The sequence below is a fragment of the Pseudomonas sp. RIT-PI-S genome (assembly GCF_025642975.1).
GTDB lineage: Bacteria > Pseudomonadota > Gammaproteobacteria > Pseudomonadales > Pseudomonadaceae > Aquipseudomonas.
Genome location: NZ_JANZKJ010000004.1, coordinates 1 through 56,795, shown reverse-complemented (window position 1 = coordinate 56,795; position 56,795 = coordinate 1). Strand labels below are relative to the sequence as shown.

At 63.6% G+C, this 56,795-nt stretch carries 52 protein-coding genes (1 of these 52 running past the window's edge); 19 read left to right on the top strand and 33 right to left on the bottom strand.

The window, feature by feature from the left end; all coding sequences use genetic code 11:
• Positions 1-289, top strand: partial view of a hypothetical protein gene (locus tag OGL93_RS08025; protein WP_263262029.1) — the 3' portion only. Its footprint begins 26 nt before the window's first position; the window shows 289 of its 315 coding nt (coding positions 27-315); its start codon lies beyond the left edge, outside the window; the stop codon is at positions 287-289.
• Here the strand turns inward: OGL93_RS08025 and OGL93_RS08020 are convergent, their stop codons facing one another.
• Both OGL93_RS08020 and OGL93_RS08015 read right to left on the bottom strand, forming a co-directional pair.
• Positions 290-1,324, bottom strand: a complete 1,035-nt coding sequence (locus tag OGL93_RS08020) for an Ldh family oxidoreductase (RefSeq protein WP_263262028.1) — start codon at positions 1,322-1,324, stop codon at positions 290-292.
• A gap of 58 nt (positions 1,325-1,382) precedes the next feature.
• On the bottom strand, positions 1,383-1,571 hold the full coding sequence (locus OGL93_RS08015; protein ID WP_263262026.1) for a hypothetical protein: 189 nt from the start codon (positions 1,569-1,571) through the stop codon (positions 1,383-1,385).
• Positions 1,572-1,700: 129 nt separating this feature from the next.
• On the opposite strand from OGL93_RS08015, the gene OGL93_RS08010 reads away from it, so the two are divergent.
• The 5 genes from OGL93_RS08010 (at position 1,701) to OGL93_RS07990 (ending at position 4,429) form a co-directional block, all read left to right on the top strand.
• Positions 1,701-1,868 carry a hypothetical protein gene (locus OGL93_RS08010; RefSeq protein WP_263262025.1) on the top strand — a complete coding sequence of 56 codons (168 nt, stop codon included), beginning with the start codon at positions 1,701-1,703 and terminating at the stop codon, positions 1,866-1,868.
• A gap of 105 nt (positions 1,869-1,973) precedes the next feature.
• Positions 1,974-2,438 (top strand): hypothetical protein, encoded by a 465-nt coding sequence (locus OGL93_RS08005; RefSeq protein ID WP_263262023.1) that lies wholly within the window; start codon positions 1,974-1,976, stop codon positions 2,436-2,438.
• Positions 2,439-2,639: 201 nt separating this feature from the next.
• Positions 2,640-3,023, top strand: a complete 384-nt coding sequence (locus tag OGL93_RS08000; RefSeq protein ID WP_263262022.1) for a Mor transcription activator family protein — start codon at positions 2,640-2,642, stop codon at positions 3,021-3,023.
• Between the two features lie 88 nt (positions 3,024-3,111).
• Entirely contained in the window at positions 3,112-3,801 is a 690-nt protein-coding gene (locus OGL93_RS07995; protein WP_263262020.1) for a DUF2589 domain-containing protein, read from the top strand.
• Positions 3,802-3,910: 109 nt separating this feature from the next.
• On the top strand, positions 3,911-4,429 hold the full coding sequence (locus tag OGL93_RS07990; RefSeq protein ID WP_263262019.1) for a DUF2589 domain-containing protein: 519 nt from the start codon (positions 3,911-3,913) through the stop codon (positions 4,427-4,429).
• Here the strand turns inward: OGL93_RS07990 and OGL93_RS07985 are convergent.
• Entirely contained in the window at positions 4,426-8,112 is a 3,687-nt protein-coding gene (locus tag OGL93_RS07985) for a translocation/assembly module TamB domain-containing protein (RefSeq protein WP_263262018.1), read from the bottom strand. The genes OGL93_RS07990 and OGL93_RS07985 overlap by 4 nt on opposite strands.
• Positions 8,109-9,836 (bottom strand): autotransporter assembly complex family protein, encoded by a 1,728-nt coding sequence (locus tag OGL93_RS07980; RefSeq protein ID WP_263262017.1) that lies wholly within the window; start codon positions 9,834-9,836, stop codon positions 8,109-8,111. The genes OGL93_RS07985 and OGL93_RS07980 overlap by 4 nt, the downstream gene beginning before the upstream one ends.
• A 111-nt stretch (positions 9,837-9,947) precedes the next feature.
• On the opposite strand from OGL93_RS07980, the gene xthA reads away from it, so the two are divergent.
• Together xthA and OGL93_RS07970 are read left to right on the top strand one after the other, a co-directional pair.
• Positions 9,948-10,760: an exodeoxyribonuclease III gene (xthA, locus tag OGL93_RS07975; RefSeq protein ID WP_263262016.1), complete on the top strand. Its 813-nt coding sequence runs from the start codon at positions 9,948-9,950 to the stop codon at positions 10,758-10,760.
• 63 nt (positions 10,761-10,823) lie between these two features.
• Entirely contained in the window at positions 10,824-12,158 is a 1,335-nt protein-coding gene (locus OGL93_RS07970; RefSeq protein ID WP_263262014.1) for a phosphate ABC transporter substrate-binding/OmpA family protein, read from the top strand.
• Here the strand turns inward: OGL93_RS07970 and OGL93_RS07965 are convergent.
• Positions 12,152-13,363 (bottom strand): acyl-CoA dehydrogenase family protein, encoded by a 1,212-nt coding sequence (locus tag OGL93_RS07965; RefSeq protein ID WP_263262012.1) that lies wholly within the window; start codon positions 13,361-13,363, stop codon positions 12,152-12,154. The two genes, OGL93_RS07970 and OGL93_RS07965, sit on opposite strands and share 7 nt — an antisense overlap.
• A gap of 147 nt (positions 13,364-13,510) precedes the next feature.
• Between OGL93_RS07965 and OGL93_RS07960 the strand changes: the two genes are divergently transcribed.
• The gene (locus OGL93_RS07960) at positions 13,511-14,452 is read left to right on the top strand and encodes a LysR family transcriptional regulator (protein WP_263261999.1); all 942 of its coding nucleotides are present in this window, start codon (positions 13,511-13,513) and stop codon (positions 14,450-14,452) included.
• Between the two features lie 521 nt (positions 14,453-14,973).
• On the opposite strand, the gene OGL93_RS07955 is transcribed toward OGL93_RS07960, so the two are convergent.
• Entirely contained in the window at positions 14,974-15,639 is a 666-nt protein-coding gene (locus OGL93_RS07955) for an XRE family transcriptional regulator (protein WP_263261997.1), read from the bottom strand.
• A 138-nt stretch (positions 15,640-15,777) separates the two neighbouring features.
• Here OGL93_RS07955 and OGL93_RS07950 point away from each other — a divergent pair, with 138 nt between their 5' ends.
• From OGL93_RS07950 to OGL93_RS07925, 6 genes are all read left to right on the top strand, one after another.
• Positions 15,778-16,044, top strand: coding sequence for a hypothetical protein (locus tag OGL93_RS07950; protein WP_263261996.1), 267 nt, complete (start codon positions 15,778-15,780; stop codon positions 16,042-16,044).
• A gap of 71 nt (positions 16,045-16,115) precedes the next feature.
• Positions 16,116-17,264 carry a M14-type cytosolic carboxypeptidase gene (locus tag OGL93_RS07945; protein ID WP_263261995.1) on the top strand — a complete coding sequence of 383 codons (1,149 nt, stop codon included), beginning with the start codon at positions 16,116-16,118 and terminating at the stop codon, positions 17,262-17,264.
• 71 nt (positions 17,265-17,335) lie between these two features.
• Positions 17,336-17,839: a sigma-70 family RNA polymerase sigma factor gene (locus tag OGL93_RS07940; RefSeq protein WP_263261994.1), complete on the top strand. Its 504-nt coding sequence runs from the start codon at positions 17,336-17,338 to the stop codon at positions 17,837-17,839.
• The gene (locus OGL93_RS07935; protein ID WP_263261993.1) at positions 17,836-18,597 is read left to right on the top strand and encodes an anti-sigma factor; all 762 of its coding nucleotides are present in this window, start codon (positions 17,836-17,838) and stop codon (positions 18,595-18,597) included. Before OGL93_RS07940 ends, OGL93_RS07935 begins: the two co-directional genes overlap by 4 nt.
• 109 nt (positions 18,598-18,706) lie before the next feature.
• Entirely contained in the window at positions 18,707-19,750 is a 1,044-nt protein-coding gene (zapE, locus tag OGL93_RS07930) for a cell division protein ZapE (RefSeq protein ID WP_263262329.1), read from the top strand.
• Positions 19,747-21,027, top strand: a complete 1,281-nt coding sequence (locus OGL93_RS07925; RefSeq protein WP_263261992.1) for a leucine-rich repeat-containing protein kinase family protein — start codon at positions 19,747-19,749, stop codon at positions 21,025-21,027. The genes zapE and OGL93_RS07925 overlap by 4 nt, the downstream gene beginning before the upstream one ends.
• 95 nt (positions 21,028-21,122) lie before the next feature.
• Here the strand turns inward: OGL93_RS07925 and OGL93_RS07920 are convergent, their stop codons facing one another.
• From OGL93_RS07920 to sdhC, 10 genes are all read right to left on the bottom strand, one after another.
• Entirely contained in the window at positions 21,123-21,827 is a 705-nt protein-coding gene (locus tag OGL93_RS07920; protein ID WP_263261990.1) for a YebC/PmpR family DNA-binding transcriptional regulator, read from the bottom strand.
• 147 nt (positions 21,828-21,974) lie between these two features.
• Positions 21,975-22,856: a succinate--CoA ligase subunit alpha gene (gene sucD / locus OGL93_RS07915; RefSeq protein WP_263261988.1), complete on the bottom strand. Its 882-nt coding sequence runs from the start codon at positions 22,854-22,856 to the stop codon at positions 21,975-21,977.
• Entirely contained in the window at positions 22,856-24,022 is a 1,167-nt protein-coding gene (gene sucC, locus OGL93_RS07910) for an ADP-forming succinate--CoA ligase subunit beta (protein WP_263261987.1), read from the bottom strand. Before sucC ends, sucD begins: the two co-directional genes overlap by 1 nt.
• Before the next feature lie 210 nt (positions 24,023-24,232).
• Positions 24,233-25,669, bottom strand: coding sequence for a dihydrolipoyl dehydrogenase (gene lpdA / locus OGL93_RS07905; protein WP_263261986.1), 1,437 nt, complete (start codon positions 25,667-25,669; stop codon positions 24,233-24,235).
• Positions 25,670-25,796: 127 nt separating this feature from the next.
• Positions 25,797-27,047 (bottom strand): 2-oxoglutarate dehydrogenase complex dihydrolipoyllysine-residue succinyltransferase, encoded by a 1,251-nt coding sequence (gene odhB, locus OGL93_RS07900; RefSeq protein ID WP_263261985.1) that lies wholly within the window; start codon positions 27,045-27,047, stop codon positions 25,797-25,799.
• Between the two features lie 40 nt (positions 27,048-27,087).
• On the bottom strand, positions 27,088-29,919 hold the full coding sequence (locus OGL93_RS07895; protein ID WP_263261984.1) for a 2-oxoglutarate dehydrogenase E1 component: 2,832 nt from the start codon (positions 29,917-29,919) through the stop codon (positions 27,088-27,090).
• 245 nt (positions 29,920-30,164) lie between these two features.
• Complete coding sequence (locus OGL93_RS07890; RefSeq protein ID WP_263261982.1) at positions 30,165-30,869, bottom strand: succinate dehydrogenase iron-sulfur subunit; 705 nt, start codon at positions 30,867-30,869, stop codon at positions 30,165-30,167.
• A 14-nt stretch (positions 30,870-30,883) separates the two neighbouring features.
• On the bottom strand, positions 30,884-32,656 hold the full coding sequence (sdhA, locus tag OGL93_RS07885; RefSeq protein WP_263261981.1) for a succinate dehydrogenase flavoprotein subunit: 1,773 nt from the start codon (positions 32,654-32,656) through the stop codon (positions 30,884-30,886).
• 3 nt (positions 32,657-32,659) lie between these two features.
• Positions 32,660-33,028: a succinate dehydrogenase, hydrophobic membrane anchor protein gene (gene sdhD, locus OGL93_RS07880; RefSeq protein ID WP_263261980.1), complete on the bottom strand. Its 369-nt coding sequence runs from the start codon at positions 33,026-33,028 to the stop codon at positions 32,660-32,662.
• On the bottom strand, positions 33,022-33,408 hold the full coding sequence (sdhC, locus tag OGL93_RS07875) for a succinate dehydrogenase, cytochrome b556 subunit (RefSeq protein WP_263261979.1): 387 nt from the start codon (positions 33,406-33,408) through the stop codon (positions 33,022-33,024). The genes sdhD and sdhC overlap by 7 nt, the downstream gene beginning before the upstream one ends.
• Positions 33,409-33,758: 350 nt before the next feature.
• On the opposite strand from sdhC, the gene gltA reads away from it, so the two are divergent.
• A complete protein-coding gene (gene gltA / locus OGL93_RS07870) occupies positions 33,759-35,045 on the top strand; it encodes a citrate synthase (RefSeq protein ID WP_263261978.1) in 1,287 nt (428 codons plus the stop codon).
• A gap of 58 nt (positions 35,046-35,103) precedes the next feature.
• Here the strand turns inward: gltA and OGL93_RS07865 are convergent, their stop codons facing one another.
• The 9 genes from OGL93_RS07865 to OGL93_RS07825 form a co-directional block, all read right to left on the bottom strand.
• Complete coding sequence (locus OGL93_RS07865; RefSeq protein ID WP_263262328.1) at positions 35,104-35,700, bottom strand: START domain-containing protein; 597 nt, start codon at positions 35,698-35,700, stop codon at positions 35,104-35,106.
• A 25-nt stretch (positions 35,701-35,725) separates the two neighbouring features.
• Positions 35,726-36,004, bottom strand: a complete 279-nt coding sequence (locus tag OGL93_RS07860) for a YkgJ family cysteine cluster protein (protein ID WP_263261977.1) — start codon at positions 36,002-36,004, stop codon at positions 35,726-35,728.
• A 92-nt stretch (positions 36,005-36,096) separates the two neighbouring features.
• Positions 36,097-36,786, bottom strand: coding sequence for a translation initiation factor 2 (locus OGL93_RS07855; protein WP_263261975.1), 690 nt, complete (start codon positions 36,784-36,786; stop codon positions 36,097-36,099).
• Positions 36,777-38,222, bottom strand: coding sequence for a PLP-dependent aminotransferase family protein (locus tag OGL93_RS07850; RefSeq protein WP_263261974.1), 1,446 nt, complete (start codon positions 38,220-38,222; stop codon positions 36,777-36,779). Before OGL93_RS07850 ends, OGL93_RS07855 begins: the two co-directional genes overlap by 10 nt.
• 226 nt (positions 38,223-38,448) lie before the next feature.
• Positions 38,449-39,264, bottom strand: coding sequence for an OmpA family protein (locus tag OGL93_RS07845; RefSeq protein WP_263261973.1), 816 nt, complete (start codon positions 39,262-39,264; stop codon positions 38,449-38,451).
• Positions 39,261-39,611, bottom strand: coding sequence for a DUF4398 domain-containing protein (locus tag OGL93_RS07840; RefSeq protein WP_263261972.1), 351 nt, complete (start codon positions 39,609-39,611; stop codon positions 39,261-39,263). Before OGL93_RS07840 ends, OGL93_RS07845 begins: the two co-directional genes overlap by 4 nt.
• A gap of 10 nt (positions 39,612-39,621) precedes the next feature.
• Complete coding sequence (locus OGL93_RS07835) at positions 39,622-40,440, bottom strand: transporter substrate-binding domain-containing protein (RefSeq protein ID WP_263261970.1); 819 nt, start codon at positions 40,438-40,440, stop codon at positions 39,622-39,624.
• Positions 40,441-40,568: 128 nt separating this feature from the next.
• A complete protein-coding gene (locus tag OGL93_RS07830) occupies positions 40,569-41,498 on the bottom strand; it encodes an FAD-binding protein (protein WP_263261968.1) in 930 nt (309 codons plus the stop codon).
• A complete protein-coding gene (locus tag OGL93_RS07825; RefSeq protein WP_263261967.1) occupies positions 41,499-42,248 on the bottom strand; it encodes an electron transfer flavoprotein subunit beta/FixA family protein in 750 nt (249 codons plus the stop codon).
• Positions 42,249-42,769: 521 nt separating this feature from the next.
• Here OGL93_RS07825 and OGL93_RS07820 point away from each other — a divergent pair.
• The gene (locus OGL93_RS07820) at positions 42,770-44,425 is read left to right on the top strand and encodes an electron transfer flavoprotein-ubiquinone oxidoreductase (protein WP_263261966.1); all 1,656 of its coding nucleotides are present in this window, start codon (positions 42,770-42,772) and stop codon (positions 44,423-44,425) included.
• 114 nt (positions 44,426-44,539) lie between these two features.
• Here OGL93_RS07820 and OGL93_RS07815 read toward each other — a convergent pair whose 3' ends face one another.
• The 8 genes from OGL93_RS07815 to OGL93_RS07780 form a co-directional block, all read right to left on the bottom strand.
• Complete coding sequence (locus tag OGL93_RS07815) at positions 44,540-46,273, bottom strand: S8 family serine peptidase (RefSeq protein ID WP_263261965.1); 1,734 nt, start codon at positions 46,271-46,273, stop codon at positions 44,540-44,542.
• Positions 46,274-46,331: 58 nt separating this feature from the next.
• Positions 46,332-47,108, bottom strand: a complete 777-nt coding sequence (locus tag OGL93_RS07810; RefSeq protein ID WP_263262327.1) for an IclR family transcriptional regulator — start codon at positions 47,106-47,108, stop codon at positions 46,332-46,334.
• Positions 47,109-47,168: 60 nt separating this feature from the next.
• Entirely contained in the window at positions 47,169-48,485 is a 1,317-nt protein-coding gene (locus tag OGL93_RS07805) for an MFS transporter (RefSeq protein WP_263261964.1), read from the bottom strand.
• 62 nt (positions 48,486-48,547) lie between these two features.
• Positions 48,548-49,696 carry a galactonate dehydratase gene (dgoD, locus tag OGL93_RS07800; protein WP_263261963.1) on the bottom strand — a complete coding sequence of 383 codons (1,149 nt, stop codon included), beginning with the start codon at positions 49,694-49,696 and terminating at the stop codon, positions 48,548-48,550.
• Between the two features lie 49 nt (positions 49,697-49,745).
• Positions 49,746-50,366 (bottom strand): 2-dehydro-3-deoxy-6-phosphogalactonate aldolase, encoded by a 621-nt coding sequence (locus OGL93_RS07795; RefSeq protein WP_263262326.1) that lies wholly within the window; start codon positions 50,364-50,366, stop codon positions 49,746-49,748.
• 18 nt (positions 50,367-50,384) lie between these two features.
• Positions 50,385-51,329, bottom strand: coding sequence for a 2-dehydro-3-deoxygalactonokinase (locus OGL93_RS07790; protein WP_263261961.1), 945 nt, complete (start codon positions 51,327-51,329; stop codon positions 50,385-50,387).
• 187 nt (positions 51,330-51,516) lie between these two features.
• On the bottom strand, positions 51,517-52,422 hold the full coding sequence (locus OGL93_RS07785) for a pyridoxal-phosphate dependent enzyme (protein ID WP_263262325.1): 906 nt from the start codon (positions 52,420-52,422) through the stop codon (positions 51,517-51,519).
• A complete protein-coding gene (locus tag OGL93_RS07780) occupies positions 52,422-54,458 on the bottom strand; it encodes an NADPH-dependent 2,4-dienoyl-CoA reductase (protein WP_263261960.1) in 2,037 nt (678 codons plus the stop codon). The genes OGL93_RS07785 and OGL93_RS07780 overlap by 1 nt, the downstream gene beginning before the upstream one ends.
• A 166-nt stretch (positions 54,459-54,624) precedes the next feature.
• Here OGL93_RS07780 and OGL93_RS07775 point away from each other — a divergent pair, with 166 nt between their 5' ends.
• Positions 54,625-55,677, top strand: coding sequence for a carbon-nitrogen hydrolase family protein (locus tag OGL93_RS07775; RefSeq protein WP_263261959.1), 1,053 nt, complete (start codon positions 54,625-54,627; stop codon positions 55,675-55,677).
• Positions 55,674-56,720 (top strand): AraC family transcriptional regulator, encoded by a 1,047-nt coding sequence (locus OGL93_RS07770; protein ID WP_263262324.1) that lies wholly within the window; start codon positions 55,674-55,676, stop codon positions 56,718-56,720. Before OGL93_RS07775 ends, OGL93_RS07770 begins: the two co-directional genes overlap by 4 nt.
• Positions 56,721-56,795: the final 75 nt, after the last annotated feature.

Sequence of the window (56,795 nt, the reverse complement as noted above, 5' to 3'; positions counted from 1 at the left end):
GATTGACGAGCAGATCATGGACCAAGCCTTCAGCGAACTGGCGGCATTGGTGGAAGAATCCGAGGGCTTGCTCGGCGGTCGCCTTGGGTTCGGGCGTCGCCGCGCGGCAAAACGCCAGTTCGACCGCGCGCTGCAGCGCGCGACCGGCTTGGTTCAGGAACTGGGCGATCAGGCCGCACCGGCCTTGCGCAGCACGGAACGCTATGTGAGCGAGAATCCGCTCAAGGCATTGGGAATCGCCGCTGGGGTGGGCGTGCTCGTGGCCTTGCTGATCAATCGCAGCGATTGATCAGCCCTCCGCCCACTGCCGCAACTGCGCCAAGTGCTCAGGGGCCAGGGCAATGCCCTGCTGCTGCGCTTGGGCGCGGTTCTGGTAACGCCGCTCACCGGCCAGCCGGCTGACACCGGCCTGCGCCATACGGTCGACCAGTTCCCGTGCCCGCTCGGCAAAATCGTTGCCCGCCGCCCTGGCGGGATCGATAACGATCAATAGCTGGCCAGTCCAGGGCGTCTGTGCGCCAGGGTGGCGAGACCAATCGAATTCGAACGAGAAATTCCCGCCCGTCAGCCCAGCGGCCAACAGCTCGACCATCATCGACAGCGCCGAGCCCTTGTGCCCGCCGAACGGAAGCAAGGCCCCGCCATCCAGTACAGCCTTGGGATCGGTGGTTGGCTGGCCATGCCGGTCTACCCCGGCGCCGCTAGGCAACGAATGGCCTTCACGCGCTGCTATCTGCACATCCCCGTGGGCCAATGCGCTGGTGGCCATGTCGAACACCAGGGGCGGGCGGCCGGCGCAAGGCGCGGCGAAAGCGATCGGGTTGGTGCCGAAGACCGGGCGACTGGCCCCGTGGGGCACCACGCAGGTCATGCTGTTCACCACGCTCAGGGCGATCATCCCTTCCTCAGCGAAGGGCTCGACGTCCGGCCAGAGGGCGGCGAAGTGGTGGGAGTTGCGGATGGCCAATACGGCGATCCCTGCCTCGCGGGCCTTGCGTACCAGCAGCGGGCGCGCGGCGCTCAGTGCCGGTTGCGCAAAACCGTTCCCTGCATCCACGGCGATGTAACCGCTGGCGACGTCTTCCACCTGTGGCACCGCCGCCCCGTTCACCCAGCCACTGGCCAGGGTCGAAAGGTAGCCGGCCATGCGAAACACGCCGTGGCTTTGCGCCCCATCACGCTGGGCCGTGGCGCAATTGTGCGCCAGCACCGCGGCGACCTCCGCAGAAGCGCCATGGGTGACGAATATTCGCTCCAGCAACGCACTCAGCTCGGTGAAGCTTATGGTTTCGCTCGGCGCGTTCGCGCCCACTGCTGCAGACATGCCCTTTCCTCGACTTTTGGAACCAGCCGGTATTAATCACACCGCGGGCACTGGAGTGTCAACGCTGGACCTTGCGGCGCATTACGCCGTTGATCACCACCGCGAGGACCGCCACGCCGATAGCCAGGTACTGGAAAGTCTTCTCGTCCAGGCGCCCCTGCGCCTGCAACCAAGACAGCCCAAGCATGATGGCGACGATGACCATCGACAGAAGGAGGGAATATTTCAAACGCTGCATTTGTGTCATACGAGGCTCTGTGTGTATCGGTGTGCATACCAAGTGGAAACGAACGCACGGCAATATTCACGCCGTACCGGCGTCATATTACCGCGCCCACTCATGTGGTGCGGTGCTTTAAACCACGAGGAGTACCCGATGTTGCGTCGAATCGCTTGGCTGATTCCAGTTCTGCTCACCGCCAGCCTTAGCGGCTGCTGGTTGTTCATGCCGCCAGGCGGCCCGGGCGGTGGTGGCCACGGAGGTGGCGGTCACGGTGGCGGCCCTGGCGGCGGCGGTGGCCCTGGGTTCATGAACCCGCGGTGAGCGGCGTCCACGGGAACGGCGAGTTTTCCGGCTCAAGCCGTTCCCGCTTAACAACCTTCCAAGGGGCCAGCAAGCTTGCCAGCTCCCCTTGGAAGGAATCTGATCATGCTTATCTCTCCGCGCCTGTTAGCCTTTATCAACGTACTTAGCGCACCGGCCGCAGCCCTGACGGTCGAACACATCAGCGAAGCCGAATTACGCGGGTATACCGCGGCCCTTGCCGAACAAACGAGCAGCTCGCGTTGGCAGCAGCTTTGGCATCACAGCCGCCGCGCAGGGCATTTCGACTCCGCCGGCGCCCAGCCTCGGTTCACCCTCCCCTTGCGGGACATCCCGGGGATGGTCCGGCAAACGCTCGCCGAGCCTCACCAGCTACGTATTCAAACGCCCACGCTCACTCGGCTGCGCCGAGACTTCAGCCCCAGGGTGACCGGCCAGGTCGCTGAGCGCCCCTTGACCGCGATTTGCCTGCTGGTGGACTGGCGAGGGGCTCCAGAGAAAACTACCCAGAAACCACTGCGCGCCGCGGACCTGTTCTATGTCAGCTTTGCCAAAGCTGAACCGTGTTAGAAAACGGGCAGCCGCATAACAGAGCCTTCCGCGACAATTTTTGTCGATTCGCCCCACCGCTGAAGCGGATGTTGCGCACACGCCAGGCCGAAATTTCCGTTGCCGCCCACGTGCACCCTGCCCATGCAGTGCCGGCGTTGCCTGCGCACAATGCCGGCGCCACTTGGCAAAACGGACACTTCGCAATGAAAGGATTTCAGCATGGACACCCTTGATCTGAGCCAGGTCGATACCGCCAGACTGCCCCATTCCCTACGCGCGCTGATCGACTGCATCGGCGTCGAACAAGCCTACCGCCTCACCTGCCTATATGGCGGCCGCCCACGCTACATTCCCAAGAACCCTGCCCGCTCGGCCCTCGCCCAGCTGCTGCCCGCCGCGGCCCTGGAAGCGCTGACCGCCCGTTTCGCCGGTACTTCGCTGGAAATCCCCAAGCCCGACCATTTCGAGCGTCAGCTACGGGACCGACGGATCCTTGAAGAAAGCACGCAGGGCCTTTCGCGCGCGGAGCTGGCGAACCGCTATGGGCTGAGCTTGCGCCAGATCGGCAACATCCGTCGCAGCCAGACCACGGCCCAGGCCTGAGTTTCCCTATTCGCCATCTGCCTGGGCGGCGGCATAGTCGACCGCGCGGCGCATGCCGCGCTGATAACGTACGGAAGGGATATCCAACATGGCTAATGAACACAACGACCTGATTGGCTCGGTCATCAACGCACTGCCGCTCGACCGCATGATCGCCGGCCCCCTGCAAGCGATGATCCAGGCACAAACCGCCGCCAGCAAATCCTATGCTGACTTCCTTCTCGGCGTATGCGTCCAGGACGGCAAGGCTGTTTCGGTAAAGTTCGACTATGACGAAACCATCACCGACGAAAACGGCACCTACAAAGGCACCGTGGCTAAGTCCATGCAGATCCCTCTGCTCGCTGCGGTCACTCACCCGAACATTTCTATCAGCGAGGGTACGATCGAGTTCGAGCTCAACATCACACAAGCGGCGGAGGACACTAGCCAAACGGCTTCAAGCGCTGATATCCAGAGTGAGTTGGGCTGGGGGCCTTTCAAACTATCGGTAAAGGCCCAGGTTTCTCACAGCAAGGCGCAAACCCGCAAGACAGACACCCGTGCGCGCTACGCCTTCAACACCAAGGTCGTTCGCCAAGATCCGCCCGAAGCCCTGATGCGCGTTATCGATATGCTTACCGACGCAGCGGTGAAACCGGTGCGCCTGGGCAACTCCACACTTAATACAGAAGAGGCTGCCTTGACGGCCTCGGCGCTCCCTGGCCCGCAGGGCTCCTCCGCACCGGCATCGTCCATTGGCCCCGGCGCCTCTGTACGGCCCGGCACCGTGGTCTGACACGCCCGGCTTTCTTAACCTTTACCGTTGAAGCTGTCGCCCCCCGCGCCGGGGGCGACACCGTGCCAAGGAGACTGCTCACGTGGGATTTTTTTCCCGAAAGGAACCCATGATCCCCAGCGACTTGCGGGACATCACCCGCGGCCTTCATGAAGCCGCCAGCAGCGCCAACAATTTGATTGCCCAGCAGTACATCAAACTGTTCGACCAATTCTTCGACTACGACCCTGACGACCTTGGCACACCCATGAAGGCCAAGATGGTCGAGGTCGCCCTGGACGACCATCACAGTATGCGGGTGCCACTGATTACCCTGGTTTCACCCCGAGGGCTGGCCTTGGAGACGATGAACGTCGACCTGTCGGTGAAGGTGGCCGGGACCGAAGCCGAGGCCGTGAGCCACGCCTTGGAAAATGGTGAGCTCAGCTGCGAGCGGTTCTACGTCACGCTCGGCGGTGCCCGCCCGGATCCCGCGCAGCGCAATGCCGATGAGATTCAGATCAGCCTGAGCTTCAAGGCCTGTGAGCCCCCGGAAGCAGTGCACCGGCTTATCGAGGAATACACCCAGCTCATCTCGCCCCTGCGGGCGCCGCGGGGCGGGCCTTCCACAGACGCCACCGGCGGCTAGAAATCCTTCTTGTAGAACAGGTCCAGGGAGCTGGCCACGCCACTGGCGGCTTCTAGATACAACTGGCGGGTCAGGGCATAACGCAGCGCCACAGTGCTGGCAGGCTCGAAGACCCCCACCCCGTAGCGCAGGGTCAAGCGGTCGGTCAGGTTGCCGCTGGCTACCACGCTGGTGGCATTGCCGCTGCCTTCGGTATCGAGCTCGAAGTCCTGCACGCCCAGGCTCTTGGCCAGCTTGCCAGTAGTCGAGGCACTGCCCATCAATCCCAGGCCCAGTGCCGCTTGCGCAAGCAGGTTGCTGTCCTCGCCATCGGTGCTCAAAGGTCGCCCCAGAATCAGCCAGGACAGCGCCTGCTCCTGGCTCATCGCAGGTTCGGCGAACACCTCGCTGGTGGGCTGCTGAGCGCTGCCGCTAAGGCGGATGCCAGCGGTCACATCGCCGGTCTGGCGGATCGCTTCCACATCCAGGTAAGGCTGATCCACGGGCCCGGTGAAAAACAGCCTGGCGCGGCGCAACGTCAGCCGCTGGCCATACGCGCGATACCGGCCGTTGCGCAATTCCAGCGAGCCACGCGTATCGAGATCATCGCCAATGTGCAAATGCCCGGCGATGTCAGACTGTAAGCCGAACCCTGTGAAGGTGAGCTTGTCCTGGCCCACATCGACGTTCACGTCCATCTTGATTCCCAGTTGCCCCCGCGTGGGCGCCTCACGCCCCACCACGATCGCATCGCTGGACACCTTTACCGTCGAAGGCGGCAGCTGGCGAACGGTGATGCTGCCCCTAGGTACCGTCACCTGCCCACTGAGCGCCAGCTGCTGTTCTATCAGGGTAAGGTGCAGGTCAGCGCCTGCCTCCACCTGGGCATACGGCTGAACCGCCACCGGTAGCTGGGTCGCCACCACAGCCAGGTCCAGCTTGAGCGGGCCAGCCCAATCCAGGTATCCGCTGACCTTGCCCTGCCCCTGCGCGCCACTGCGCCAACCGCCGTCGAGCTGCAGGTGGCTGCCGTTCATGCGTGCCTGTAGGCTGAGGTCTTCCACGCTCAGCGGCAAGTCGGGTGCAGAGACGCTGCCGCCCGTAAGCGAAAAGGCGCCATCCACGCGCGGGTCGAGCAAAGTGCCACCGAGCTGGCCGTTGCCCTGCAAGTGCCCTGCAACTCGCTCGGCCTGTTCGATCAAAGGGCGCAGCAAGGCGACGTCCAGGCCGTCGAGACGGAAGTTACCGGACAACGGCTTTTGCGGGCCGAACGGATCGATGCTGGCCTGCAGGTGCAATTGCCCTAGCCCACGCCCGTCGAACGTCACTTCGGTGTTCACCTGGCGCGGCTCGACCTTGCTGGCTACCCGCAATGTGCCGTAGGGGAACCTCACCTGCTGTTCGCCTTGGCGCAGCGATAACGTGCCATTACTGACATCCAGCGATAACGCGCCACGAGTGCCCACTCCGCCAAGGTCCAGCTGCACATCAGCGCTGGCAGTCCCCTCCCAGCCAAGTTCCGGCGGCAGCCAAGGTTTAAGGCTCGCCATCGGGAAACCCCGCAGCCGCAACCGCAGCCGCGGATCTGGGGCCAGGCGCTGGTCATCGGCGCATAGGCTGGCGACGCCAGACCTCCAGCAGTGTGCGCCCAGCTCTACCGTCCCATCGGCCAGCCGGCGAAGGCTCGCTGGCGCCTGCAGCGCCCACGCTTGCCCGCTGCTGGCAACGTTTCCGCTCGCCAGGCGCCCCTTCCAGGCGCCGTCGGCCCAATTGCCATCCACGCCAAGGGCAAGCGCCAGGCGCGGGCCGTCGAGGTTGAACTGCACGTTGTGGTGCTTGAGATCGCCGCCGCCCTTGCCGGTGAAGGTGCCCAGGTCGGTATCGGCGAAGTTCAGCCCCGCGCCTTTGAGTGAAAGCGTCGCCTGTTGCCGGTCATCAATGCGGCCAAGCACGGCGAGGCTGCCCAGGCGGCTGGTTTCCCAGGCCAGGCGTTGCCCGTCCAACTGCACGTCCCCTTGCGGCCGAGCGGGGCTGCCCGCCAGCTTCAAGCGCCCTTTGAGCGTGCCCGCCAGCCCTGGCCATAGTTGATCCAGGCGGGGTGCATCCAGGGCGAAGACGGCATCCAGCCGCTCGTCACTGCTGCCGCTGCCAGTCAGGTGGTTGGCACCCAGCGCAACGTCCAACCCGGCCACTTGCCAGCGGGCACCACCGCCATGGACCGCGCCTTGCAACCGCGCGGGTTGCCCCCGCAGTTGGCCGGTGATCCCAAGCCGCGCATCGAGGCTGAGTACACCGCCCTGCACGCGCCCCTCACTGGTTACGGTGCCCGCCAGCTTGCCCGGCAGTGCCGCCAGCCAGTAAGCAGGGTTTACATTGGCCAGGGTCAAGTCCGCAGCCCACTGGATATACGTTTCGAACCCAAGCTTTAGCTGCCCAGCCACTTGCCCCTGACCCGCGACCAGCTGCAGTTGGGGCAATACCAGTTGCGTGCTATCTCCGCTGAACGGCGTAGTCAGGCTGAACGGCCCGGCGGGCCCCTGGAACTCACCGGCCAGGTTACCGAGGTAATGGCCGCTGCCGTATCGCACCAGTGCCTTGAGGGAACGAGCAGTAACAGGCGGTGGCTCGGCTTGGGGATACAGGCTGGTCCAAGGAAAATCCTGCCAGTCCAGGTTGGCCTCGGCCGTCAAGTCTCCTGCCCAGCTGAGCGTGCCGATGACACTCGCACGATGCTGCGCGTCCGCCGTCAAGCTCAGCTCATTCAGCTGCGCCCCATTGGCGTCTGCCTTGCCGCGCAGGGCCAGCGCAACCGCTCCTTGCTCGCCCGGCAGGCTGGCGTCGCCTTGAATCGCGTACCCCTGCTGCAGGTCCCCCTCGGCTCGCAACCGGAGCCCTTGCAGCGTCAAGGTAGTGGGTAGCGCTTGCTCGGCGACAAAGCTATCGGCGTGCAGTTGAAGTTTCGCCGGCAGATGTTCGGCCAAAGGCTGCAGCGAACCGTTGAGGGCAGCCTCGAGGTAGCCGGAACTGCGCGCGGCCAGTTCGAGCGTGCCGGCGACATCACCTTTGAGCGCGCCTTTCACCTCCCAGGGCCGGCCATCTACGCTAGGCAGCGCCAGAGCAAGCTGGGCATCCAGCGGCCACTCACCTTCGGGGCGCACTTGCCCGCTCAGGTCCAGATGCATGCCGGCATAGGCCAGGCGCAGCGTGCCAACTTGCAGGCCGGAGGCGTTCCATAGCCCGGCCAGGTGCACGTCGGTGAGCAACGGCTGGCCGCCATAACGCACCTCTCCCACATCGACGTCGCCCAGTTCCAGGCCGATCGGCAAGCGCAGCCCCGGCAACTGCAGAGGGCCGGTCGAAGGTGCGGCCTCGGTCGCAGGCCCTGTCTCGATGGCCACGGTGCCTGCCGCGAGCTGCCGAACACAGAGCGTCAGGCGCAGCAAGCAAGACGGCGCCCAACTCAACCGGGGCTCCTGGACGCTTATGCGCAGGCCGCTGGAATCGGCCCAGCTGAGCTGCCGGGCTTGCCAGCTTCCGCCGAGCCGCCCTTCGAAGCCTTCGGCTTGAACCCCAGGCGCATGGTCCAGCAGCCAACGGCTGCCGCGCTCGGTGCCAAGCCCCACGGTGATGATACCGACCAGGGCCATTAACATGCCCACCAGCGTACCTGCGACAATCAGCGCCCAGCGCCAACGCCGAGTCATAGCTCCGGCCCCATGGAAAAGTGCAAGCGAAACCCTCCCCCGTCATCGAGCCCGCGCGCCACGTCCACACGGATCGGGCCCACCGGCGATACCCAGCGCAACCCTACGCCCACACCGGTTTTCAGGCTAGGGAGGTCAAGGCTGTTGAAGGCATTGCCCTGGTCGATAAACGTCGCCACCCGCCATTTAGGGGCGAAGCTGTATTGATATTCCGCGGTTCCAGCGACCATATAGCGGCCGCCGATACGGTCGCCGTCGCTGTTTTCCGGAGACAGGCTCTGGTAGTCGTAGCCGCGGACCGTCTGGTCGCCGCCGGCAAAGAAGCGCAATGACGGCGGAATCGCCTTGTAGCCATTCGTTGCGCTCCCCCCGACCTGCAACCGGGCAAGAAACCGATGGCGTTCGAACAGCGTCGTCAGACCGCGCAATTGCACGTCGGCATGGAGCAGGTTGGCATCCGACAGCAACCCCTCCTTGGCAACCTGGGCGTCGAACTGAAGGCGATAGCCGTTGTTGGGGTCCACCCGGCTGTCGCTGTGCAGGTAGCTATAGCTGATGCCCGGCATCACCAGGTTGCTCAGGCCAGCGTCGTCGCCCAGCCGGTATTCCTCGCGTTGCCATTTGAGCGAGATCACCCGCTGCCAGCCACCGGGCAGCTTGCTGTGCCACTCGGGGCCTACGGTCAGCAGCTTGCTCAGGCTGTCCGTGTCGGCGATCTCTTCGTACTGGTAGCCCGCGGCATAGCGCAGCTTGTCGGTCAGGGGCGAGGCCAGCGGCACGTCATACCACAGCCCCACATTCTGGCGGGGGGCGGACAGCTCCGCCTCGGCACCGTAGCTGTGGCCCTGGGCGTTGACCCAATGCCGGGTCCAGTTGGCCTTCAGCCGCGGGCCTACATCGGTGGAGAACCCCCCGCCCAGGCCCAAGGTACGAGGTGCGCGGGCGGCCAGGTCTACCTGAACCGGGACCCGTTGCCCTTCCGCCGGCTGTGGCGACGCTTCCACGGTAACGCCCTGGAAATAACCGCTCGATTGCAGGTCGTGGTTCAGCTGGGCCACCAGGTCGGCGTTGTATGGATCGCCCGCCTTGAAGGGCACCATGCGCTGCAGCAGCCGCGTATCGATGATCGAGTCGCCTTTGAAGGCCACTTCGCCAAAGTGATAGCGCGGCCCGCTCAGGTAATGCAAGGCGATATCAGCCGTGCCGGCGGCGGGATCGACCCGCAACTGCTGTTGCTCGAAGTGCCCGTCGAAAAAGCCGAAGCGTGAGGCCTGGTTGAGGATCAGCCGCTTGGCATCCTCATAATGGCCATGATTGAGCGGCATGCCGGGCGCCAGCGCCGGGCTGCGGGGCACGCGGAACTCAGGCATGGCCGCAGCGGGGCCGTCAATGCGCACCGACACCTCGCGCAAGCGCACCGGCTCACCGGGTTGCACTCGTACGCGCAGCGCCGGCTCAGCGCCGCCGCGGACGTCGGCATGAATGACTGCGTGATAAAACCCCAGCGCTTCCACGGCATCGCGTGCCTGAGCCTCGGCGATCCGGCGAAGCTGTTGCAGCGCATGCTCGTCGCGGTCGGCAACATTGCCTACATAGGCTTCGATATTGGCTCGCAACGCCGGATTGGGGGGGCTCAGCTCTACCTGAAGGCGGCTTTGTGCCGCGGCGTTCGCCGCAAGGCAGGCGAGCAACAGCCCGCCGCTTGTTCGTCCTGAATGCTTCATGCACGCGATCCTAGCACGGTTCTGCCCCTGAACTGGTTCCTGGCGCGTCCGGCTGGCCTGACCGAAGCAGCTCCGTTAGGATCAGCGTTTTTCCTGCAAGGTTGTCGCGTCATGAAAATCGTTTCGTTCAATATCAACGGCCTTCGCGCGCGACCGCACCAGTTGGAGGCGTTGATCGAAAAACACCGCCCCGATGTGATCGGCCTGCAGGAAACCAAGGTCGCAGATGATCAGTTCCCACTCGAGGCGGTACGCTCGCTGGGTTATGAAGTGCATTACCACGGGCAGAAGGGCCATTACGGCGTCGCCCTGCTGTCGCTGAAACCACCGCTGCGCTTGGAAAAGGGCTTCGAGGGCGACGAGGAAGACGCTCAACGGCGGTTTATCTGCGGGCAGTACGCTGATCACGACGGCCAGCCGATCACCATCATGAACGGCTATTTCCCCCAGGGCGAAAGCCGCGACCACCCCACCAAGTTCCCCGCCAAGGAGCGTTTCTACGCCGACCTCCAGCAATTGCTCGAGCGCCATCACCAACAGGCGATGCCGGTGGTGGTGATGGGCGATATGAACATTTCCCCCGAAGACAGCGATATAGGAATAGGCCCGGAAAACATGAAGCGCTGGCTGCGCACGGGCAAGTGCAGCTTCCTGCCCGAGGAGCGGGAATGGCTCGGCCGGCTCAAGCAATGGGGCCTGGTGGATACCTGGCGCCACCTGCACCCAGAGGTCAACGATGTATTCAGCTGGTTCGATTACCGTAGCCGCGGCTTCGAGGATACCCCTCGCCGCGGGCTGCGTATCGACCTGATCATGGCCTCGACCGGCCTCCTGCCACGCGTGCGGGCGGCAGGCGTGGACTACCAGCTGCGAGGGATGGAAAAGCCTTCGGACCACGCACCTATCTGGCTTGAGCTGGGCTGACCGCTGTCATCTGGCGGTCATGACGCCGTCTTATTCTGCCAGCCTCATTGCGCAGGGTTCGCCATGCTCTCATTCAGGGCCCGACATCTGCTGTTCGCTTGCCTGGCTAGCCTTATAACAGCCCCCGAGGCAGGTGCTGCTCCGTTGCCGGTGCTGCGCATCCAAGGGTCGAACACCATGGGCACCGAGCTGTTGCCAGCGCTGGTGCAGGGGCTGTTTGTCAGCCGCGGCCTGAGCGAGGTCCGTACCACACCGCTAGGCGCGGATAACGAGTGGCAGGTGATCGGCCATGCGCCTCAAGGCCCGGCGCTGCAAGCCGAAATCGACGCCCACGGTACCGCCACCGGGTTCGCCGCGCTCGCGACAGGCAGCGCCGACCTCGCCGCGGCGTCGCGGCCGATCCATCCCCAGGAGCAAGCGGAGCTGTATGGCGCGGCCGACCCGGCGGCCACTGGCACCGAACAGGTGATCGGAATCGACGGCTTGGCGATTATCGTCCATCCCGGCAACCCTCTACGCAGCCTGGATGCCGGGCAACTGGCGAACGTATTCTCCGGTACCGTCACCCGCTGGGAGCAACTGGTTGTACCCCTGGGCCCGATCCATCTATATGCCCGCGATAACCGGTCCGGCACTTGGGAAACCTTCCGCGACCTGGTGCTGGCCCCGCGCGGCCTCACGCTGGTGGACAGCGCCCAACGGCTGGAATCCAGCGCCCAGCTTAGCTCGGCAGTGAGCCAGGACCCGCAGGCCATCGGCTTCATTGGCCTGCCTTATGTGCTGAGCAGCCGGGCCCTGGCCATTGGCGATAACGAAGCGAGGCCGCTGGCACCGACCACAGACGCCATCGCAACCGAGGACTACCTGTTATCGCGCAGGCTCTACCTATATACCGCCCCTGTCGCAGCCAACGCCTGGGCCACCGCCCTTGGCCGGTTCGCCCAGAGCGAGGCCGGTCAGCGCATCGTCGCCGAGCAAGGCTTCGTAGCCCAACAGATCCATGCCGTGGCGGTGCAACCAGCCGCGGGCATGCCGGAGCGCTACCTTGCGCTGGCGCGCGAAGGGCGCCGATTAACCGTGAATTTCCGCTTCGCCGGAGCGAGCGCCAGCCTCGACAGCAAGGCCATGGCAGATATCGAACGCTTGGCCGGCTATTTGCAAGATCATCCGACAGAGCGTCAGCAAGTGGTGCTTGTTGGGTTTGGCGATACCAAGAGCGAACCCGGGCGCGCTCAGCTGCTGTCACACCTGCGGGCGATGACCGTTCGGCGCGAGCTGACTCGGCGTGGCATCACACCACGTGAAGTGGTGGGGCTGGGGGAACAACTGCCGGTGGCGAGTAACGCCTATGAAAGCGGGCGGATGCGCAACCGGCGAGTAGAGGTCTGGGTTCACTGAGCGAGGCGGTGGCGGTCCAGCTCGCATTTGGCGATTGCCGCGCGATGCACCTCATCGGGGCCATCGGCCAGGCGCAGCGTGCGCTGCATGGCATACATATACGCCAGGGGCGTATCGCCGCTGACCCCTGCCCCACCATGCAGCTGGATGGCGCGGTCGATGACGCGCAGCGCCACATTGGGCGCCACCACCTTGATCTGGGCGATCTCGCTGCGTGCGACCTTGTTACCCACCGTGTCCATCATATAGGCGGCGCGCAGGGTGAGCAGGCGAGCCATATCAATCTCCATTCGCGAGTCGGCGATCACGTCTCCATTGCCGCCCAGCCGGGCCAACGGTTTGCCGAAGGCCTCGCGGTCCAGCGCGCGGCGGCAGGCCAGCTCGAGCGCCCGCTCCGCCATGCCAAGCGAACGCATGCAGTGATGGATCCGGCCTGGGCCAAGCCGCCCCTGGGCGATCTCGAAGCCGCGGCCGGGCCCGAGAATGACGTTATCCAAGGGCACCCGCACGTCCTCGAAATGCACTTCGGCATGGCCGTGGGGGGCGTCGTCGTAGCCAAATACGGTCAGCGGCCGCACGACCTTCACACCTGGCGCGTCCATAGGCACCAGTACCATGGAATGCTGGCGGTGCCGGTGAGCGCCGGGATCGGTCAGGCCCATGAAGATCATGACGCGGCAGCGTGGGTCACAGGCGCCGGAGGTCCACCACTTGCGACCGTTGATGACCCATTGATTGCCGTCGCGCACGGCCGTGGCTTGCATGTTGGTTGCGTCGGACGAAGCCACGTCCGGCTCGGTCATGGCAAAGGCGGAGCGAATCTCACCTTCGAGCAGAGGCTCGAGCCACTGTTTCTTCTGCTCTGGCGTGCCATAACGCACCAGCACTTCCATGTTCCCGGTATCAGGCGCCGAACAGTTGAAGGGCTCGGAGCCGAGCATCGAGCGGCCCATCAGCTCGGCCAGCGGAGCATACTCAAGGTTGGTAAGGCCAGCGCCCAGCTCGGACTCTGGCAGGAACAGGTTCCACAAACCCTCGGCCCGTGCCCGCCGCTTGAGCTCTTCCATGGTCCCGGTAGGGCGCCAGCGGTCACCCTGGGCGAGCTCCTCGGCAAAGCGTGCTTCAGCCGGAAAGACCTCGGCTTCCATGAAGGCATTGATGCGGGCGCGCAGCGCTTCAACCCGCGGCGAATAGGCGAAATCCATAGGAAGTCCGATGCTCCAAGGGGCCGGCGGCCCGACGAGAAGATCCTAGAAGCGCGGTGAGTATTTGGCGAGCCTATTATCCTCGTGTATAAACATTCATAAGCTCTATACGCCCACTTCATCTACAACAAAAGGAGCGCGCCGCCGATGAACCTCAACAAGGTAGACCTGAACCTGTTTGTTGTCTTCGACGCTATTTATACCGAGGCCAACCTCACCCGGGCCGGGCAGATCGTCGGCATTACCCAACCCGCGGTGTCCAATGCGCTGGCACGCCTACGCGAAACCTTCAACGATCCGCTCTTCGTGCGCACCGCCCAGGGCATGGTCCCTACTCCCATGGCGCAGAACATCGTCGGGCCGGTGCGTAACGCGTTGTCGCTGCTGCGCGTTTCCGTGCAGGAAAGCCGGTTGTTCAACCCTGCCCAGGCGAGCAAGACGTTCCGCATCAGCATGACTGACTTGCTCGAGGCGGTGATGTTACCTCCGCTGCTGCGCCGCCTCCGGCGCCAGGCGCCCGCGCTGGTGATCGAAAGCTTTCTGTGCAAGCGGCGGGAAACCACCAAGGAACTGGCGGCAGGACGGCTGGATTTCGCCGTGGATGCCCCGCTCAATACCGACCCCCAGGTTCGCCACGTCAAGCTGATGGAAGACCGCTATGTGTGCGCGATGCGTCGTGGCCACCCGCTCGAAGGCAAGCCGCTGACCCTGGACAGCTACCTCGCCCAGGCCCATATCCACATTTCCAGCCGCCGTAACGGCCTGGGCGAGGTCGACCTGGCGCTGGGCAAAATGGGCCTGCAGCGCAAAGTCACCCTTCGCTCCCAGCATTACATGATGGCCTCGCAGGTGTTACAGCAAACGGACATGGTCATGACAGTGCCCGAGCGTTTCGCTCGCCGCCACGAACTGCCATGCAGCCCTTTGCCGGTCACCGGTGTGAACAGGGTGGAAACTCATCTTTATTGGCATGAAAGCACCGATCAGGACCCAGCGAACCGCTGGATGCGCGAGCAGCTGATAGAACTGTGTGCAACGATCGTCAGCCGTGAACGGGAGGCAATGGCGGCTGAAGCGCAGGCTGTGTGAAAAAAGTGTTACCAGCCGCGGCGCTCCCCCCACCGAAGCGGGTAACGGGGAAACACAAACGGGGCAATGCAACCCTGAAAGCAAACCGCGAAAACGCTAAATCATTGATAATATTGATTTTTTATAAGTTGGCACGCGGCCTGCTATGTTGATTCGCACAAGAACAACAAAAACGATGCTTCACCCAATAACAACAATACAAACGACTCTGACATAACAAGAACAACCGCGGCAGAGGCGAAGCCAACAGATTTTTTTGAGGAAGGTGCGTTTTCCAGGGTATTACCCGCAACTGAACACACAAGAATAAAACTGCCCCGAGGCAGCAGGTGTACGGTTGGACCTGAGGTGAGAATGGATCAGCGCTCAAAAAAATACGTTTGCTCTTGGCCCTGAATGGGGGCCCCGATACGTGCACAGGTTCGCTGCCAATAACAACAACAGGCGGCCTGAGACCAATAAGAAGAGCAAATGCTACATACCTTGAGGGGAGCTTCGGCTCCCCTCTGTGCATTTCGCCTTCAATCCAGCATGAGCATCGCTCTCACCACCACGCCCTTGATCTGCCACCCAGGCTCCCAGCCCAATACCGGCCACGTCGGGTTAAGCGCCCGGAGGTAACGGCGGCCGCCCTCTTCCAACAACTCCCGAAACACCGCTTGCTGGTGCTCAGGCGCACTGACGATCACCAGGCTGCCGGTGTGGGCTTGCGCATAGGGGTCGACCAGAATAAGCGAGCCGGCGGGAACGCTACGGCCAAACGCCGCACTCATGCTTTCGCCCTCGACCGTGAGCCAGAAGGCAGGCCCTCTTGCATGGTAGTCGGAGAAATGGCTTACCCCGGTACTGTAGTGGGCAATCGAGGGCTTCTCGTCAGCCGCCGCGGCCCATTCCAGCAGCGGGTAGCTGAAGCCCGGCCCACTGATCGCCCATTCCGGGCCGGATGCCACCTGCGCGGGGTTGTATTGACCACGTTGTTCGTTGACCCGGAGGATCTGGACCACTTCAAGGTCCACTTCGCCCAGCTCGCGGAGTACATCGTTCATGGTTTCGAGGTCTGGGCGCCGCCGCCCGCTGAGCCAGTGATTGAGCGCGCCTTGGGAGCGGCCGATGCGTTCGGCCAATTGCTCCTGAGTGAGCCTGCGCTCGCGCATTTTCTGTTTGACGAGTTCGATCCAGGTTTCCATGCCGCGTACCTTACCGAGCGAAACGGCTCGAACCATACATACTGCGTAATATATCCAAAGCCCATGAAATACGGGGCGTAATTATACTGACGCTTCGAATCGTCGAGCGACGACATCTCGCGCAAGGAGCCTCCCCCCATGATTGACTTCCCAACCCCCCCTTTGCCTCTCTCCTTCCAGCCTGCCAGGGCGTTACGAACAGCGCAGGCGCTCGCTCATGCAGACGCCCTGTTGCATTGCGCTTCGGCGGTCGCGTATGAAAGCGCCGACCAGCATAAAGGGCAAGCTCGGCACTTGGCCCTAACGGTGGTGCACCTGGTCGATATGGCCCGCGTGCTGGTGGTTCACGGGCTGGAGGCGGATCCGGCGCCGGGGGATACCAAAGCCGCCGAAGCCGACGACTGATCAGCCCAAGACTGGGGCCAATACGGTATCAAGGTGTACACTTTTCTTTTTGTTCTCAAGCGAAACCTTCAATGCACGCCACGGCCCCTATCGTTGACATTCGCGCGGACTTCGACACCGGAAACATTCAGGTACTCGATGCCAGCGACCCCACCGACATCCGCCTCGCCATACGCCCGGATACCCGGAGCGGGCACTTCCAATGGTTCCACTTCCGGGCAAAAGGCCTACAGCCACAGCAACGCTACACCTTCGTACTCGACAACGCCGGGCAGTCGTCGTACCCCAACGCATGGGCAGGCTATGACACCGTGGCCTCCTACGACCAGTTCAACTGGTTCCGCGTACCTAGCGAGTACGATGGCCAAGCGCTGCGATTCTCCATAGCCCCTGAACATTCGGAGATCTCCTTCGCTTACTTCGAGCCTTATCGCGAAGCGCGTCATCTACAGCTGCTCGCGCGAGCCCAGGCGCTGCCAGGGATGCAGTTGCTGGCACAGGGCAGCAGCCTCGAAGGCCGCGAGATTCCATTGTTCCGCATGGGTGACGGTACAGCGGGCAAGCGCAAGCTTTGGTTGATCGCCCAGCAGCATCCTGGCGAACACATGGCTGAATGGTTCATGGAGGGTGTTGTCGACGCACTGGAGCAATCCAAGCCCTGGATGCAGGCATTGCTGCAGCAGGCGGAGCTGTACCTGGTACTGAACGTGAACCCGGACGGCGCCTTCCATGGCCATCTGCGCACCAACGCCGCTGGCCGCGACCTCAACCGTGCATGGCAAGACGCCACGCGAGAGGAAACGCCAGAAGTGCACTTCGTTCTGGAGCAGATGGACCGATATGGTGTCGATCTCTTCGTTGACGTGCATGGCGATGAAGAAATCCCTCACGTGTTCACCGCCGCATGCGAGGGCAACCCTGGCTATAGCCCCCGCATCGCTGGGCTGGAGTCGGCGTTCTGCCAGGCGCTGTGCGAGCAGACCGCTGACTTCCAGCAAACCCATGGCTACAACCGCGACCTCCCCGGCCAAGCCAACATGCGCCTGGCGTGCAATGCCATAGGGCAGCGTTTCGATTGCCTGTCCCTGACCCTGGAAATGCCCTTCAAGGACCACCTGGATGCGCCCGACCCGCGCACCGGCTGGTCGGGTGCGCGTTCGCGCCAGCTGGCTCAGGACCTGCTCCAGGTCGTGGCCCAAATGGTGCCTCAGCTCCGCTAATGGGTTAGTGCCGAGGGGAATAACCAGCAGGGTGCCGTCGTCTTGCTGGTTCGCCCTCTAAACTGATCCCCATGACAGAGCTCAACGACCAACTGCGCGACCTGTTGCCCCGGCTGAGGCGCTTTGCCTTGTCACTGACGCGCGACGTCAACAACGCAGACGACCTGGTGCAGGCAACGCTTGAGCGCGCGCTCGCCCGATGGAAAGGCAAGCGCGCCGACGGCGACCTGCGTGCCTGGCTGTTTTCCATCCTGTACCGCCGCTTTATCGACGGCCATCGTAGCGCCCGTCGCTACGCACGGATGCTCGAGCTGTTCAGCGGCCGAGAAGATGCCCAACCGTCGGCCGAACGTACAGTGATGGCCGAGGCCGCCTTGGGCGCGTTCGACCTACTCAAGCCGGAACAACGCGCTTTGCTGTTCGCGATCACCGTAGAAGGCTTGAGCTATCAACAGGCCGCAGACATGCTGGGCATCCCTATTGGCACGGTGATGTCTCGGCTTTCGCGCGCGCGTAAGGCGCTGCACCATCTCACCGAAGGCGAAATCACGCCCCCTCTGCGGATGCTCAAATGATTGCCCTGCCCCCGTCCGAACACGATCTCAATGCCTATGTGGATCAGCGCCTGCCGCCTGAGGATCGGCAGCGTCTGGAAGTTTGGCTGGCCACCCACCCAGAGGCAGCAGCGCAGGTACGCGCCTGGCAACACAATGCCCAGCAGCTTCGCGCAGCCTGGGTCGGCGCCTTGCAATTGCCGCCCAATCCGGACCTGGACCCCGCCATGATAAACCAGCGCCGGCGCCGGCGCCGCCTCGGCAACCTGGCCCGGGCAGCCGTGCTGATGCTGGCGGTAGGCGCAGGCGCGCTGGGGGGCTGGCAAGCGCGTGGGCCTCAGGCCCCAGGGCTTGTTGCGGCGCCGATGGCCGATGCCTTGCAGGCCTACCGAATGTTCGCGGTTCAGGGCATTTTGCCAGCCGACTATACCCCCCGGGGGAACGCAGACCTGCAGGCCTGGCTTGACCGCTACTTCAGCCGCGCGCAGCGACTGCCCGACCTACACGCCGCCGGCTTCGAGCCACGGAGCGCGCGCCTGCTCAACACCGACCAGGGCCCTGCCGTGATGGTCGTCTACGAAAATGCTGAGGGCCAGCGCGCGAGCTTCTACGTGCGACCGCCCGGGCCGGGCTTCCACATGTTGCCAAGGGGCAGCCGGCGCGAGGGTGAATTGCAGGCCGACTACTGGTCAGACCCCACCTACAACTACGCCATGGTGAGCGCGGTCGGCACCCCGCCTCAAGCCTTGCTGGAACGTGCCATGGGCGGCGGCATCTAGCGGGCGGTATGTATATACTCTGCGCCATTCAACGCTTAGACGAGACCGCCCCTTGGCTTCGAAACGCTCCTGGTTCAGCTTCGGTTCGGCAGCCTTCAACGGCCCACCGGTGGCTCCGGAAGAGGCGCTGGACGTTAAGGCGTTTTTCAGCGCCCGCGCCGAACGCCAGGGCTACACCCTCGGTGACAGCCAGGTTCGTGTGATCGACCGGCTCGCCGTGCGCGCCCCACTGCTGAACGATCCGCGGTCGCGACTCGAAGGCCCGCCCAGCCTCTATCTCTACGGCAAGGTAGGGCGCGGCAAGAGCTGGCTGCTGGACGGCTTCTATGAAGCGGTCGAACTCAAGGGCAAGCGCCGCTTGCATTTCCATGGCTTCTTCAACGACCTGCATGCCGGCATGTTTCGACATCAGGGGCAGGAGGACGCACTGGAACGCACCCTGGACGAACTCCTCAGCGGCTGCCGCCTGCTGTGCTTCGACGAATTCCATGTACACGACATCGGCGACGCCATGCTTATCCGGCGCCTGTTCGCCGCGCTCTTTGCCCGCGGCGTGCTGTTGATCGTCACGTCCAACTACTCACCCGAGGGCCTGCTACCGAACCCGCTTTATCACGAGCGCTTCCTGCCGGTGATCCGTTTGATCGAAGCCGAGATGGAAGTGCTGGAGGTGGGTGGCGAGCAGGACTACCGCGCCCAACCCGGCTCCGGTAGCCTCCAGCGCTTCGTCACAGGTGCCTATGTGGTGAACCCCACCGAGCAACACTACCGAGCATTGGGGCTTAGCGAACACGCCCTGGCGATCTTGCTGCAGGTGGGCAACCGCCCACTTCAAGCGCGAATGAGCGAGGGTGGCCGGGTGGCTTTCAGTTTCGCTCAGCTATGCGAAGCGCCCACCGCGGTCATGGACTACTTGACGCTCTGTGAGCGCTACGATGAATGGGTCATCACGGACCTACCGTTACTGGCCGGCTGTTCCATCGCGGTTCAACAGCGCTTCATCAACCTGGTGGATGTGCTCTACGACCGAGACAAACGACTCACCGTCCTGAGCCAGTACCCGCTCGCCGAGGCCCTCGCCGCGACCGCGATCGACCTGATGCGCAGCCAGAGCCGCCTCGGCCAGTTGCGGCAGCCTGGGGGGCATGAGTGAACACTCTGGAGAAGCTGCGTAGCGGCAAACTGGCCGGCGCCACTCGGCTGGACCTCAGCCTGGGCCTGAGCGAGTTGCCACCGGAGGTATTCTCGCTGGCAGATACCCTCGAAGTGCTCAACCTCAGTGGCAACCGCCTGAGTGCCTTGCCAGCCGAGATGCCCCGCTTGAAGCGGCTGAAAGTCCTGTTCTGTTCGAATAACCCCTTCAGCGCCTTGCCGGAGGTGCTGGGCGCCTGCCCGGCGCTGGAGATGATTGGCTTCAAGGCTTGCGAGCTCACACACGTTCCGTCGCAGGCGCTGCCGCCTGGCCTGCGTTGGTTGATCCTCACCGACAACCGCATTGCGCGACTACCTGACACCTTCGAGCGCTACACCAGGCTGCAAAAACTGATGCTGGCCGCGAACGACCTGCGCGAGTTGCCGCCGAGCCTTGCCGAGTGCCGTCGGTTGGAGCTGCTGCGAATCTCCAGCAACCAGCTGGGCGCCTTGCCGCCGTGGTTGCTGCAACTGCCACGCTTGGCTTGGCTGGCTTACGCGGGCAATCCCTTGTGCACATCGACGGACGTTTGCCCAACAAGCGCTGCATCCATCGAGTGGCAGGCGCTGACGCTAGAGCACAAGCTGGGAGAAGGCGCTTCTGGGCAGGTATACCAGGCACGTCTGGCCGAAGGTGAATCGGTAGCCGTGAAGTGTTTCAAAGGCACCCAGACCAGCGACGGCTCGCCCGAGGATGAAATCGCCGCAGCCTTGCAGGTAGGGCGCCACCCTAACCTGGTACCCATGCGTGGCCGGCTAGAGGGGCATCCGGAAAGTTTGCCGGGGCTGGTGATGGGCCTGATCGAGCCGAGTTACCAAGTGCTGGCAGGGCCACCGAGCCTACAGAGCTGCACACGTGACCAGTACGCCCCTGCCACCCGCTTCAGCGCCAGCACCGCGCGGACGCTGCTGGCCGGAATCGCCAGCGCCGCCGCTCACTTTCACCGCTATGGCGTGATGCACGGCGACCTATATGCCCATAACATACTGCGCCGTGATGACGGGCATGCGCTGATCGGAGATTTTGGCGCCGCCAGCCTTTACCGTGCTGATGGAGGCCATACGGCAAGGGCGCTGGAAGCCATCGAGGTACGAGCATTCGGCATTCTGCTGGAGGAAGTGTGGGCGCGCTGCGAGATGCCACCGCCCCACTGGCGCGCCCTGAGCGAAGCCTGCCAGCAGCCGGACCTAGAAGCGCGGCCACGCTTCACGGCGCTGGAGGCGGCGCTGGCATCATGAACCGGGGTACCTGCACAAGCGCCCACATGCTGCTCCCGCGCTCTTCCCATAATCCTGGAAGCGGGCGTTAGCCCGCGAACCGGGACACGGGCATCTCAGCCCGCGAGGCCCACATAGACGTTTTGCACATCGTCATGGCCATCGATGGCGTCGAGAAAGGCCTCCACTTCGGCCAGCTCGGCCTCGTCGGTGAGCGTGACCGGGTTTTTGGCCACGTAACCGATCTTGGCGGACAGCACGGTAAAACCCTGTTCAGGCAGCGCTTTCTGAACGGCGTCCAGGTCAGTGGTTTCGGTCAGGAATAGGGTTGCGCCTTCATCGGCGGGCTCGAAGTCTTGAGCGCCCGCTTCGATGGCGGCCAGTTCAGGGTCCGCATCAGCACTCGCTGGTGCGGCTTCGATCATGCCCAGGTGGCTGAAATCCCAGGACACCGAGCCTTCCGCGCCCAGTTGCCCTTTGCGGAAGAGCACGCGGATCTCCGCCACGGTACGGTTTACGTTGTCAGTCAGGCATTCGACGATCACCGGCACCCGATGCGGCGCAAAGCCTTCGTATTTGACCAAGGTGTATTGCACCACCTCCCCGCTCAAACCCGCACCTTTGTTGATGGCGCGCTCCAGCGTATCCCGGGGCATCGAGGCTTTTTTCGCTTGCTCCACCGCCAGGCGCAGGCGCGGGTTCATGTCCGGATCGGCGCCGGCGCGGGCGGCAATCTGAAGCTCCTTGGCCAGCTTGCCGAAAATCCGCCCCTTGGCGTTGGCCGCTGCTTCTTTGTGTTTAGCTTTCCACTGTGCGCCCATGACTATTCTCTTTTTCGCGTGCTTCAAACGCCGGCCCAGTTAGCCGACGCGGATTGCGCTGAGTTTATACGATTGGCTTTGCTTAAAAAAACAAAGGCCACCCGAAGGTGGCCTTTGCTGGCAGCTAGACGCTCGGTAGGCGGTGAATTACTTCACGGCCCAACCGGTCAGCTCGGCCAGGGCCTTGCCGATGTCAGCCAGGGAACGCACGGTTTTAACGCCGGCGTCTTGCAGGGCAGCGAATTTCTCGTCAGCGGTGCCTTTACCGCCGGAGATGATTGCGCCCGCGTGGCCCATGCGCTTGCCGGGAGGCGCGGTTACGCCAGCGATGTAAGACACCACCGGCTTGGTGACGTTGGCCTTGATGAAAGCAGCAGCTTCTTCTTCGGCCGAACCACCGATCTCGCCGATCATCACGATCGCCTCGGTCTGAGGGTCTTCCTGGAACAGCTTCAGGATGTCGATGAAGGTCGAACCCGGAATCGGGTCACCGCCGATACCCACGCAGGTGGACTGGCCGAAGCCTGCGTCGGTGGTCTGCTTGACCGCTTCGTAGGTCAGAGTGCCGGAACGGGAGACGATGCCGACCTTGCCTGGCAGGTGGATGTGACCGGGCATGATGCCTATCTTGCACTCGCCGGGGGTGATCACGCCCGGGCAGTTCGGGCCGATCAGGCGTACGCCCAGCTCGTCGCACTTGACCTTGGCATCCAGCATGTCGAGGGTAGGGATACCTTCGGTGATGCAGACGATCAGCTTGATACCGGCGAAGGCCGCTTCAAGGATGGAGTCCTTGCAGAACGGAGCGGGTACGTAGATGACCGATGCTTCAGCGCCGGTAGCTTCTACCGCTTCCTTGACCGTGTTGAACACGGGCAGGTTCAGGTGGGTAGTGCCACCCTTGCCCGGGGTCACGCCGCCGACCATCTTGGTGCCGTAGGCGATGGCTTGTTCGGAGTGGAAAGTGCCCTGGGAGCCGGTGAAGCCCTGGCAGATGACTTTGGTGTCTTTATTGATCAGGACGCTCATTACTTGCCCTCCGCGGCTTTGACGACTTGTTGCGCAGCGTCGGTCAGGCTGGTAGCCGCGATGATATTCAAACCACTTTCTGCGAGAACCTTGGCACCGAGTTCAGCGTTGTTACCTTCCAGGCGGACGACCACCGGAATTTTCACGCCAACTTCCTTCACCGCGCCGATGATGCCTTCGGCAATCATGTCGCAACGAACGATACCGCCGAAGATGTTGACCAGAACCGCGGCCACATTGGAGTCGGACAGGATGATCTTGAACGCTTCGGTCACACGCTCTTTGGTTGCGCCGCCGCCAACGTCCAGGAAGTTAGCAGGCTTGCCGCCGTGCAGGTTGACGATGTCCATGGTACCCATGGCCAGGCCAGCGCCGTTGACCATGCAGCCGATGTTGCCGTCGAGGGCAACGTAGTTCAGTTCGAACTTGGCGGCGTGGGCTTCGCGCGGGTCGTCCTGGGACGGGTCGTGGAAGGTCTTGAGCTTCGGCTGACGGTACATGGCGTTGGCGTCGATGTTGATCTTCGCATCGAGGCAGTGCAGGTCGCCGTCGGCCTTGATGACCAGCGGGTTCACTTCCAGCAGGGCCAGGTCGTGGTCCTGGAACAGCTGAGCCAGGCCGGTGAAGATCTTGGCGAACTGAGAAACCTGCTTGCCTTCCAGGCCCAGCTGGAACGCCAGTTCACGGCCTTGGAACGGCTGAGCGCCGACCAGCGGGTCGATGGTCGCCTTGAGGATTTTTTCCGGGGTGTCGTGCGCGATTTTCTCGATGTCCACGCCACCTTCGGTGGAGGCCATGAACACGATGCGACGGCTGGAGCGGTCGACGACGGCGCCCAGGTACAGCTCCTTGGCGATGTCGGTGCAGGACTCGACCAGGATCTTGGTCACTGGCTGACCGTTGGCATCAGTTTGATAAGTGACCAGGCGCTTGCCCAGCCACTGTGCTGCGAACGCCTTGGCGTCTTCGCGGCTCTTGACCAGCTTTACGCCGCCCGCTTTACCGCGGCCGCCAGCGTGGACCTGGGCTTTTACGACCCACTCGGTGCCACCAATCTTGTCGCACGCTTCTGCGGCGGCTTCTGGAGTGTCTACCGCGAAGCCCTTGGATACCGGCAGGCCGTACTCAGCGAACAGCTGCTTACCCTGATACTCGTGAAGGTTCATGCTTATTACCGTCTTCGTTAGGTACTGCGCTCTCGGCGCTGCGCTCGTTGGAGTGCCGCGCCACCTGTGACCACTGCTTGCAGCCGCGCCCGGTCGAAAGAAGCAGGCTTCTCTGCGCCGGGGCGCCGGGCTGCAAGGATGAGTCCGCCGTGCGTTCCGCGGCAAGCCTGTGAAGGCGAACGACGGGCAGCACGACGTGGTTTCTTGTTGTTAACGCTTCTTGCGATTGGCGATGTGAATGGCGCCGCCATTGACTGCCAGCGCGGCTTCATGCAGCGCCTCGGAGAGAGTCGGGTGCGAGAACACCATCATGCCCAGGTCTTCGGCACTGGTGCCGAATTCCATGCCGATGGCGCCCTGCTGTACCAGTTCAGCGGCGCTTGGGCCGATGACATGCACACCCAGCACGCGGTCGGTCTTGGCATCGGCGATGACCTTGACGAAACCGCCGGTGTCGTTGGCAGCCATCGCGCGGCCGCTGGCGGCGAACGGGAAGGTGCCGACGTTGACTTCAACGCCTTCGGCCTTGAGGGTCTGTTCGGTCTTGCCCACCCATGCGATTTCCGGGTGAGTGTAGATCACTGATGGGATCAGGTCGTAGCTCATCGTGGCCTTGTGGCCCTTGATGCGCTCGACGACCATGATGCCCTCTTCCGACGCCTTGTGCGCCAACATCAGGCCACGTACCACGTCACCGATGGCATATACGCCCGGTACGCTGGTGGCGCAGTAGTCGTCGACGAAGATGAACCCACGTTCGTCGATGTCCACGCCGCTGTCAGCTGCCAGCAGTTCGGTGGTGACCGGACGACGGCCGACCGCGACGATCAGTTTGTCGAAGACGATTTTCTGTTCGCCATTGGCGTCGGTGAAGGTGACTTCGACTTCTTCGCCATTGACCTTCGAGCCAGTGACACGAGCACCCAGGCGGATGTTCAAGCCCTGCTTGGTGAGGGTCTTGTAGGCTTCCTTGGACACTGCTTCGTCAGCGGCGGGGAGGAATTTTTCCAGTGCTTCGAGCACGGTGACTTCCGCGCCCAGACGCGACCACACCGAACCCAGCTCCAAGCCGATCACGCCAGCGCCGATGACGCCCAGGCGCTTGGGTACGCTCTGGAATTCCAGGGCGCCGGTAGAGTCCACGATGGTTTGCTGGTTGACTGGCGCCGGGGGGATATCGATCGGGCGAGAGCCGGAAGCCAGAATCACGTTCTCGGCCTCGACGACTTCAACCTTGCCGTCCGAACCGGTCACTTCGACTTTCTTGCCGGCCAGCAACTTGCCGTGGCCCTCGAGCAGGGTCACACCGTTGGCCTTGAACAGGGTCGCAACGCCGGAAGTGAGGTTCTTGACGATCTGCGACTTGCGGCCAACCATCGCCGGCACGTCCATGGTCACGCCAGCGTGGTTGATGCCGTGCGCCTTGAAGCCCACTTCGGCTTCGTGGAACTTCCACGAGCTGTCCAGCAGGGCCTTGGAGGGAATGCAGCCGACGTTCAGGCAGGTACCACCCAGCGCGGTCTTGCCTTCCTTGTCCTGGTATTTTTCGATGCAAGCGGTTTTCAGGCCGAGCTGTGCCGCCTTGATGGCAGCCACGTAGCCGCCAGGGCCGGCACCGATCACAACGACGTCGAATTTCTGGGTCATAAGAATTCCTTTGAGCTACAAGCTTCAAGCTACAAGCGTCAAGTCAGAGCGGTGAGACCTGGCGATGGCACTCGTCGCACCATCGCCATTCCACTTGCAGTTTGACGTCTGCAGCTTGCTGCTGGTTTTAGATGTCGAGGAGCAGGCGAGCCGGATCTTCCAGCAGGTTCTTGATGGTGACCAGGAAGGTTACGGCTTCCTTGCCATCGATCAGACGGTGATCGTACGACAGCGCCAGGTACATCATCGGGCGGATAACCACTTGACCGTTGATCGCCATCGGCCGTTGCAGGATGTTGTGCATCCCCAGGATCGCCGCCTGCGGCGGGTTCACGATCGGGGTCGACATCATCGAACCGAACGTACCACCGTTGGTAATGGTGAAGGTACCGCCAGTCATCTCTTCGATGGACAGCTTGCCGTCGCGCGCCTTCTTGCCGAAGGTGGCGATGCCGTTTTCAATCTCGGCCAGGCTCATCTGCTCGGCGTTACGCAGTACGGGGACTACCAGGCCACGGTCGCTGGACACGGCGACGCCAACATCAGCGTAGCCGTGGTAAACGATGTCGGAACCGTCGATGGAGGCATTCACTGCCGGGAAGCGCTTGAGGGCTTCGGTCGCAGCCTTGACGAAGAACGACATGAAGCCGAGGCGCACGCCGTTGTGGGTCTTCTCGAACAGGTCCTTGTACTTCGAACGCAGCGCCATGACTTCGGTCATGTCGACTTCGTTGAAGGTGGTCAGCATGGCCATGTTGGACTGTGCTTCGACCAGGCGCTCGGCAACCTTGGCCCGCAGGCGGGTCATCGGCACGCGCTTCTCGACGCGGTCGCCGGCGGCGGTAACCGGCGCGGCGGCGGCAGCGGCGGGCTTGGCCGCCGGTGCTTGCGCTGGAGCGTTCTTCTTCGCTTCTACCGCGGCGACGACGTCTTCCTTGGTGATGCGACCGTCTTTACCAGTGCCCTTGATGCTGCCCAGGGCGATGCCGTTTTCTTCCGCCAGCTTGCGAGCGGCAGGGCCGCCCAGCGGATCTTCGTCGGCATTGGCAGGCGCCGCGGCTGGAGCAGCGGCGGCAGTAGCGGGTGCCGCGGCGGGCGCGGCAGCAGCGGGTGCCGCGGCGGGCGCGGCAGCAGCGGCACCGCCTGCTTCGATCGAGCCAAGCAGCTCGTCGGAGAGAACGGTGTCGCCTTCGTTCTTGACGATAGCGCCCAGCACGCCATCGGCGGTGGCGAGAACTTCCAGCACGACCTTGTCGGTTTCGATGTCGACGATCAACTCGTCACGCTTGACGGCCTCCCCTGGCTTCTTGTGCCAGGTGGCAACGGTACCGTCGGCGACCGATTCCGGGAAAGTGGGGGCTTTGATCTCGATAGCCATTATCAGTGGTTCCTTAATTCGGTTTCAGTGCGCGTTGGCGTTAGACAGTGAAGGCATCGTGCAGCAGTTTTTCCTGCTGCTCGGCGTGCATCGAAGCATAACCACAGGCAGGCGCGGCGGACGCCTCGCGGCCGGCGTATTCCAGAACCAGCGCCTTGTTGTGGTTGCCGATGATGCGGCGCATATGATGCTGGCTGCTGTACCAGGCGCCCTGGTTCATCGGTTCTTCCTGGCACCAGACCACATTCTGCAGGTTGGTGTAGGGTGCGAGGATCTCCGCCAGGTCGTTGTCCGGGAACGGGTACAGCTGTTCCAGACGCAGGATGATGGTGTCTTCGCGGCCTTCGGCGCGGCGCTTTTCCAACAGGTCGTAGTACACCTTGCCGCTGCACAGGACCAGGCGAGTCACCTTGGCCGGATCGAGGTTGTCGAGCTCCGGGATCACGGTCTGGAACGAACCTTCGGAGAGGTCTTCCAGGGTCGACACGGCTAGCTTGTGACGCAGCAGAGACTTGGGCGTAAGCACCACGAGCGGCTTGCGCAGCGGCCGAATGACCTGGCGACGCAGCAAGTGATAGATCTGCGCGGGGGTCGTGGGCACGCACACCTGGATGTTGTGCTCGGCACACAATTGCAGGTAACGCTCCAAGCGCGCGGACGAGTGCTCAGGCCCCTGCCCTTCATAACCGTGCGGCAACAACATGGTCAGGCCGCACAGGCGCCCCCACTTGTTCTCGCCACTGGTGATGAACTGGTCGATCACGACCTGGGCGCCGTTGGCGAAGTCACCGAACTGCGCTTCCCAGATAACCAGGGAGTTGGGCGAAGTGGTTGCGTAGCCATATTCGAACGCCAGTACGGCTTCTTCGGAAAGGAAGGAGTCATACAGCTCGAAGCTTGGCTGGCCGGCGAACAGATGACGCATCGGCACGTAGCTGGTGGCGTCTTTCTGGTTGTGCAGGACCGCGTGACGGTGCGAGAAGGTCCCGCGACCGATGTCCTGGCCGGTCATGCGCACCGGATGGCCTTCGAACAGCAAGGTCGCGTAGGCCATGGTTTCGGCGTAGCCCCAGTTGATCGGCAGGCCGCCCGCTTGCATCTTCTGGCGATCTTCGTAGATCTTCGCCACCTGACGCTGAACCACCAGGCCTTCTGGGAGTTCGAGCAGCTTGGCCGACAGCTCTTGCAAGGTCTTGAGGTCGAAACGGGTGTCGTGGCGGGCGGTCCAGGCATGGCCCAGGTAAGGGCGCCAGTCGACGAACAGTTCCTTGTTCGGCTCCTTGACCAGGCTTTTCACCACGTGCAGGCCGTTGTCCAGCGCGCTGCGGTATTCGTCCACCTGGGCCTGCGCGGTCTCGGCAGTCAGGGCGTTGCTCTGGACCAGGCGCTCGGCATAGAGCTCGCGAGTGGTGCGCTGCTTGGCGATCTGCTGGTACATGAGCGGCTGGGTGCCGCTTGGTTCGTCGGCTTCGTTATGGCCCCGACGACGGTAGCAGACGAGGTCGATGACCACGTCACGCTTGTACTGCATGCGGTAATCGATGGCCAACTGGGTCACGAACAGCACCGCTTCCGGATCGTCGCCGTTCACGTGCAGGATCGGCGCCTGGATCATCTTGGCAACGTCGGTGCAATACTCGGTCGAGCGAGCGTCGCGCGGGTTGCTGATGGTGAAGCCGACCTGGTTGTTGATCACGATGTGCACAGTACCGCCGGTCTTGAAACCGCGGGTCTGCGACATCTGGAAGGTTTCGAGCACCACGCCCTGGCCGGCGAAGGCCGCGTCGCCGTGGATCGAAATCGGCACGACCTTGTCGCCAATGGCATCGTTACGGCGATCCTGGCGGGCGCGCACCGAACCTTCCACCACTGGAGAAACGATTTCCAAGTGCGAAGGGTTGAACGCCAGGGCCAGGTGCATTTCGCCGCCGGAGGTCATCACGTTGGACGAGAAGCCCTGGTGGTATTTCACGTCACCGGAACCCAGCTCGACCTTCTTCTTGCCCTCGAACTCGTCGAACAGGTCCCGCGGGTTCTTGCCGAACGTGTTGACCAACACGTTGAGGCGCCCACGGTGAGCCATGCCGATGACGATTTCCTTGGTGCCGTAGGATCCGGAGCGCTGGATGATTTCGTCCAGCATCGGGATCAGGCTTTCGCCGCCTTCCAGACCGAAACGCTTGGTTCCCGGGTACTTGGTGCCCAGGTACTTTTCCAAGCCCTCGGCCGCGGTCACGCGCTCGAGCACGTGGGCCTGCACCTCAGGCGAATACGCCGGGCGGCCACGTACGCTTTCGAGGCGCTGCTGGAACCAGGCGCGCTGATCGGAATCGACGATGTGGGTGAACTCCGCGCCAATGGTGCGGCAATATGTCAGCTGTAAGGCTTCCTGGATCTCGCGTAGGCTCGCTTCTTCCTTGCCGATGAACAGGTCGCCGGTACGGAAGGTCGTATCAAGGTCGGCATTGGTCAAGCCGTAATGATTGATCGACAGGTCTGCCGGGGCGGGCCGTTGCCACAAGCCCAGCGGGTCCAGCTGGGCCGCCTGGTGGCCCTGCATCCGGTACGCATGGATCATGCGCAACACTTCTACCTGCTTCTTCTCGTGCTCACTGCTCACGCTCCCGGCGGAAACCGGCTGAGCGCGACGCTGGTTCTTGGCCAACAAGACGAAGTGATCGCGAACGGTCGAGTGCGAAACATCGGGGGCGGTGCTGCCTTCGGCGGGCAACTTCTGGAAGTAGGTGCGCCACTCTTCTGGCACAGCGTTAGGGTCGTGCAGGTAAAGCTCATAGAGCTCTTCCACATAGGCAGCGTTACCACCTGAAAGGTAGGCGCTGTCCCACATGCGCTGCATCACGCTTTCTTGCATGCTTGGTCACCCTCGGTTAGGGGCCGCTACCGGCGCGAACCACGGTTAGCCTGAACACGTCCAGTGCAGCGACTTGAACAAAGGCACCAAGGGTCTGGCAGATAGTCCGGGTACCAGCCCGGATGCCCCTGCTGGTCTCATTTCTTCAAAGTAAAAGCACCGGCCTTTTGGGCCGCCGCTCAAGTTTTCGCCGCAGCCAGACTGGCGGGCCTGGATACGGCGTGCTTCTGGTGCAGCAGTTTGTATCAGATGCCGCTTTGCAGCAGCATGTTACGCACGTGACCGATGGCTTTTGTTGGGTTCAGGCCTTTGGGGCACACATTCACGCAGTTCATGATCCCACGGCAACGGAAGACGCTGAACGGGTCATCCATCGCTGCCAGACGCTCGCTGGTGCGTGTATCGCGGCTATCGGCAAGGAACCGATAAGCCTGCAACAGCGCGGCGGGGCCGAGGAACTTGTCTGGGTTCCACCAGAACGACGGGCAGGACGTAGAGCAGCAAGCGCACAGGATGCACTCGTACAGGCCGTCCAGTTTCTCGCGGTCTTCGGGCGTTTGCAGGCGCTCGATGGCCGGGGCCGGCGTATCGTTCTGCAGGTACGGCTTCACCTTCTCGTATTGCTTATAGAAGATGCTCATATCGACGACCAGGTCACGAATGACCGGCAGCCCAGGCAGCGGACGCAGAACCAGCTTGTTGCCCTTGACCACGGCCGACAGCGGCGTGATGCAGGCCAGGCCGTTCTTGCCATTGATGTTCATGCCGTCGGAGCCGCAAACGCCCTCGCGGCAGGAACGACGATAGGAGAAACCTTCGTCCTGTTCCTTGATCAACGCGAGCACATCCAGAACCATCAGGTCCTTGCCGCCGGTGTCGACCTGGAAGTCCACCATCTTTGGCGCGGCGTCCTGGTCCGGGTTGTAACGATAAACACTGACTTGCAACATAGCGGTCATCACCCTTAGTAGGTCCGGACTTTAGGTTCGAAAGCCGGCACGGTTTTCGGCGCGAAGTTCACGGCACGCTTGGCGACGCGCTTCTCACCCGGGAAGTACAGGGTGTGGCACAGCCAGTTCTCGTCGTCACGGTCTTCGTAGTCTTCACGGGCATGCGCCCCGCGCGACTCCTTGCGCTCCTCGGCCGCGACAGCGGTGGCCTCGGCGACTTCCAGCAGGTTCTGCAATTCCAGCGCCTCGATACGGGCGGTGTTGAACCCCTGGCTCTTGTCGTTGATCTTCACGTTGGCGATTCGTTCACGCAGGGTGGCCAACTGGGCAATACCCTTCTGCATGTACTCGCCGGTGCGGAATACGCCGAAGTAGTTCTGCATGCAGTTCTGCAGCTCGCGACGCAAGGTCGCGACGTCTTCGCCAGTAGTGCGCTCGTTCAAGCCGCTGAGGCGCGCCAAGGCAACGTCGACATCGGTAGAGCTGGCATTACGGTATTCGATACCGTCGCTCAGGGCTTTTTCCAGGTGCAAGCCAGCGGCGCGGCCGAAGACCACCAGGTCGAGCAGCGAGTTGCCACCCAGGCGGTTGGCGCCATGCACGGATACGCAGGCCACTTCGCCGACCGCGAACAGGCCCGGGATGATGGTATCGACGCCGTTGGCGTCCTGGGTGATCGCCTGGCCGTGGATGTTGGTGGCAACGCCGCCCATCATGTAGTGGCAGGTAGGAACGACCGGCACCGGCGCGACCACTGGATCGACGTGAGCGAAGGTCTTGGACAGCTCGCAGATGCCTGGCAGGCGGCTATGCAGCACTTCCTCGCCAAGGTGATCGAGCTTGAGCATCACATGATCGCCGTTCGGGCCACAGCCGTTGCCGGCGATGATTTCCTTGACCATGGAACGGGCAACCACGTCGCGACCGGCCAGGTCCTTGGCGTTGGGCGCATAGCGCTCCATGAAACGCTCGCCATGCTTGTTGATCAGGTAGCCGCCTTCGCCGCGGCAGCCTTCAGTGACCAGTACACCGGCGCCGGCGATGCCGGTGGGGTGGAACTGCCACATTTCGATGTCTTGTACCGGCACGCCCGCGCGCAGCGCCATGCCCACGCCGTCCCCGGTATTGATCAGGGCGTTGGTGGTGGACGCATAGATGCGACCCGCGCCACCGGTGGCCAGCACGGTGGCCTTGGAGCGGATATAGACGGTTTCGCCGGTTTCGATGCAGATGGCGATCACACCTACGAACGCACCGTCCTGGTTCTTAACCAGGTCAACGGCGTACCACTCGTTCAGGAAGGTGGTGCCCGCCTTCAGGTTGCCCTGATAGAGGGTGTGCAGCAGGGCGTGGCCGGTACGGTCGGAGGCAGCGCAGGTGCGCGCGGCCTGGCCGCCCTTGCCGAAGTCTTTCGACTGGCCGCCGAATGGGCGCTGGTAGATACGGCCGGTTTCGGTCCGCGAGAACGGCAGGCCCATGTGGTCCAGCTCGAAAACAGCGGCAGGACCTTCCTGACACATGTATTCGATCGCGTCCTGGTCGCCGATGTAGTCCGACCCTTTGACGGTGTCGTACATGTGCCAGCGCCAGTCGTCGTTCGGGTCGGCCGAGGCGATTGCACAGGTGATGCCGCCCTGGGCGGAAACGGTGTGCGAGCGGGTTGGGAATACCTTGGTGACTACGGCGGTCTTATGGCCGCCTTGAGCCAATTGCAGCGCGGCGCGCATGCCAGCGCCGCCGCCACCGATGATGATGGCGTCGTAATTGAGCGTACGGATGTTGGACATGGATCAAATACCCCAGAGGATCTGCACACCCCAGACGAAGTAGGCGAACATTGCGACGCCACATACCGCCTGGAACAGGAAACGCACAACAGTGGCCGACTTGCCCAGCGCCATGGGCGTGAGGTAGTCGGTGGAGATGGTCCACATGCCAACCCAGGCGTGGGCGCTGAGGGCGACCAGGGCCAGCAGGCTGAAGATGCGCATCCAGTTACTGGAGAACAGGGCGTGCCACTGGGCGAAGTCGAGCCCGGGGTGAGCCACCAGGTAGCCAATCAGGAAAACGAAGTAAACCGCGAGAACGACGGCTGAAACCCGCTGCGCCATCCAGTCGTAGAGGCCCGAACGGGACAGGTTAGTGACGTTGGTTACCATATCCAGACTCCCGCCAGAACGATCAGCACTACAGAAACAACGATGACGATCTTGGAGCCCAGCTTGCCGCCCTCGAGCGTCTCGCCCACGCCGGTGTCCATGATCAGGTGGCGCACGCCGGCCACCAGATGATAAAGCAGGGCGGAGAGCAGGCCCCACATCACGAGCTTGGCCAGCGGACTGGTCAGATACGCCTTCACCTCGCCAAAGCCTTCCTCGGAACCCAGCGATTTACCCAGCGCGTACAGCGCTATGGCAATGCCGACAAAGAGGATGACACCGGAAATGCGATGGAGAATGGACGTGTAAGCAGTGACGGGGAGTTTGATGGTCCTTAGGTCTAGGTTTACAGGTCGTTGGCTATTCACGGCTTTTTTCACACTGAAGAGCCCCTAGCAAGCAGGGCAAAGTTGTAGGGAAGTGTACTGGTCAGGTACCCACCACCCGGGGAGTGACACGACAGCGGAACGGGCCAAAAAGCCCCTGACGGTCGGACGCCGAGTATAGACAGTTAGGATACTAATGACAACGTAAAGGACTGTTTCGCAACACGCGTTGCAAGGCCTGCGCAAAAGGCGTAAATGGCAAACAAAAGAGCCTCGAATGCCGCTGGCGCGGGCACTGCGCGGCGGGCCTCTGGCAAATTGACTTTAGGATTTATCACACTATAGTGGTGCGGGCCCTGCGTGGGGGGTCTGTCTGATGATTTGAAGCATTAATAGGAGGCCACATGGCTGACAAAAAAGCGCAGTTGATCATCGAGGGCGCAGCCCCCGTCGAGCTGCCGATTTTAACCGGCACCGTTGGTCCCGAAGTTATCGACGTGCGGTCCCTCACCGCGACGGGTCGTTTTACGTTCGACCCCGGCTTCATGTCCACCGCCTCGTGCGAGTCGAAGATCACTTACATCGACGGTGACCAGGGCATACTGCTCCACCGCGGCTACCCCATCGAACAGCTCGCCGAGAAATCCGACTACCTCGAAACTTGCTATCTGCTGCTCAATGGCGAACTGCCTAATGCCGAGCAGAAAGCCAAGTTCGTCGGCACCGTGAAGAACCACACCATGGTGCACGAACAGTTGAAGACATTCTTCAACGGTTTCCGTCGTGACGCCCATCCCATGGCCATCATGTGCGGCGTAGTGGGTGCGCTCTCGGCGTTCTACCACGACTCGCTCGACATCAAGAACCCGCAACACCGGGAAATTTCCGCGATTCGCCTGATCGCGAAGATGCCGACGCTCGCGGCCATGGTTTACAAATACTCCATGGGGCAACCCATGATGTACCCGCGCAACGACCTGTCATATGCCGAAAACTTCCTGCATATGATGTTCAACACCCCGTGCGAGATCAAACCGATCAGCCCGGTGCTGGCCCGCGCGATGGATAAGATCTTCATCCTCCATGCCGACCACGAACAGAACGCATCGACCTCCACCGTACGGCTGGCTGGCTCCTCCGGAGCCAACCCGTTTGCCTGTATCGCGGCCGGTATCGCTGCGCTGTGGGGCCCAGCGCACGGCGGCGCGAACGAAGCGGTATTGTCCATGCTCGATGAAATCGGTGACGTGTCGAACATCGACAAGTACATCGCCAAGGCCAAGGACAAGGACGACCCATTCAAACTCATGGGCTTCGGCCACCGTGTTTATAAGAACTTCGATCCACGCGCCACGGTAATGAAGAAGACCTGCGACGAAGTACTTGCCGAACTGGGAATCAAGAACGATCCGCAACTGGAACTGGCGATGCGTCTGGATGAGATCGCGCGCAACGATCCTTACTTCAAGGAACGCAATCTGTACCCGAACGTAGACTTCTACTCGGGCATCATCCTGAAAGCCATCGGCATTCCAACCAGCATGTTCACGGTAATCTTTGCCCTGGCTCGCACCGTTGGCTGGATCTCTCACTGGAAAGAAATGCTTTCCAGCCCTTACAAGATCGGCCGCCCTCGCCAGTTGTATACCGGCGAAACTCAGCGCGATGTGAAAACACTCGAAACTCGCTGATCCGAGCAAATAAAAAAGGCCGCCTCAAAGGCGGCCTTTTTTATTCATCGCGCAATGATCAAGGCTGTTCCGCGCGGGCCTTCAGACCCTTGAGCGTATTGAAAGGCGCATCGATCACAAACTTGTTGGCAACGAAAGACGGGACACTACCACCCGGCTCGGTGTGGACTTGATAAGTCACCACGGTAGTATTAGGCCCCTTGGGCTCCAACTTCCAGAAACCGTCGACCTGCGCTACCCGAACGAAGCCCTTCTCTTCCGGCATATACGTAGGCACGCCCTTGAGTTTACGCGTGACGCTGCCGTCGACCCCTTCCACGGTGGTGACCTGCAACACCGAGTCCCGCGGCGTTACCGGCCAGGGCGTGTTGAACTGAGTGTAGGTCCAGCTATCGGCACCTTCATGCTTAAGCAGCTTTTGCGCCTTGCATTCGTGAATCCAGGCACAGGCGCCCGTGACATCTTCCTGCAGCGCCCGCACCTTGGCGACGCTGGCATTGATCGTGGTAACGCCTTTGTAGGCCTTGTAATCGGACCCCGGGACGGCGCTCAGAGAGACAGTGATACCGTCCTCTTGCTTGGCTTGCTGCCAGTCCTCGGCAGTGGCTTGCGCCGCAATCCAGGGCAGCACGCAAAAGGCGGCCACTCGATACATCGCTCTCATAGGTTTTCCTTTTTGTTCACGAGATGCTGTTCGCTGCCCCCTGGCTACGGGTTTCACCCTCGAGCCAGGTCAGAATTCGTACGGCCTCGGCGTTATCGCTGCCGCAGAAGGCCTGATCCGCCTGGAAGGCACTGCAGACCGCTGGCCGCTCAGGCCGGCCAAAGATCATGCAAAGGTTGTCCAGCCCAAGTTGCACGCAGCGCTCCCCCGCCGGCTTGCCCGCAGGCATGCCAGGAATGGCGGATGAAATGGAAGGGGCGATACAGCAAGCACCACAACCAGCACGGCACAACATGACAGGACGGCTCCAAGCAGGGCAATGGGATGACGCCGGTCGATAGTAACCGCCTAAACGCTCGTTTGAAACCACTGTTCGCCCAAGCGGGCTCACTGCCTGAACTTGAAGTCCAGCGCTGCGCCTTCAACGTCCCGGCGGGCGTCGTTACGCAGCTGTAGGTCCATTTCATTGGTGAGCAGCCGGCCATTGAGCTGGAAGGGCTCCCCTGCCCCCTCCTTGGGGGCAAACAAAGAAGGCAGGATGGGCTTGCCATCGGCCTTGCCATCGGGCGCAGCCTGCGCGCTCGGAGCTTGCGGCTGGGTGCCCTCCTTCCCCGGCGGCTGCAACTGGCCGACCATATCCTTGGGCAGGGTAAGGTCGAGCTTCGCCGGAGGAATGTCCGTGGCGATCACGTCGGCAGACTTGCGAGACTTGTTCTTGGTCGCCACCTTCCTGGCCGGCGCTGAACCCTTGGCCGTTGCTTTTGCTGGCGCCGCGCCCCCTGCCTTGCTCGTTGCCTTGACGGAGCTCTTACCAGCAGCTTTGCCACCACTCGCCGTGACCGGCTTGGCAGGAAGTGACGCAGGGTCGGCAACCTGGTTCCCGAGGCTGAACTGCTCCGCCGTACCCGCGAGCACCGGCGCAGCGCCGAGTAACGGCACGAGCATACCCAATAGGCAGAGCACAGGCTTTATGCAGTTCATGACGATTACGCCACCCACGTTCAGACACCTTATGCTCGCCCCGGCCAAGGGCCTTGGCAAGAGGAGCGTACGCAGGATTTGACCTTTCAGAACCAACCGCCGTTCCCGGTCTCTTCGCACAGCTGGGTCGCCAGCACACCCAGTGTCATCAACGCCCGCTCAGCCTCGCGATTCCAGGGAATGCCGCAGTTAAGGCGGATGCAGTGGTTGAATTGCTCGGTGTTACTGAAGATCAGCCCCGGCGCGATACTGATGCCCTGCTCCAGCGCCCGCACGTGCAGCTCCTGGGTGTTGACCCGGCCGGGCAGGCTGACCCACAGGATAAAGCCGCCATGTGGGCGGGTCATTTGGGTGCCCTGGGGGAAATGCTGTTGCACCGCCAGCTGATAGGCGGTGAGGTTCTTGCGGTATTCCTGGCGAATATGCCGGAGATGCCGGTCGTACCCACCGTTTTCGAGGTAGCTGGCGATTGCCATCTGAGTAACGCTGCACGCCGAATGGGTGCTGAAGGTTTGCAGGCGCTGGATTTCCGCCTGATGCTTGCCGGCGATCATCCAACCGATGCGTACGCCAGGGGAAAGGGTTTTCGAGAAGCTGGAACAATAGATCACGTGGCCGTGACGGTCATAGGCCTTGAGCGCCTTGTGGTGCCCCTGATCGAACATCAGCTCGCCATGAATGTCGTCCTCGATCACCTGAATGTTGAACTCGGCCACCAGGCGCAGCAGTTGCTTCTGTCGCTCTTCCGGGACTATCCCACCCAGCGGATTGCTCAGGCGCGAGGTCATCATCAGGGCCTTGATCGACCACTGGTTAGCGGCCAGCTGCAGCGCTTCCAGGCTGATGCCCGCGGTCGGGTCACTGGGAATCTCGATGACCTTAAGCCCCAGCAGATCCGCCAGCTGTAGCAGGCCGTAATAGGTCGGCGACTCGGCGGCGATCAGGTCGCCGGGCCGGGTAACGGTGCGCAGCGCCATTTGCAGAGCGTCCACGCAGCCGTGAGTGATCACCAGCTCGGATGGGTCCACGACCACGCCGGCGTCGCGCATGCGAATGGCAATCTGCCGGCGCAAGGGCTCGTAACCAGGGCTGAACATATAGCTGAACGCCCGCGGGCTCTGGAACCGGGTGACCTTGGCGATCTGCTGATGCAGGGCGCGGACCGGCAGGTATTCCACGTGAGGAACCGCCGCGCCGAGGGCGAACACGCCATCACGGCGGGATTCATCCAGCACTTGCTGGATGATGCTGCTGCGGGTCACCAGGCCTGGCCGCTCGACCCGTGCGATATCGGGCGTGGGCGCCGTCAACGCTGGCGTCTGGTGCACGTAGTAACCCGATTGAGGGCGAGCGCGAATCAGGCCTTGGTCTTCGAGGTTAGCGTACGCCTGCAGCACCGTGGCGTGGCTGACGTTGAGCTGAGCGCTCATCTTGCGCACCGACGGCACGCGCTCTCCTGGCTGGTACACACCTTTGCGGATGTCTTCTGCCAACTGTTGGGCGATACGCTGGTAAAGCAAGAGGTTGGTCATGGCGCAGGTCTTCGGCACTGGAACAGTATGGAACTGTACGGGAACAGTTCCCCTCGCCCGCAAAGAATAACGCCAGCGGGCATCCAGCGCGAGCGCCCGGGCCACTACTTGTAGCGGGGCGGCCCGCGACGCTGCCACAACGCTCAGGTTGCGGCAGCCATGCCGCTTCGCAAGCAAATTGGCAACGCCTAACCGGGCACGCCGATCTTTGGAAGCAGTGCAGGCCTCAGCGCTTCTGCCCGAGAGCGCCCTGACGGTCGGAGATCACGATTTCGACGCGGCGGTTCAGGGCCCTGCCCCGCTCCGTTGCATTGGCTTCCACTGGATACTGGTCGCCATAGCCTTCGACTTCGATGCGCTTCTCTTCGATGCCCAGGTCGACCAGCATGTCCGCCACCGCCTGCGCACGATCCCTGGAAAGCTTGAGGTTTTCCTCCGCCGCCCCCGTGCTGTCGGTATACCCCTCGATGCGAATGACGCGCTTTGGGTTCACTTGCAGAAACTGCACCAGCTTGAGCAGGGTGCGGTTGGCCGAAGGCTTGAGGTCCGCTTCTCCCGTGTCGAACAGTACATCGCCGAGGGTCAGCACCAGGCCGCGGTCCGCATCGGTCGTGGCCAGCGCAAGCAACTGGTCCTCCAACCATTGCCCTTGGCGCTGCACACTCAGCAGCTTCGATTCACGCAATGCCAGCTGCAAGCGCTCGCGCTCGAGCTGCTGCTTTTGCAGCTTGTCCTGATTGGCGGCAGCTTCGCTATGGGCGAGCGCTATCTCGCTGTAGCGGCTGCTGAGGTACGCGTAGTGACGCACATCATCGTTCGCCCCCCAGTAGCCGGACAGCCGTTCAGCGCGGGCCAGCGATTCCCCCGCGCGGATCACGTCCTTGGGCGCATAACGCAGGACTTCAGTGTTGTCCCGCACGCCCTGGAAGTGGCTCGAGGCCTGCGCCAGCGCGTCGTCGGCGGCATGGGTAGCGCAGCCTGCCAGGCCAAGGGCCAGGCATCCCGCCAGCAAGGGGCTCACGGTTTGGCGCAGCCGGGTCATTGCACGTCCCCCAGCTGTTTGTGCAACCGCTGGATGCGTGCATTGACCTGGGCCAACTGCTCGCGGCTCTTGCGGGTCAACTCGTTGGCTTCAGCCAGCCGAGCGTCCAGCTCCGCCTGCTCCAGCGCCATGCGGGCTGCCTTATTGTGGTGGCCGGCGATGTCTGCCCTGGCTTGCACCGTCTTGCTCAGCGCGCCAGCCAGGGGCTCGCTGTCATCGGCCGCGCCTACCGCTCGGGCTTGCTCGATCGCCTGCTCGGTCAGCCGCAGCTGTTCGTCGGGGGCGGGAGCAGTGGCGCAGCCAGACAGGGCCAGCAAAGCGCCGGCGAAGATAAATCGTTTATTCACGCAGTGTTTCCTATGGTTTGACCGCTCCGGCGCCGGCGGCAGCCTGCTGCTGGAGCTTCCAGCGCTCGGCATTGCGCTGCAGGATCGCCTGGATCCCGCCGGAGGCGGCCAATTCTGTCATTTTTTTTGAGAGCTGTCCGCGCAGCCAGCCATCGTTACAGGCTGAGTCTTGAGCGAGTGCCAGGTGAATGCCGGGGCGATCCACTGCCAGCTCATGGGGGATCAACTGACCTGTCAGGCCCAATGCCGCCACGGCCGCCGCGCCGGCATAACGGGGCGCGATAGCGTATTCGGCCTGGCCGAGCATCAGTTGCTGAAGGGTCCGGGTGAGGTTCTCCGCCGGGTGTAGGTCCAGGTGGGTGGTGGCAAAGTTGCTGAAACCAGGGCTCAACCGAGCTTTTGCCGAGATCAGGCCGGGATGCCCCGCTAGGTCGGCCAGAGTGCCGACGCTCATCGAAGCGCCCTGCCGGGACCAGACGAGATAATCATTGAACGCCAACGGAGGGTATATGTAATCGAAGTGTTCCAGGTCGGCCGTGCTCAACACTGCATCGGCCAGGATATCCATGCGGCCGGTGCGCACTTCGTCCATGGCCTGGGAGCGGCGGCCGGCATACACCACGCTGATCTTGAGGCCAAGCTGGGTGGCGACTTCGTGCAGCACGTCCACGCTGGCGCCAATCAATCTGCCGGGGTCGGCCGGGTCGCGCCAGGCGTAGGGCGGTGCGTCCGGGCTGGCGGTCGCCACCAGGCGCTCACAGCTGCCTGCTGCCCAGCCGAGCGAGGGCAATAATGCAAGGCATACGAACCAGCGCGACACAGAAAACATGTTCAGACCAGGCTCCAGGGTTGGACTGCCGCCGAGTGTACAGACGCAAGCCTGGGGTGGCTACGCGGCAGCCGCGGCAAAAAAAAGCCCGGGCAATAGCCCGGGCTCATGACTGCGACAGCGTGGGATCAAACCAGTTTTTCGAATTCTGGAATGATTTCGAACAGATCACCCACCAGGCCGTAATCGGCTACCTGGAAGATCGGAGCCTCTTCGTCCTTGTTGATGGCGACGATGACTTTCGAATCCTTCATGCCGGCCAGGTGCTGGATCGCACCGGAGATACCGACGGCAATGTACAGCTGCGGCGCGACGATCTTGCCGGTCTGGCCGACCTGCATGTCGTTGGGCACGAAGCCTGCGTCGACCGCGGCGCGCGAGGCACCGACGGCAGCACCGAGCTTGTCGGCCAAGGCGTACAAGTGCTTGAAGTTGTCGCCGTTCTGCATGCCGCGGCCGCCGGATACGACGATCTTGGCAGCAGTCAGCTCAGGCCGGTCAGACTTGGCCAGTTCTTCGCTGACGAAAGCCGAGAGGCCCGCGTCCTTGACCTCGGCCACGTTCTCGATGGCGGCCGAACCGCCCTCGGCGGCAACCGGATCAAAACCGGTGGTACGCACGGTGATAACCTTCACGGCTGCGCTCGATTGCACGGTCGCGATGGCGTTGCCGGCGTAGATCGGGCGCTTGAAGGTATCTGCGCTTTCAACGGCGATGATTTCAGAGATCTGATCGACGTCCAGCTGGGCGGCCACGCGTGGCAGGAAGTTCTTGCCGTTGGTGGTGGCGGGCGCCAGCACGTGGCTATAGCCCGAGGCCAGGGAAACGATCAACGGAGCAACGTTCTCCGGTAGCTGGTGCGCGTAGGCCGCGTTATCGGCAACCAGCACCTTGGCCACGCCGGTAACTTTCGCGGCGGCTTCGGCCACGGCGCCAGCGCCCTGCCCGGCCACCAGTACGTGGACATCGCCACCGATTTTCTGAGCCGCGGCGACGGTATTAAGAGTGGCGCCAGCCAGTGCGCCGTTTTCGTGTTCAGCGATAACCAGGATAGCCATTTAGATTACCTTCGCCTCGTTCTTCAGTTTTTCGACCAGTTCGGCTACCGACTTGACCTTGACCCCAGCGCTGCGGGTCGCCGGCGCTTCGACCTTGACGGTCTTGTTGGTGGAGGTCGTCGACACGCCCAGGGCCTCGGGAGTGAGGGTCTCCAGCGGCTTCTTCTTGGCCTTCATGATGTTGGGCAGCGACGCGTAGCGCGGCTCGTTGAGGCGCAGGTCGGTGGTAACGATCGCCGGCAGGTTGAGCGCGACGGTTTGCAGGCCGCCGTCGATCTCGCGGGTGACGTTGACCTTGTCACCGGCCAGCTCGACCTTGGAGGCGAAGGTCCCCTGGGCGTAACCGGTCAGCGCGGCGAGCATCTGGCCGGTCTGGTTGTTATCGCTGTCGATGGCCTGCTTGCCAAGGATGACCAGCTGCGGCTGCTCTTTATCGACCACGGCCTTGAGGGCTTTGGCGATCGCCAGCGAGCCCAGCTCTTCGGCGGTGTCTACCAGCACGGCGCGATCGGCGCCCAGTGCCAGGGCAGTACGCAGTTGTTCCTGAGCGGTGGCCGGGCCCACGGTGACCACGACGACTTCAGTGGCAACCCCTTTTTCCTTCAGGCGTACGGCCTCTTCCACGGCGATCTCGCAGAAGGGGTTCATGGACATCTTGACGTTGGCAAGATCGACCCCGGAGTTGTCCGCTTTCACGCGGACCTTGACGTTGTAATCGACCACTCGTTTGACAGCTACAAGAACCTTCATGGATTCCTCGTTACTCTCCGGTGAATAAAATGTCGCAGGGCAGGCCATGCGATCGCTCTTGGCACGGCCCGCAGTCCGGCGGCGGCATTGCCGCGACAGCCGAAACCCGCAAGCTGACCGGTGGCGCCTCTCGCAGGCACTGACCAGCAGCGTAGCAGGCCACTGCGGATCGCCCGTCCCAAAGCCTTGGGCCCGGAAGCCGTCACACAGCGCGAAGCCAGCCATCGCGGGCGACAGCTGGCTTGAAACCGCCCGTATCTTGACCGTATAGCAAAACCCGGTCAATACGCGGAACTGGCCAGTCACGCGGGGCGCCGCGGCGATTTTATGGGGCCACGGAGAATTCAAACAAACGTTTGATTTGGACCACCCGCATGGTGTAGATATAATGCGCCACCAGCGGCGAGCGCTTGTGTCGCCCGCCGTGTAGTGCAAACCGTGCGATCGCTACAGGCCTGGCCAACGTGCCGTCCTGCCCTTATTAGAAAAAAACCGTACTTGCCTGTGTTAGGAGAGAACCTGTGGAACGCGAATACATGGAATTCGACGTGGTCATCGTCGGGGCTGGCCCCGCGGGCCTGTCCGCTGCCTGCCGTATCAAGCAGAAGGCCGCCGAAGCCGGTAAGGAAATCAGCGTCTGCGTGGTAGAAAAAGGCTCCGAGGTCGGCGCCCACATTCTCTCCGGCGCGGTGTTCGAACCGCGCGCGCTCAATGAGCTCTTCCCGAACTGGCGGGAGCTCGGCGCGCCGCTGAACACCCCGGTCAAGCGCGATGACATCTACCTGCTCAAAGACGCCGAGGGCGCGCGCAAGATTCCCGACGCTTTCGTGCCCAAGACCATGCACAACCATGGCAACTACATCATTTCCCTGGGCAACCTCTGCCGCTGGCTTGGCCAACAGGCAGAAAACCTCGGCGTGGAGGTGTACCCAGGCTTCGCCGCCCAGGAAGCGCTCATCGACGAACAGGGCGTGGTTCGCGGCATCCTCACCGGCGACATGGGCGTGGACCGTGAAGGCCATCCCAAGGAAGGCATGTTCACCCCTGGCATGGAGCTGCGCGGCAAGTACACCCTCTTCGCCGAAGGCTGCCGCGGTCACATCGGCAAACAGCTGATCAAGCGCTACAACCTGGACAGTGACGCCGACGCGCAGCATTACGCCATCGGCCTGAAGGAGATCTGGGATATCGACCCCGCCCGTCATGAGCAGGGCCTGGTGGTGCACACCGCTGGCTGGCCGCTGGACGATGCCAACCCAGGCGGCTCCTTCCTCTATCACCTGGAGAACAACCAGGTCGTGGTGGGCCTGATCGTCGACCTCTCCTACAGCAACCCGTACCTGTCGCCTTTCGACGAGTTCCAGCGCTACAAGCACCATCCGGTGGTCAAGCAATACCTCGAAGGCGGCAAACGTGTGTCCTACGGTGCCCGAGCGATCTGCAAGGGCGGGCTGAACTCGCTGCCCAAGATGGTGTTCGCTGGCGGCGCGCTGATCGGCTGCGACCTGGGCACGCTGAACTTCGCCAAGATCAAGGGCAGCCATACCGCGATGAAATCCGGCATGCTGGCAGCGGACGCGGCGGTCGAGCGCCTGCTCGCCGGTAGCGAAGGCGGCGATGTGCTTACCAGCTACCCGGAAAGCTTCAAGGCCAGCTGGGTATACGACGAGCTGTTCACCAGCCGTAACTTCGGCGCTGCCATTCACAAGTTCGGCGCGGTCAAGGGCGGTGCTTTCAACTTCATCGACCAGAACATCTTCGGCGGCAAGCTGCCCTTCACCCTGCGTGACAACAAGCCGGACTACGCTTGCCTCAAGCTGGCGGCAGACTCGAAGAAAATCGATTATCCCAAGCCCGATGGCAAGCTGAGCTTCGACAAGCTGAGCTCGGTGTTCCTCTCCGGGACCAACCATGAAGAAGAGCAGCCGTGCCATCTCAAGCTGGCCGACCCAAGCATTCCGATCGCCAAGAACCTGCCGCTCTATGACGAGCCGGCACAGCGCTACTGCCCGGCCGGGGTATATGAAGTGGTGACCAAGGAAGACGGCGAAAAGCGCTTCCAGATCAACGCGCAGAACTGTGTGCATTGCAAGACCTGCGACATCAAGGACCCCGCCCAGAACATCACCTGGGTGGCACCGGAAGGCTCGGGCGGGCCGACGTATCCCAATATGTGATGGACAGGACGGGCGCTGCCGCCAGCCAGCGCCCCTTCCGCTACCGCTGGCTCGCGGGCTTTGCCCGCTCCTCCAACTGACCGCATGACGCTAGCCTGGAACCCCGGGAATCCTTCACCGCCGCCGATCGCGGCTCTGCACCGTCAACTCCAAGGCCTTTTGCATGTCCAGGCGTGCTGAACGGCCGACGTCTGGGTGGTTGAGGTCGAAGTTGCGTTCCGACGGCAAAATGGGCGCGGTCAGGTCTTCGCCGTCCATCGGTTCGAAATCGTCTTCGGCGCCGATCGGCATGGCGCTGCGCCGCAGCAGCGTGCGCAGCTGCCGGGGCGTAAGGTGGGGGTTGATCGACAGCATCGCGGCTACGGTACCCGCTACCATTGGCGTGGCGAACGAGGTCCCGCAATGGACCGAGCCTTCGCCCTCGGCGCCCGGGTCCGCGCCGTGGGTGCAGGCGGCGGCGGAGATGTCCACACGCCGGTCGAGGTTGGACGACTCACGACGCACGGCGTAATCGGGGCTGTCCACGGGCAGCTCCGGCTGCTCGCCGCGCTGATGCCCGCCCACAACCAGCAATTGGTCGGTCACGAAAGACGACGGCAGCCGGTATTCATCCTGGCCAGCGGCCGCCGCGGCGTTGCCTGCGGAATTGATCACCACCACATCAGGGTGTTTGGCCTTGAGCCAGCGGAAGAACTCTTCGAGCAATTCTTCATAGCCTGCCATGGCGATGCCGGAACGCACCTGGGTATCGGCCTCGGCGCCTTGCACCGTCTGGGTACCGACCCGGTGCAGGCCCCAGCTCCAGTTGAGGATGCGCGCGCCGTCTTCCACCAGGTTGACCGATGCCGCCACGTTGGCGGTAATGCCCGCGTCCGAATCCCGGTCCACGATTACCTCAAAGCCCTTGCTCACGCCATCCAGGCCGCGCAAGAAGCCGGTATTGCCGCCCTTCTGCCAATGCGCCAGCAACACCGCGGCCACCGTCGAACCGTGCGCGGCAGGGCCCTGAGCATCGCGGGCATACAAACAGGTGCGGGGCAGCGCGCAGGGGCCAACGTATTCGGCGAAGTCCGCCGAGTCGAAGTCCACGTTGCGCTCGATCACCCCGATTCTCACCGCGCTGGGCTCGACCGGCGCGCCACGGGCCGCCACCCGCCGCCGATAGTAGTTGACCGCATCGGCAAAGCGGTTAGCGGCCCACTCATCGTGGCTGCGGTCATCGGCCGGCACCTCGCGCTCGCCCTCTTCAGCCTCGGTCTCCTCGATCACCACCGCGTCCACGCTCAGCTCATGGCCCAACCGCAGCAGCAGCGCATCGCGTTCGATCAGGTTCTTCACTGGCAGGCGCAGCTGCCAGGTATTGAGCGCGGGTATGCCGCCGACCACGCTGGCGCCGTACTTCTGCGCCAGTTGACGGGCCTGGTCGAGGCCGTCGTAACGTTCCTCGATGATCACGCTCACCAAGTTCAAATAAGTGCTAAGGCCTTCGGCGTTGGTCGCCAGTTCGTTGGGCTTGGCCGCCAATACATGGTTGCCGGCCATGCTCAGCCACACGCTGTTGCTACTGCGCCCGCCCTCCTCCAAGCGGACCGGCCCACTGGCGTCCTTGCCGGTTTCCAGGGTCAGCCGCAGATGGTCGCCCTCTCGCTCGCTGCTTTTGGCCGCGCCGCCGAGCCACACCTGCACCGGCCCGCTCGACAAGCCGCTGGCCTTGAGGCAGAACACCTGATGCTGGGTATCGAGCAGATCGCGGCAACGTTCCAGGCGCTCCAGGCGCAGCGGCGTTTCAGCCCGCACGCCCGAGGCCAGCCCACACAGCAGGAGAAAAAGCAGCCAGCGTCGTTCCATGATTCGGCCTTCTTGTACGGGCATTTTGCTGGTGTGACTGCCAGCCGTACCGCTTGGTTCAGCCGCCGAGTTCGTGGCTCAAGGCAAGGGCGGCCGCCTGCACCGCCGGGGTCAATGCATGCATTCGCTCCAGTGACATGTAGGGCACGGTGCTTGCCACGCTGATGGCCGCGACTATCCGCTTGCTCGCATCACGTACCGGCGCGGCCACGCAACGGATCGACGGTTCGTTGTCTTCCAGGTCGAACGCGTACTGGCCCGCCACATAAACCTGCATCCGCTCATGGAAGGCTTCCCAGCCCGGCTCCTCCCTGCCCGCCCAGACCGCCGCGGGCGGCGGTTGCCCGTCGAACAGCCGCCGCCACTCCGCTTGCGGGCTGTCGAGCAACAGGGCCTTGCCGATCCCGGTACGGGTCAGGGGCATGCGCTGGCCTACCCGCGAGCGCATTTCCGGGCCGTTGCGGCCGGGGTTCTTGTGCAGGTACAGCACCTGGTCGCCGTCGCGCATCGCCAGGTGGACCGTGTCTCCGCTGAGCGCCGACAGCTCGTCCAGCCAAGGGCCGGCGAGGACTGCCAGCGGCAGCTCATCCCGGGCCTGAAAACCCAGCTCGATCAAGCGCGGGCCGAGCCGGTAGCCGATAGTGGCGCTGACCCGCAGATAACGCTCTTCGACCAGGGCGCTGGCCAGCCGATGCGTTGTGCTGCGCGTGGTGCCAATATGCGCGGCGATGGCCTTGAGGTCGCGGGCCCCGGCGGCCACCGCCTGGATGACGGCCAAGCCCCGCAGCAGTGTCTGGGTGCCCGTGGGCGGGGTGGCGGGCGAGTCGCTTGGCATCATCGGTTCAACCTGGGCAAAAAACAGCGCGCATTATCCGGCGCACAGGGTGTGCCGTCATCATGGGGCTTCGATTCGCTCGACCTTGCCCACCAGCACCACATAGCAGAGCGCGCCCACCAGGGCCGTGGCGGCCACGTAGGTGATGGCCGGCGCGAAGGAGTCGCCGGTGGCGAGCAAGCCGATGATGATCGGGGTGACGATCGCCGCCAGGTTGCCGATGAAGTTGAACACTCCGCCGGTCAAGCCAAGCAGCCGCGCCGGCGCCAGGGTGGACACCAGCGACCAGGTGATCGACGCCAGGCCGTTGCCGAAGAACGCCAACGCCAGGCAGGCGATGACCATGGGAGTGGAGTCGAACCAGTTGGCGCCGATGATGCTGGTGGAAATCAGCAGCCCGCCAATGATCGGCACCTTACGCGCCAGCCCGACGCTGGCGCCGCGGCGGATCATCCAATCCGAAAACAGCCCCGAGCACAACACGCCAACGAACGCTGCCAGGAACGGCACCGAGGCCAGCAAGCCAGACTTGATAAAGTCCATCCCGCGGTATTTCACCAGGTAGGTCGGGAACCAGGTGAGGAAGAACCACAAAGTGGAATTCAAACAGAACTGGCCAATGTAGATCCCCCACAACTTGCGCTGGGTGAGCACGATCTTCAGTTCGCCCAGGTCGATGCCACGCGCCTTGGGTTTGCCGGCGATATCCACCAGGCCGCCGCCCTGCTCGATCAAGGCCACCTCGGCGGCATTGGCGCCACGGAAGGCGCGGGGCTCGCGGTACAAGGCATACCAGGCCAGTGCCCAGGCAACACCTACACCGCCGGTGATCACGAACACCATGTGCCAGCCATAGGCTTGCTGCAGCCACGCCAGCACCGGGGTGAGGAACGCCAGGCCCACGAACTGGCCGGAGGTATAAAAGCCGATGGCGGTAGCCCGCTCGCGCTCCGGGAACCAGGTGGTGACCACGCGGCTGTTGATGGGATAAGCCGGGGCCTCCAGCGCGCCCACCGCCATGCGCAGCATGAACAGGCCGACGAAGCTGCCAACGAAGCCCAGCGCCAGGGTGGCCACGGACCACAAGGCCAGGGCCACGCTATAGAGGATGCGCGGCGGTACCCGGTCCACCAGCCAACCGCCGGGAATCTGCATGGCGGCGTAGGTCCAGCCGAACGCCGAGAACACCAACCCCACATGGGCGGGGTCCAGCCCTAACTCGCTGGTGAGCGCCGGCGCGGCGATCGACAAGTTGGAGCGGTCCAGGTAGTTGATCACCACTGTGATGAACAGCAGCACCATGATAAAGAACCGCTTATGGCTCGGGCTGGCCAGTGCGGCGCGGGTGGCCGCGGGGTTTGCTGTGTGGGTTTGCATGGCTTGGGCCTCTTGTTTTTATAGGGGTGGACGTTGGGATCACCGCCAGGGGCAAGCCGCACTCACCATTCGGCGAAGCTGCCGTCGGCGTGGCGCCAGATCGGGTTGCGCCAGCGGTGACCGACGGCCGCGCGCTCACGCACGTACTCCTCGTTGATCTCGATGCCCAGGCCCGGGCCATTGGGGATCTTCACGAAGCCGTTGTCGTAGTCGAACACCTCCGGCTGGCGGATGTAATCGAGCAGGTCGTTGCTTTCGTTGTAATGGATGCCCAGGCTCTGCTCCTGGATGAAAGCGTTGTAGCAAACCGCGTCGAGCTGCAGGCAGGCAGCCAGCGCGATGGGCCCCAGGGGGCAGTGCAGCGCCAGCGCTACGTCATAGGCCTCGGCCATGGCGGCGATCTTGCGGGTTTCGGTGATGCCGCCCGCATGGGAGGCGTCCGGCTGGATGATGTCCACGTAGCCTTCGCTGAGCACCCGCTTGAAGTCCCAGCGCGAGTACAGGCGCTCACCGAGGGCGATCGGCGTGCTGGTCAGCGGCGCCAGCTCCTTGAGGGCCTCGTAGTTTTCGCTGAGCACCGGCTCTTCGATGAACATCAGCTTGTAGGGGTCCAGTTCCTTGATCAGCACCTTGGCCATGGGCTTGTGCACCCGCCCGTGGAAGTCCACGCCGATGCCCACGTTAGGGCCGACCGCGTCACGTACTGCCGCCACGCTGGCCAAGGCGCGGTCCACTTTCTCGAAGCTGTCGACGAACTGCATTTCCTCGGTGCCGTTCATTTTCACCGCGGTGAACCCCCGGGCCACGGCCTCTTGCGCGGCCTTGGCGGTTTCCGCCGGGCGATCGCCGCCGATCCACGAGTACACGCGGATGCGCTCGCGCACCTGGCCGCCGAGCAGGGCGCTGACAGAAACGCCCAAGGCCTTGCCCTTGATATCCCAGAGCGCCTGGTCGATGCCGGCCAGGGCGCTCATATGCACCGCCCCGCCCCGGTAGAACCCACCGCGGTAGAGCACCTGCCAGTGGTCTTCGATGTTGCGTGGGTCCTTGCCCACCAGATAGTCGGCGAGCTCTTCCACGGCGGCGGCAACGGTATGCGCGCGCCCTTCCACCACTGGCTCGCCCCAGCCACAGATGCCTTCATCGGTTTCGATCTTGAGGAACAACCAGCGCGGAGGAACGATAAAGGTGCTCAGTCGGGTGATTTTCATCGGGTGTCTCTTTTATATCGATGGAAGGAGAAACCAAAACCGGGGCCGGTCAGTGTGCCTGTCGCCAACCCTGCATATAGGCATCCGCGCGCTCGCGCACCGCGGCGGCCGTCATGCCCGGTTTGAACAGCCCTGACCCCAGGCCGAAGCCCGCTACACCGGCCTCGAGAAAAGGCCCCATGTTGCTCGGCGTGATGCCACCTACCGGCACCAGTGCAGTGCCCTTGGGCAACACCGCCAGCAGTGCACGGACCACCGCCGGGGTAAGCGCTTCGGCCGGGAACAGCTTGAGTACGTCGGCGCCCTCCTCGAGCGCGGCGAATGCCTCGGTCGGCGTGACCACGCCCGGCGACAGTTGTAGGCCCGCCGCCTTGGCCGCACGCATCACTTTGCGATCGCTATGGGGCATCACGATCAGCTCGCCTCCCGCGTCGCGCACCTCCAGCACGGCCTGCTCGCTGAGCACCGTGCCGGCCCCGATCAGGCAATCGGCGGGCAGCCCGTCGCGCAGTGCGCGGATGCTGCGCAGCGGATCTGGGGAGTTAAGAGGTACTTCGATCACCCGCAGGCCGCTGGCATACAGCTGCTGCCCCACGGCCAGCGCTTCGTCAGGCCGTACCCCACGCAAGATAGCGATCAGGCCGTTGTTGGCCATGGCGTCTTTAAGCAACATGCAAAAGCTCCTCGATCAGGGTTGAACCAGCCCAGCGGTGGTCGCCAGCAGCCACAGGCCACGCTCGGTCGCTTGCTCGGCCACCTGCACGTGGGCAAAGCCACAGGCATGCAGCGCACGTTGGTAGCGCTGGCACAGCGGCGCGCTGCCGATCAGCACAATGCCCGGCAAGGGTGCTCCGCTTTTGCCGACGGCTCCGGCCAGGGCGGCGATTTCATGGCCGATCATCAGGCCGGAGAGGTAATCGGGTTGTTCGGTGGGTGCCAGGGCACCAGTCAGCCCTAGAGTGCGGGCACTGAACAGCGTGGCCAGCACCCCCAAGCGCCCTTCGGCAGACGTCGCCACCGCGACGCCTCGGTCGAAGGCATGGGCCTGGAAGCTGTCCGGCCGCTGCTGGGTGCGGCCCAGTATGGTATGGGCACAGGCGGCGGCATACAGCTCGCCGGTCATGAAGGTGTCGAAATGGCGGATGCAGCCTTCGTCCGCGCGCACCCATTTGCTATGGGTACCGGGCAGGCCAATCAGCGGCGGCTGGCGGTCAGCGCTATTGGCGAACGCTTGAAGCAGCCCAAGCACCTGGGTCTCTTCCCCGCGCATCACATTGGGCAGCGCGCCCTGCTGCAGCACGCCCGGCACGATATGCAGGGCCCCGCCGCCCTGGAGCGACACTGCGAGCATGCGCTGGGCGAGGTCCCCAGCACTGGCTGGGGCCAGGCAATAAGGCACTTCGTGCCAGCCCTGAGCGCTGCCGATCATCCCGCAGGCGATCAACGGCAACCCCGGCTCATCCCGCCGCCAGTCCCCGCAGGCTTCGTCCAGGGCTTGGTCAAAGCCGCCGCTAGGCACTTGCATGATGCCCAGCGGCCGCTCGCGCGTTTCCAAAACCCGGCCGCCGGCGCCAAAGCGGTAGGCGCGCAGCGATGAGGTGCCCCAGTCCAGCCCGATCAAACGTGCCTGCATCGCCTCACCTGTTATTTTTGTGTGAGTTGAAAAGTCAGACTATAACGCTCGCGCGGCAGATATCTCAACATATAGATTTTAGTCCCACATTGTGGGAATCAATGTGGAGAAGACATCCGCCAACTCGCGAACCTATTGCGCATCAGAATCAGCCGGGTAAACGAGGTTCGCGAGCGGGCGCTCGCGCCTACAGATCCTGGGTTTGTAGGAAGCCGCGACGCCCTTGCAGGCCGCCGGTATGGACAAACACCAGGCGAGTACCGGGGCTCAGGTGCCCGGCGAGGGTGTGATCATGCAAAGCCATCAGGGCCTTGGCAGTGTAGAGCGGTTCCAGCGGCAGGCCGCTTTGGGCCTCGGTGGCCTGCATGAAAGCCAGCAAGGCGGCATCGGCTTTACCGAAGCCCCCGCGGCTAGCCTCATGCCAGTGGTAGCCAAACTGGCCTACCAGTGCCTCAACGTTGCGTTCGGCACCCTGGCCGGAACGCACGGCCAGGGCACCGTGCACTGGCCGCCGCCCGCGCTCGGCGTGCACCAGCCCGGCCAGGGTGGTACCGGTGCCTGCGGCCAGCCACCAGGCGTCGAAACCCTCCCAGCCGAGTTCGGCCAGTCGCGCCTCGGTCAGGCTCAGCAGTTGTGAACAGCCTTGCATGCCCGGCTCGCAGGCGCCGCCTTCCGGGACGGCCAGCATGCCAGGGTAACGTGCCAGCCACGGCGCCCAAAAACCGGGCTGGTGGCGCGCTCGATACCCGCCGTAGCCCAGCCAATGCAGGCGCATGCCCATGGCGTGCAGGTCATCGGTGGTCGCCGTGTGTCGCGGCTCGCCACGCAGCAGCCCTACGGTGTGCAGGCCCTCGCGGGCGCCCGCGGCGGCCAGGGCGTGCAAGTGGTTCGACCACGGCCCACCGAGGCTGATCAGGCCGGCGGCGCCGCTCTGCCGGGCCTGCTCCAGCCAGGGCCGCAGCTTGAACCACTTGTTGCCGCTGACCAGCGGGTCGATCAGGTCCAGCCGCAACACCGCCACTTCTACCCCCGCCGCGGCCAGCCAGGGCAGGCGCAGCGGTTGCAGCGGTGGCTGGGCGAGGCCGGTGGCGATCACAGCGCGGCGGCGAGGCGCGACCCTTGGTTGATGGCGCGCTTGGCGTCCAGCTCGGCGGCCACGTCGGCGCCGCCGATCAGGTGCACGGAGATGCCGGCGTCGCGCAGGCCTTGCTCCAGTTCGCGCAACGGGTCTTGCCCGGCGCACACCACCACGTTATCGACGGCCAGCAGCTGCGGCTCGCCCTCGCCTACGCGGATATGCAAGCCCTGGTCATCGACTTTCAGGTATTCCACCGAGTTGAGCATCTGCACCCGCTTGCTCTTGAGCCCGGCGCGGTGAATCCAGCCGGTGGTCTTGCCCAGGCCGTCACCGACCTTGCTCGCCTTGCGTTGCAGCAGCCATACCTGGCGCGCCGGCGGGCTCACTTCACCGCGCACCCCGGCCACGCCACCGCGGGCCTCCAGCGCCGGGTCGATACCCCATTCACGCCAGAAGGCCTCCGGGTTCAGGCTGCTGACGGTGCCCTGGTGAACCAGGAACTCGCTGACGTCGAAGCCGATGCCACCGGCGCCGATCACCGCCACGCGCTGCCCCACGGGGCGCCGGCCGAGCAACACGTCCAGGTAGGTCAGCACCATGGGGTGGTCGATCCCGCTGATCGGCGGCACGCGCGGAACGATGCCGGTGGCCAGGATCACTTCGTCGAAGCCACCCGCGACCAGTTCCTCGACGCCCACGCGCTGGCCCAGCACAACGTCCACCCCGGTGGTGTCCAGCTTGCGGCGGAAGTAGCGCAGGGTTTCGTTGAACTCTTCCTTGCCGGGAATGCGCTTGGCGACGTTGAACTGGCCGCCGACCTCGCTGGAGGAATCGAACAGGGTGACCTTGTGCCCACGTTCGGCCGCCACGGTGGCTGCCGCCAGGCCCGCGGGGCCAGCGCCCACCACTGCGACGCGGCGCACCGCCTGGGCCGGCAGGTACAGCAGTTCGGTTTCGTGGCACGCCCGCGGGTTCACCAGGCAACTGGTCAGCTTGCCGGCGAAGGTGTGGTCCAGGCAGGCCTGGTTGCAGGCGATGCAGGTGTTGATTTCGTCCGCGCGGCCTTGCGCGGCCTTGGCCACGAACTCGGGGTCGGCCAGGAACGGCCGCGCCATGGACACCATGTCCGCCTCACCCTCGGCCAGGATCTGCTCGGCCACTTCCGGGGTGTTGATGCGGTTGGTGGTGATCAGCGGCACCTTCACAGCCCCGCGCAGCTTGGCGGTCACCCGGGCGAAGGCAGCACGTGGCACCTTGGTGGCGATGGTGGGGATACGCGCCTCGTGCCAGCCGATGCCCGTGTTGATGATGGTCGCGCCGGCCGCCTCCACCGCCTGGGCCAGCTGTACCACTTCCGGCCAGTCGCTGCCGCCTTCGATCAGGTCCAGCATGGACAGGCGGAAGATGATGATGAACTTCTCGCCCACCGCCGCGCGCACCTGGCGCACGATTTCCACTGCCAGGCGCATGCGGTTTTCGTAGCTGCCGCCCCATTTGTCGGTGCGGTGGTTGGTCCAGGCGACCAGGAACTGGTTGATGAAGTACCCTTCCGAGCCCATGATCTCGACGCCGTCGTAGCCGGCTTGCTGGGCCAGGCGCGCGCAATTGACGAAATCGGCGATCTGCTTCTCGATGCCAGCTTCGTCCAGCTCGTGGGGCTTGAACGGGTTGATCGGCGCCTGGATCGCGCTCGGCGCCACCAGGCTGGGGCTGTAGGCGTAACGCCCGGCGTGGAGGATCTGCAGGCAGATCTTGCCGCCTTCGGCGTGCACCGCCTCGGTGACCACCCGGTGGTGCTCGGCCTCCTCCGGGGTGGTCAACTTGGCCGCGCCCTTGTACACCCCGCCTTCCTGGTTCGGCGCGATGCCACCGGTGACCATCAGGCCAACGCCGCCGCGGGCGCGCTCGGCGAAGTACGCCGCCATGCGCTCGAAGCCGCCCTTCACTTCCTCGAGCCCGGTGTGCATCGAACCCATCAGGGTGCGGTTGCGCAGGGTGGTGAAGCCCAGGTCAAGTGGGGCCAGCAGGTGGGGATAGCGTTCGGTGGTCATCGGTTACTCCGCATCAGGTCCGCGGCAGCTCAATACGGCGCCTACGGTTATGGCTGCGACAGTAAAGAGCACGGCGCAGTCGCTCAATGATCACAACTAACAAGTCGTTGATCCAAATGCACAGGGTGCTACCCTGTGGGCCATTGTCCGCCCTGCCTGGCCCGTTATGCGCAAAATCGCCCTGCTGCTGTGTTCCACCGTCCTGCTGGCCGGCGTTGCCGCCTATGCCTGGTGGACTACCCAGCGCCCCGTTGCCCACTACCTGTCGGACCTGCGCATTCAACTGCTGGTCAACCAAGGCAGCGCTGGCGCGGCCGGCAACCTGCTGGGCCTGCAGCCGCGCATGGCGCCGGCCGATTACCAGGATGCCCGCCGCCTGCAAATGAAGTTCGAGGCCTATCTGCGCCAGGCCCGTGCCCAGGGCCTGCTGGGGCCCCGAACCATCGTGGTGCTGCCCGAACACATCGGCACCTGGCTGTGGCTGAGCGGCGAAAAAGACGAGGTATACCAGGCCGACCACCTGAGTGCCGCCAGCGGCTGGCTGACCTTGAGCAACCCGCTGCCCTTCCTGCGCGCCTGGGTCGGCGGCCATGGGCACAACCGCTTCAGCGAGGCGCAACTGCGGATGAAGGCGGCACGCATGGCCGACGACTACCAGCGGGTGTTCGGCGGGCTGGCGCGGCAGTTCGGGATCACCTTGATTGCCGGTTCCATCGTGTTGCCGGAGCCGAGCCTGCGAGAGGGTCGCCTGGTGGTGGGCGATGGCCCGCTGTACAACGTCGCGGTTACCTTCGGCAGCGATGGCCGCCCGCTGGCCGAACCCCTGCGCCAGCATCAGGTTCGCTTCCGGCGCTTTCTCAGCGCGGGGCCGGCGCCGGCGGTGCAAGTCCTGCAAACCCCCGCCGGCGCCGTGGGCGTGGCGGTGGGCGAGGATGCCTGGGCGCTGCCGGCACAGGCCGAGCTGCACGCGGGTGGCGCGCGGGTGCTGGCAGTCCCGGCGTTCATGGCCCGCAGGGTGGGCAAACCAGCGCCTTCGGTTAGCCTGGCGCCGCTGACCGACGTGGCGCCGGCGGGCATGGTGGTGTACCTGCACGGGCGCTTCTGGAGCCACCTGGGCTTCGGCGAGGGCTATACCTGGCAGGCTGGGCAACGGCTGCAGGCGCCGCTGCAAGGCAGAACCGCGGGCGACGCTGCCGGGATGTTCAACCTGTGGCTGTGAAGGCCGCCCATCTGCGCCTCGGCGAGGTGTCGGTGGGCCTGCTACAGGCGCTGGCCGGCGCCCTGCGCGAGCATAGCCACAGCCCGGAGCAGCTGTTGGAACAGTACGGTTTCGACAGCGCCCGCCTGGCCCAACCCGGCGCCACGCTGTCGATTGCCCGCTACATGCGCCTGGGCCATGCGGCCATCCAGCTCACCGGTAACCCGGCCTTGGGCCTGGCCATGGGCCGCGCCGCCCGCCTCGCCCAGGCCGGCCTGGCCGGCGTGACGGCGGCCCAGGCGCCCAATGTGCGCGAGGCCGCGCGGGCATTGATCCGCTTCGAGCCGCTATACGCCACCAACTACCGCGGGCAATCGAGCTTCGAGGAAGACCCGCGCGGCGCCTGGCTGAATTTTTACTCCATCAGCCCCTACAACGACTTCAACCGCTTCGTGGTGGACTCACTGCTCAGCGGTTGGCTGCGGCAGTTGTCCGCAGTGGCCGGCCAGCCGCTGAGGGCCGAGCAGCTGCAGATGGAATTCCCCGAACCGAATTACGCCACGGCCTATGTGGAGCTAAGCGAAGCGCCGGTGCAGTTCGCCGCCAGCGCCAACCGCCTGCGGCTAGGCCAGAGCGCGCTTGGCCTGCGCAATCCGGAACACTGCCCAGGCACCTGGCAGCAGTTGCTGGGGCTTTGCGAAGAGGCTCTGGCACGGCAAACCCGCACCCGCAGCCTGACCGAGCGCATAGCCGGGCTGCTCGGCCCGCTGCTGGAGGGCCGCCGGGAGCCCGACCTGGAGCAAGTCGCGGCGCGGTTGAAAATGCCGCCCTGGACGCTGCGCCGCAAGCTGGCCGAGGAAGGCACAGGGTTTCGCGACATCCTCAACCAGACCCGCCGCGACCTGGCCCTGGCGTATATCCGGGACACCGAACTGAGCCTTGGGGAGATTGCCTACCTGCTGGGTTTCACTTCCACCGAGGCGTTCCAGCGGGCCTTCAAGCGTTGGGCCGGCCAGCCGCCGGGGGCGTATCGGCGAGGCTGCAAGCCGCAGTTCATCTCGTAGCGCCGGGCCAGGCCGCTACGGGGCTGGGGCGGGCTCGGTGGGCGCTTCAGGGCTGATAGGCGCAGGGTCGGCTGG

What these genes read in the sequence shown, in the direction of transcription:
- OGL93_RS07970 (WP_263262014.1), top strand. Translation starts at nt 10,824, where the DNA reads ATGCTCTCATTCAGGGCCCGACATCTGCTGTTCGCTTGCCTGGCTAGC.
- OGL93_RS07780 (WP_263261960.1), bottom strand. Translation starts at nt 54,458, where the DNA reads ATGACCACCGAACGCTATCCCCACCTGCTGGCCCCACTTGACCTGGGC.
- sdhA (WP_263261981.1), bottom strand. Translation starts at nt 32,656, where the DNA reads ATGTCCAACATCCGTACGCTCAATTACGACGCCATCATCATCGGTGGC.
- OGL93_RS08020 (WP_263262028.1), bottom strand. Translation starts at nt 1,324, where the DNA reads ATGTCTGCAGCAGTGGGCGCGAACGCGCCGAGCGAAACCATAAGCTTC.
- OGL93_RS07965 (WP_263262012.1), bottom strand. Translation starts at nt 13,363, where the DNA reads ATGGATTTCGCCTATTCGCCGCGGGTTGAAGCGCTGCGCGCCCGCATC.
- dgoD (WP_263261963.1), bottom strand. Translation starts at nt 49,696, where the DNA reads ATGAAAATCACCCGACTGAGCACCTTTATCGTTCCTCCGCGCTGGTTG.
- OGL93_RS07945 (WP_263261995.1), top strand. Translation starts at nt 16,116, where the DNA reads ATGCACGCCACGGCCCCTATCGTTGACATTCGCGCGGACTTCGACACC.
- OGL93_RS07990 (WP_263262019.1), top strand. Translation starts at nt 3,911, where the DNA reads ATGATCCCCAGCGACTTGCGGGACATCACCCGCGGCCTTCATGAAGCC.
- OGL93_RS07850 (WP_263261974.1), bottom strand. Translation starts at nt 38,222, where the DNA reads ATGACCAACCTCTTGCTTTACCAGCGTATCGCCCAACAGTTGGCAGAA.
- OGL93_RS07865 (WP_263262328.1), bottom strand. Translation starts at nt 35,700, where the DNA reads ATGTATCGAGTGGCCGCCTTTTGCGTGCTGCCCTGGATTGCGGCGCAA.
- OGL93_RS07860 (WP_263261977.1), bottom strand. Translation starts at nt 36,004, where the DNA reads ATGTTGTGCCGTGCTGGTTGTGGTGCTTGCTGTATCGCCCCTTCCATT.
- OGL93_RS07985 (WP_263262018.1), bottom strand. Translation starts at nt 8,112, where the DNA reads ATGACTCGGCGTTGGCGCTGGGCGCTGATTGTCGCAGGTACGCTGGTG.
- xthA (WP_263262016.1), top strand. Translation starts at nt 9,948, where the DNA reads ATGAAAATCGTTTCGTTCAATATCAACGGCCTTCGCGCGCGACCGCAC.
- OGL93_RS08005 (WP_263262023.1), top strand. Translation starts at nt 1,974, where the DNA reads ATGCTTATCTCTCCGCGCCTGTTAGCCTTTATCAACGTACTTAGCGCA.
- sucC (WP_263261987.1), bottom strand. Translation starts at nt 24,022, where the DNA reads ATGAACCTTCACGAGTATCAGGGTAAGCAGCTGTTCGCTGAGTACGGC.
- OGL93_RS07895 (WP_263261984.1), bottom strand. Translation starts at nt 29,919, where the DNA reads ATGCAAGAAAGCGTGATGCAGCGCATGTGGGACAGCGCCTACCTTTCA.
- OGL93_RS07935 (WP_263261993.1), top strand. Translation starts at nt 17,836, where the DNA reads ATGATTGCCCTGCCCCCGTCCGAACACGATCTCAATGCCTATGTGGAT.
- OGL93_RS07810 (WP_263262327.1), bottom strand. Translation starts at nt 47,108, where the DNA reads ATGCCAAGCGACTCGCCCGCCACCCCGCCCACGGGCACCCAGACACTG.
- OGL93_RS08015 (WP_263262026.1), bottom strand. Translation starts at nt 1,571, where the DNA reads ATGACACAAATGCAGCGTTTGAAATATTCCCTCCTTCTGTCGATGGTC.
- OGL93_RS07845 (WP_263261973.1), bottom strand. Translation starts at nt 39,264, where the DNA reads ATGACCCGGCTGCGCCAAACCGTGAGCCCCTTGCTGGCGGGATGCCTG.
- OGL93_RS07815 (WP_263261965.1), bottom strand. Translation starts at nt 46,273, where the DNA reads ATGGAACGACGCTGGCTGCTTTTTCTCCTGCTGTGTGGGCTGGCCTCG.
- OGL93_RS07940 (WP_263261994.1), top strand. Translation starts at nt 17,336, where the DNA reads ATGACAGAGCTCAACGACCAACTGCGCGACCTGTTGCCCCGGCTGAGG.
- OGL93_RS07960 (WP_263261999.1), top strand. Translation starts at nt 13,511, where the DNA reads ATGAACCTCAACAAGGTAGACCTGAACCTGTTTGTTGTCTTCGACGCT.
- OGL93_RS07920 (WP_263261990.1), bottom strand. Translation starts at nt 21,827, where the DNA reads ATGGGCGCACAGTGGAAAGCTAAACACAAAGAAGCAGCGGCCAACGCC.
- OGL93_RS08010 (WP_263262025.1), top strand. Translation starts at nt 1,701, where the DNA reads ATGTTGCGTCGAATCGCTTGGCTGATTCCAGTTCTGCTCACCGCCAGC.
- OGL93_RS07825 (WP_263261967.1), bottom strand. Translation starts at nt 42,248, where the DNA reads ATGAAGGTTCTTGTAGCTGTCAAACGAGTGGTCGATTACAACGTCAAG.
- OGL93_RS07890 (WP_263261982.1), bottom strand. Translation starts at nt 30,869, where the DNA reads ATGTTGCAAGTCAGTGTTTATCGTTACAACCCGGACCAGGACGCCGCG.
- gltA (WP_263261978.1), top strand. Translation starts at nt 33,759, where the DNA reads ATGGCTGACAAAAAAGCGCAGTTGATCATCGAGGGCGCAGCCCCCGTC.
- sdhD (WP_263261980.1), bottom strand. Translation starts at nt 33,028, where the DNA reads ATGGTAACCAACGTCACTAACCTGTCCCGTTCGGGCCTCTACGACTGG.
- OGL93_RS07830 (WP_263261968.1), bottom strand. Translation starts at nt 41,498, where the DNA reads ATGGCTATCCTGGTTATCGCTGAACACGAAAACGGCGCACTGGCTGGC.
- OGL93_RS07805 (WP_263261964.1), bottom strand. Translation starts at nt 48,485, where the DNA reads ATGCAAACCCACACAGCAAACCCCGCGGCCACCCGCGCCGCACTGGCC.
- OGL93_RS07775 (WP_263261959.1), top strand. Translation starts at nt 54,625, where the DNA reads ATGCGCAAAATCGCCCTGCTGCTGTGTTCCACCGTCCTGCTGGCCGGC.
- OGL93_RS07955 (WP_263261997.1), bottom strand. Translation starts at nt 15,639, where the DNA reads ATGGAAACCTGGATCGAACTCGTCAAACAGAAAATGCGCGAGCGCAGG.
- OGL93_RS07950 (WP_263261996.1), top strand. Translation starts at nt 15,778, where the DNA reads ATGATTGACTTCCCAACCCCCCCTTTGCCTCTCTCCTTCCAGCCTGCC.
- odhB (WP_263261985.1), bottom strand. Translation starts at nt 27,047, where the DNA reads ATGGCTATCGAGATCAAAGCCCCCACTTTCCCGGAATCGGTCGCCGAC.
- sucD (WP_263261988.1), bottom strand. Translation starts at nt 22,856, where the DNA reads ATGAGCGTCCTGATCAATAAAGACACCAAAGTCATCTGCCAGGGCTTC.
- OGL93_RS07835 (WP_263261970.1), bottom strand. Translation starts at nt 40,440, where the DNA reads ATGTTTTCTGTGTCGCGCTGGTTCGTATGCCTTGCATTATTGCCCTCG.
- lpdA (WP_263261986.1), bottom strand. Translation starts at nt 25,669, where the DNA reads ATGACCCAGAAATTCGACGTCGTTGTGATCGGTGCCGGCCCTGGCGGC.
- OGL93_RS07995 (WP_263262020.1), top strand. Translation starts at nt 3,112, where the DNA reads ATGGCTAATGAACACAACGACCTGATTGGCTCGGTCATCAACGCACTG.
- OGL93_RS08000 (WP_263262022.1), top strand. Translation starts at nt 2,640, where the DNA reads ATGGACACCCTTGATCTGAGCCAGGTCGATACCGCCAGACTGCCCCAT.
- OGL93_RS07790 (WP_263261961.1), bottom strand. Translation starts at nt 51,329, where the DNA reads ATGCAGGCACGTTTGATCGGGCTGGACTGGGGCACCTCATCGCTGCGC.
- OGL93_RS07980 (WP_263262017.1), bottom strand. Translation starts at nt 9,836, where the DNA reads ATGAAGCATTCAGGACGAACAAGCGGCGGGCTGTTGCTCGCCTGCCTT.